General features: G+C 73.8%; 53 protein-coding genes (1 of these 53 running past the window's edge). 25 read left to right on the forward strand and 28 right to left on the reverse strand.

Annotation, left to right across the window (positions count from 1 at the left end; translation table 11 throughout):
• The first annotated feature begins 32 nt into the window (after positions 1–32).
• The 5 genes from ACFZBX_RS20980 (at position 33) to ACFZBX_RS21000 (ending at position 4406) form a co-directional block, all read left to right on the forward strand.
• A complete protein-coding gene (locus tag ACFZBX_RS20980; protein WP_391535263.1) occupies positions 33–1124 on the forward strand; it encodes an AAA family ATPase in 1092 nt (363 codons plus the stop codon).
• Positions 1121–2491, forward strand: coding sequence for a DUF58 domain-containing protein (locus ACFZBX_RS20985; protein WP_391535264.1), 1371 nt, complete (start codon positions 1121–1123; stop codon positions 2489–2491). Before ACFZBX_RS20980 ends, ACFZBX_RS20985 begins: the two co-directional genes overlap by 4 nt.
• On the forward strand, positions 2488–3063 hold the full coding sequence (locus tag ACFZBX_RS20990) for a hypothetical protein (RefSeq protein ID WP_391535265.1): 576 nt from the start codon (positions 2488–2490) through the stop codon (positions 3061–3063). The genes ACFZBX_RS20985 and ACFZBX_RS20990 overlap by 4 nt, the downstream gene beginning before the upstream one ends.
• 130 nt (positions 3064–3193) lie before the next feature.
• Positions 3194–3781 (forward strand): hypothetical protein, encoded by a 588-nt coding sequence (locus ACFZBX_RS20995; protein ID WP_391535266.1) that lies wholly within the window; start codon positions 3194–3196, stop codon positions 3779–3781.
• On the forward strand, positions 3774–4406 hold the full coding sequence (locus tag ACFZBX_RS21000) for a copper resistance protein CopC (protein WP_391535267.1): 633 nt from the start codon (positions 3774–3776) through the stop codon (positions 4404–4406). The genes ACFZBX_RS20995 and ACFZBX_RS21000 overlap by 8 nt, the downstream gene beginning before the upstream one ends.
• A 65-nt stretch (positions 4407–4471) precedes the next feature.
• Here the strand turns inward: ACFZBX_RS21000 and ACFZBX_RS21005 are convergent, their stop codons facing one another.
• The gene (locus ACFZBX_RS21005; protein WP_391535268.1) at positions 4472–5326 is read right to left on the reverse strand and encodes a helix-turn-helix transcriptional regulator; all 855 of its coding nucleotides are present in this window, start codon (positions 5324–5326) and stop codon (positions 4472–4474) included.
• Positions 5327–5420: 94 nt separating this feature from the next.
• On the opposite strand from ACFZBX_RS21005, the gene ACFZBX_RS21010 reads away from it, so the two are divergent.
• Both ACFZBX_RS21010 and ACFZBX_RS21015 read left to right on the forward strand, forming a co-directional pair.
• Positions 5421–6836, forward strand: coding sequence for an MFS transporter (locus ACFZBX_RS21010; RefSeq protein WP_391535269.1), 1416 nt, complete (start codon positions 5421–5423; stop codon positions 6834–6836).
• 217 nt (positions 6837–7053) lie between these two features.
• On the forward strand, positions 7054–7938 hold the full coding sequence (locus ACFZBX_RS21015) for an alpha/beta fold hydrolase (RefSeq protein ID WP_391535270.1): 885 nt from the start codon (positions 7054–7056) through the stop codon (positions 7936–7938).
• 79 nt (positions 7939–8017) lie between these two features.
• On the opposite strand, the gene ACFZBX_RS21020 is transcribed toward ACFZBX_RS21015, so the two are convergent.
• Positions 8018–8719, reverse strand: a complete 702-nt coding sequence (locus tag ACFZBX_RS21020) for a DUF899 domain-containing protein (protein WP_391535271.1) — start codon at positions 8717–8719, stop codon at positions 8018–8020.
• A 259-nt stretch (positions 8720–8978) separates the two neighbouring features.
• Here ACFZBX_RS21020 and ACFZBX_RS21025 point away from each other — a divergent pair, with 259 nt between their 5' ends.
• Complete coding sequence (locus ACFZBX_RS21025; protein ID WP_391535272.1) at positions 8979–10160, forward strand: acyl-CoA dehydrogenase family protein; 1182 nt, start codon at positions 8979–8981, stop codon at positions 10158–10160.
• A 60-nt stretch (positions 10161–10220) separates the two neighbouring features.
• On the opposite strand, the gene ACFZBX_RS21030 is transcribed toward ACFZBX_RS21025, so the two are convergent.
• The 3 genes from ACFZBX_RS21030 to soxR all read right to left on the reverse strand — a co-directional run bounded on the left by ACFZBX_RS21030 (position 10221) and on the right by soxR (position 12118).
• Complete coding sequence (locus ACFZBX_RS21030; RefSeq protein WP_391535273.1) at positions 10221–11012, reverse strand: SDR family NAD(P)-dependent oxidoreductase; 792 nt, start codon at positions 11010–11012, stop codon at positions 10221–10223.
• A gap of 159 nt (positions 11013–11171) precedes the next feature.
• A complete protein-coding gene (locus ACFZBX_RS21035; RefSeq protein ID WP_391535274.1) occupies positions 11172–11606 on the reverse strand; it encodes a hypothetical protein in 435 nt (144 codons plus the stop codon).
• A gap of 8 nt (positions 11607–11614) precedes the next feature.
• Positions 11615–12118 carry a redox-sensitive transcriptional activator SoxR gene (gene soxR, locus ACFZBX_RS21040; RefSeq protein WP_391535275.1) on the reverse strand — a complete coding sequence of 168 codons (504 nt, stop codon included), beginning with the start codon at positions 12116–12118 and terminating at the stop codon, positions 11615–11617.
• A 54-nt stretch (positions 12119–12172) separates the two neighbouring features.
• On the opposite strand from soxR, the gene ACFZBX_RS21045 reads away from it, so the two are divergent.
• Both ACFZBX_RS21045 and ACFZBX_RS21050 read left to right on the forward strand, forming a co-directional pair.
• On the forward strand, positions 12173–12877 hold the full coding sequence (locus ACFZBX_RS21045) for a transketolase (RefSeq protein WP_391535276.1): 705 nt from the start codon (positions 12173–12175) through the stop codon (positions 12875–12877).
• A 22-nt stretch (positions 12878–12899) separates the two neighbouring features.
• The gene (locus ACFZBX_RS21050; RefSeq protein ID WP_391535277.1) at positions 12900–13793 is read left to right on the forward strand and encodes a transketolase family protein; all 894 of its coding nucleotides are present in this window, start codon (positions 12900–12902) and stop codon (positions 13791–13793) included.
• Positions 13794–13800: 7 nt separating this feature from the next.
• Here ACFZBX_RS21050 and treZ read toward each other — a convergent pair whose 3' ends face one another.
• From treZ to glgX, 4 genes are all read right to left on the reverse strand, one after another.
• Positions 13801–15519, reverse strand: coding sequence for a malto-oligosyltrehalose trehalohydrolase (gene treZ / locus ACFZBX_RS21055; RefSeq protein ID WP_391535278.1), 1719 nt, complete (start codon positions 15517–15519; stop codon positions 13801–13803).
• Positions 15516–18047, reverse strand: coding sequence for a malto-oligosyltrehalose synthase (gene treY / locus ACFZBX_RS21060; RefSeq protein ID WP_391535279.1), 2532 nt, complete (start codon positions 18045–18047; stop codon positions 15516–15518). The genes treZ and treY overlap by 4 nt, the downstream gene beginning before the upstream one ends.
• 94 nt (positions 18048–18141) lie before the next feature.
• On the reverse strand, positions 18142–18888 hold the full coding sequence (locus ACFZBX_RS21065; protein ID WP_391535280.1) for a hypothetical protein: 747 nt from the start codon (positions 18886–18888) through the stop codon (positions 18142–18144).
• A gap of 114 nt (positions 18889–19002) precedes the next feature.
• Positions 19003–21165 (reverse strand): glycogen debranching protein GlgX, encoded by a 2163-nt coding sequence (gene glgX, locus ACFZBX_RS21070; RefSeq protein ID WP_391535281.1) that lies wholly within the window; start codon positions 21163–21165, stop codon positions 19003–19005.
• A 491-nt stretch (positions 21166–21656) separates the two neighbouring features.
• Between glgX and ACFZBX_RS21075 the strand changes: the two genes are divergently transcribed.
• Entirely contained in the window at positions 21657–22937 is a 1281-nt protein-coding gene (locus ACFZBX_RS21075; protein ID WP_391535282.1) for an SAV2148 family HEPN domain-containing protein, read from the forward strand.
• A 214-nt stretch (positions 22938–23151) separates the two neighbouring features.
• On the forward strand, positions 23152–23853 hold the full coding sequence (locus ACFZBX_RS21080; RefSeq protein ID WP_391535283.1) for an exonuclease domain-containing protein: 702 nt from the start codon (positions 23152–23154) through the stop codon (positions 23851–23853).
• Here the strand turns inward: ACFZBX_RS21080 and ACFZBX_RS21085 are convergent.
• The 3 genes from ACFZBX_RS21085 to ACFZBX_RS21095 all read right to left on the reverse strand — a co-directional run bounded on the left by ACFZBX_RS21085 (position 23825) and on the right by ACFZBX_RS21095 (position 28240).
• A complete protein-coding gene (locus ACFZBX_RS21085; protein ID WP_391535284.1) occupies positions 23825–24712 on the reverse strand; it encodes a DUF3592 domain-containing protein in 888 nt (295 codons plus the stop codon). The two genes, ACFZBX_RS21080 and ACFZBX_RS21085, sit on opposite strands and share 29 nt — an antisense overlap.
• A 246-nt stretch (positions 24713–24958) precedes the next feature.
• Positions 24959–25852, reverse strand: a complete 894-nt coding sequence (locus ACFZBX_RS21090; RefSeq protein WP_391535285.1) for a phosphotransferase enzyme family protein — start codon at positions 25850–25852, stop codon at positions 24959–24961.
• Positions 25853–25984: 132 nt separating this feature from the next.
• Complete coding sequence (locus ACFZBX_RS21095; protein ID WP_391535379.1) at positions 25985–28240, reverse strand: MMPL family transporter; 2256 nt, start codon at positions 28238–28240, stop codon at positions 25985–25987.
• 570 nt (positions 28241–28810) lie between these two features.
• Between ACFZBX_RS21095 and ACFZBX_RS21100 the strand changes: the two genes are divergently transcribed.
• From ACFZBX_RS21100 to ACFZBX_RS21115, 4 genes are all read left to right on the forward strand, one after another.
• The gene (locus ACFZBX_RS21100; RefSeq protein WP_391535286.1) at positions 28811–30997 is read left to right on the forward strand and encodes an MMPL family transporter; all 2187 of its coding nucleotides are present in this window, start codon (positions 28811–28813) and stop codon (positions 30995–30997) included.
• A gap of 320 nt (positions 30998–31317) precedes the next feature.
• The gene (locus ACFZBX_RS21105; protein WP_327676217.1) at positions 31318–31521 is read left to right on the forward strand and encodes a cold-shock protein; all 204 of its coding nucleotides are present in this window, start codon (positions 31318–31320) and stop codon (positions 31519–31521) included.
• A 159-nt stretch (positions 31522–31680) separates the two neighbouring features.
• Positions 31681–33372 (forward strand): DEAD/DEAH box helicase, encoded by a 1692-nt coding sequence (locus ACFZBX_RS21110; protein WP_391535287.1) that lies wholly within the window; start codon positions 31681–31683, stop codon positions 33370–33372.
• A 350-nt stretch (positions 33373–33722) separates the two neighbouring features.
• Positions 33723–34448 carry a ricin-type beta-trefoil lectin domain protein gene (locus tag ACFZBX_RS21115; protein ID WP_391535288.1) on the forward strand — a complete coding sequence of 242 codons (726 nt, stop codon included), beginning with the start codon at positions 33723–33725 and terminating at the stop codon, positions 34446–34448.
• 24 nt (positions 34449–34472) lie between these two features.
• On the opposite strand, the gene ACFZBX_RS21120 is transcribed toward ACFZBX_RS21115, so the two are convergent.
• Positions 34473–35111 carry a TetR/AcrR family transcriptional regulator gene (locus ACFZBX_RS21120; protein WP_391535289.1) on the reverse strand — a complete coding sequence of 213 codons (639 nt, stop codon included), beginning with the start codon at positions 35109–35111 and terminating at the stop codon, positions 34473–34475.
• Between the two features lie 146 nt (positions 35112–35257).
• On the opposite strand from ACFZBX_RS21120, the gene ACFZBX_RS21125 reads away from it, so the two are divergent.
• The 4 genes from ACFZBX_RS21125 to ACFZBX_RS21140 all read left to right on the forward strand — a co-directional run bounded on the left by ACFZBX_RS21125 (position 35258) and on the right by ACFZBX_RS21140 (position 37006).
• Entirely contained in the window at positions 35258–35926 is a 669-nt protein-coding gene (locus ACFZBX_RS21125; RefSeq protein ID WP_391535290.1) for an FMN-dependent NADH-azoreductase, read from the forward strand.
• Between the two features lie 5 nt (positions 35927–35931).
• A complete protein-coding gene (locus ACFZBX_RS21130) occupies positions 35932–36255 on the forward strand; it encodes a DMT family transporter (protein WP_391535291.1) in 324 nt (107 codons plus the stop codon).
• Between the two features lie 86 nt (positions 36256–36341).
• Positions 36342–36599: a type II toxin-antitoxin system VapB family antitoxin gene (locus ACFZBX_RS21135; RefSeq protein WP_391535292.1), complete on the forward strand. Its 258-nt coding sequence runs from the start codon at positions 36342–36344 to the stop codon at positions 36597–36599.
• Positions 36596–37006, forward strand: a complete 411-nt coding sequence (locus ACFZBX_RS21140) for a PIN domain-containing protein (protein WP_391535293.1) — start codon at positions 36596–36598, stop codon at positions 37004–37006. The genes ACFZBX_RS21135 and ACFZBX_RS21140 overlap by 4 nt, the downstream gene beginning before the upstream one ends.
• A 12-nt stretch (positions 37007–37018) precedes the next feature.
• Here the strand turns inward: ACFZBX_RS21140 and ACFZBX_RS21145 are convergent, their stop codons facing one another.
• From ACFZBX_RS21145 to ACFZBX_RS21195, 11 genes are all read right to left on the reverse strand, one after another.
• On the reverse strand, positions 37019–37810 hold the full coding sequence (locus tag ACFZBX_RS21145) for a sirohydrochlorin chelatase (RefSeq protein ID WP_391535294.1): 792 nt from the start codon (positions 37808–37810) through the stop codon (positions 37019–37021).
• A 10-nt stretch (positions 37811–37820) separates the two neighbouring features.
• Positions 37821–38732 (reverse strand): ABC transporter permease, encoded by a 912-nt coding sequence (locus ACFZBX_RS21150; RefSeq protein WP_391535295.1) that lies wholly within the window; start codon positions 38730–38732, stop codon positions 37821–37823.
• A complete protein-coding gene (locus ACFZBX_RS21155) occupies positions 38719–39522 on the reverse strand; it encodes an ABC transporter ATP-binding protein (protein WP_391535296.1) in 804 nt (267 codons plus the stop codon). The genes ACFZBX_RS21150 and ACFZBX_RS21155 overlap by 14 nt, the downstream gene beginning before the upstream one ends.
• Positions 39523–39688: 166 nt before the next feature.
• The gene (locus ACFZBX_RS21160; RefSeq protein ID WP_391535297.1) at positions 39689–40852 is read right to left on the reverse strand and encodes an aliphatic sulfonate ABC transporter substrate-binding protein; all 1164 of its coding nucleotides are present in this window, start codon (positions 40850–40852) and stop codon (positions 39689–39691) included.
• Positions 40853–41131: 279 nt separating this feature from the next.
• Entirely contained in the window at positions 41132–42472 is a 1341-nt protein-coding gene (locus ACFZBX_RS21165; protein ID WP_391535298.1) for a sulfate adenylyltransferase subunit 1, read from the reverse strand.
• Positions 42472–43410: a sulfate adenylyltransferase subunit CysD gene (cysD, locus tag ACFZBX_RS21170; RefSeq protein WP_391535299.1), complete on the reverse strand. Its 939-nt coding sequence runs from the start codon at positions 43408–43410 to the stop codon at positions 42472–42474. The genes ACFZBX_RS21165 and cysD overlap by 1 nt, the downstream gene beginning before the upstream one ends.
• On the reverse strand, positions 43407–43988 hold the full coding sequence (gene cysC / locus ACFZBX_RS21175) for an adenylyl-sulfate kinase (RefSeq protein WP_391535380.1): 582 nt from the start codon (positions 43986–43988) through the stop codon (positions 43407–43409). Before cysC ends, cysD begins: the two co-directional genes overlap by 4 nt.
• 61 nt (positions 43989–44049) lie before the next feature.
• Positions 44050–44751 (reverse strand): phosphoadenylyl-sulfate reductase, encoded by a 702-nt coding sequence (locus tag ACFZBX_RS21180; protein WP_391535300.1) that lies wholly within the window; start codon positions 44749–44751, stop codon positions 44050–44052.
• Positions 44732–44911: a hypothetical protein gene (locus ACFZBX_RS21185; RefSeq protein WP_350543785.1), complete on the reverse strand. Its 180-nt coding sequence runs from the start codon at positions 44909–44911 to the stop codon at positions 44732–44734. The genes ACFZBX_RS21180 and ACFZBX_RS21185 overlap by 20 nt, the downstream gene beginning before the upstream one ends.
• Complete coding sequence (locus ACFZBX_RS21190; RefSeq protein WP_391535301.1) at positions 44908–46632, reverse strand: nitrite/sulfite reductase; 1725 nt, start codon at positions 46630–46632, stop codon at positions 44908–44910. The genes ACFZBX_RS21185 and ACFZBX_RS21190 overlap by 4 nt, the downstream gene beginning before the upstream one ends.
• A 199-nt stretch (positions 46633–46831) precedes the next feature.
• Positions 46832–46915, reverse strand: a complete 84-nt coding sequence (locus ACFZBX_RS21195) for a putative leader peptide (protein ID WP_310593185.1) — start codon at positions 46913–46915, stop codon at positions 46832–46834.
• A 189-nt stretch (positions 46916–47104) separates the two neighbouring features.
• Between ACFZBX_RS21195 and ACFZBX_RS21200 the strand changes: the two genes are divergently transcribed.
• Both ACFZBX_RS21200 and rsgA read left to right on the forward strand, forming a co-directional pair.
• On the forward strand, positions 47105–48400 hold the full coding sequence (locus ACFZBX_RS21200; RefSeq protein WP_391535302.1) for a YihY/virulence factor BrkB family protein: 1296 nt from the start codon (positions 47105–47107) through the stop codon (positions 48398–48400).
• Positions 48401–48695: 295 nt separating this feature from the next.
• Positions 48696–49844, forward strand: a complete 1149-nt coding sequence (gene rsgA / locus ACFZBX_RS21205) for a ribosome small subunit-dependent GTPase A (RefSeq protein ID WP_391535303.1) — start codon at positions 48696–48698, stop codon at positions 49842–49844.
• 60 nt (positions 49845–49904) lie between these two features.
• Here the strand turns inward: rsgA and ACFZBX_RS21210 are convergent, their stop codons facing one another.
• On the reverse strand, positions 49905–50312 hold the full coding sequence (locus ACFZBX_RS21210) for an ASCH domain-containing protein (protein ID WP_391535381.1): 408 nt from the start codon (positions 50310–50312) through the stop codon (positions 49905–49907).
• 159 nt (positions 50313–50471) lie between these two features.
• Between ACFZBX_RS21210 and ACFZBX_RS21215 the strand changes: the two genes are divergently transcribed.
• Positions 50472–52043, forward strand: coding sequence for a DNA-3-methyladenine glycosylase 2 family protein (locus tag ACFZBX_RS21215; RefSeq protein ID WP_391535304.1), 1572 nt, complete (start codon positions 50472–50474; stop codon positions 52041–52043).
• Positions 52040–52552: a methylated-DNA--[protein]-cysteine S-methyltransferase gene (locus ACFZBX_RS21220; protein ID WP_391535305.1), complete on the forward strand. Its 513-nt coding sequence runs from the start codon at positions 52040–52042 to the stop codon at positions 52550–52552. The genes ACFZBX_RS21215 and ACFZBX_RS21220 overlap by 4 nt, the downstream gene beginning before the upstream one ends.
• 62 nt (positions 52553–52614) lie before the next feature.
• On the opposite strand, the gene ACFZBX_RS21225 is transcribed toward ACFZBX_RS21220, so the two are convergent.
• Positions 52615–53136, reverse strand: coding sequence for a GNAT family N-acetyltransferase (locus ACFZBX_RS21225; RefSeq protein WP_391535306.1), 522 nt, complete (start codon positions 53134–53136; stop codon positions 52615–52617).
• 87 nt (positions 53137–53223) lie between these two features.
• Positions 53224–53727 carry a MarR family winged helix-turn-helix transcriptional regulator gene (locus ACFZBX_RS21230; protein WP_380755788.1) on the reverse strand — a complete coding sequence of 168 codons (504 nt, stop codon included), beginning with the start codon at positions 53725–53727 and terminating at the stop codon, positions 53224–53226.
• 142 nt (positions 53728–53869) lie between these two features.
• On the opposite strand from ACFZBX_RS21230, the gene ACFZBX_RS21235 reads away from it, so the two are divergent.
• Positions 53870–55336 (forward strand): MFS transporter, encoded by a 1467-nt coding sequence (locus ACFZBX_RS21235; RefSeq protein ID WP_391535307.1) that lies wholly within the window; start codon positions 53870–53872, stop codon positions 55334–55336.
• 96 nt (positions 55337–55432) lie between these two features.
• Here the strand turns inward: ACFZBX_RS21235 and ACFZBX_RS21240 are convergent, their stop codons facing one another.
• Positions 55433–55557: the 3' end of a DUF305 domain-containing protein gene (locus ACFZBX_RS21240; RefSeq protein WP_391535382.1), read on the reverse strand. 523 nt of this gene lie beyond the right edge of the window; 125 of the gene's 648 nt are visible here — the last part of the coding sequence; the start codon falls outside the window, past its right edge; its stop codon occupies positions 55433–55435.

A 55557-nucleotide genomic window follows, 5' to 3' on the forward strand; every position in this document is an offset into this window, starting at 1 on the left:
CCACCGATCCGAACGCCCCGTCAAGGAGAACCATGACCGCCGTCCCGCAGGCCCCCGCCGACCCGAGCGCCGACCCCGCGGCCCCGGACGGGCCCGGCGCGCTGACGCCGCAGCAGGCGGGGGACCGCGCCCGCGCGGTGCTGAAGGAGATCGAGCGCGCCGTCGTCGGCAAGCCCGAGGCGCTGCGCCTGGTGATGCTGGGCATCGTCGCCGGCGGCCATGTGCTGATCGAGGACCTGCCCGGGCTCGGCAAGACGCTCCTGGCCCGTTCGTTCGCGACCACCCTCGGGCTGGACTTCCGCCGGATCCAGTTCACGCCCGACCTGCTGCCCTCCGACGTCACCGGCGCGCCGTTCTACGACCAGCGCAGCGGCGAGATGGTGTTCCGCCCGGGCCCGCTGTTCACCCAACTGCTGCTGGCCGACGAGATCAACCGCACCCCGCCGAAGACCCAGGCCGCGCTGCTGGAGGCGATGGCCGAGGGACAGGTCTCGGTCGACGGCGCCACCCGCCGGCTGCCGCAGCCCTTCGCGGTGATCGCCACCGCCAACCCGATCGAGTACGAGGGCACCTACTCCCTGCCGGAGGCCCAGCTGGACCGGTTCCTGATCCGGGTGCGGATGGGGTACCTGTCCACCGGTCTGGAGGCGGCGATGCTCCGGGCGCGGCTGGACCGCTCCGCGCCCGAGGCGGTGCTCGACGCCGTCAGCAGCCCGGCCGAACTGCTCGCCGTGCGGGCCGCGGTCGAGCGCGTCGAGGTCGACGACGACCTCGTCGACTACGTCATCGCGCTGGTCGACGCCACCCGCAACGATCCGGAGATCCAGGTCGGCGCCTCGCCCCGCGGCGGCCTCGCGCTGGTGCAGTTGGCCCGGGCCCGCGCGATGCTGGAGGGCCGCGACTACCTGACGCCGGAGGACGTCAAGGAGCTCGCCGTCCCCGCGCTCGCCCACCGGATTACCCTGAAGCCGGAGTTGTGGGTGCGCGAGATCGACGCGGACGAGGTGCTGGCCCGGGTGGTGGCCGGTGTCCCGGCGCCGCAGACCGTACCGCGCGCCGCCGCGCCCGCCGCGCCTGCCGGTCCCGGCGGGTCCGGCGGGTCCGATGGGGGCTTCGCGCGGTGAGCGCCGATCCCGCCACCGCGCCCCGGCCCGAGGCCCCCGCCGCCGACCCGGTGACCGCCCGCATCGTCGCCCGCAGCGCCCGGGCCGGTGCCGAGGGCCTGCCCACCACCCCGCCGTCCCCGCACTGGAGGCCCGCCGACCGGACCCTGCGGCTGCTCACCGTCGCCACGGTCGCGGCCGCGGCCGCCCTGGTCACCGGGCACGCCTGGCTGCTCGCCCTGGCCGCCGCCCCGGCCGTGCTGCTCGCACTCGCCGCCCCGGGCACCGGCCGGCCCACCGAACTGGCCACCACCCTCACCGTGGAGCCGCGCCGCTGCTTCGAGGGCGAGCGCATCACCGTGCGGATCGGCATCCGGCACGACGGGCGGACCGGCCCGCTCGACCCCACCGTCGCGCTGGGCCCCGGCGTCGCCCTGGAGGCGCTGACCGTGCGCCCCACCGGCGTCGACCTCGCCCTGCGCGCCGACAGTTGGGGCCGCTGGAACCTGGGCGCCGTCGACATCGACGTGCACGACGCCGGCGCCCTGACCCGCCGCACCCTGCGCGCCGAACTCGGCACCGCGGACGTCTTCCCGGTGCCCGGAACGGCCCGGCTCACCCCCGTCCCGGTCCGGCTGCCCGAGCGGATCGGCGAGCACACCACCCGCCACGACGGCGCCGGCGTCGAGGTGACCGGCGTCCGCCCGTACGTCCACGGCGAGCGCCAGCGGCGCATCCACTGGCCCTCCACCACCCGCCGGGGCGGCATCCAGATCAACCAGTTCGCCGCCGAGCGGGCCTCCGACGCCGTCGTCCTGCTCGACACGCTCGACGACGTCCACGACCCGGCCACCGGGCTGTCCAGCCTGGACGAGAGCCTGCGCGCCGCCGCCGGACTGACCCGCGCCTACCTGCGCCGGCACGACCGGGTCGGCCTGGTCGCGGTCGGCGGCCGGCTGCGCTGGCTCACCGCCGCCACCGGCGACCGCCAGTTCCACCGGATGGTCGAGAGCGTGCTGGAGGTCCGTCAGGACCGCGTCCACCGCGGCCCCCTCGTGCCCCGGCTGCCGCTGCCCGCCCTGCCGGGCCACGCCCTGGTCTACGCGTTCACGCCGCTCGCCGACCAGCGCATCCTGGAGGTGCTCGGCCGGATCGGCGACCACGGCAACCCGCTCGTCGTGGTGGAGATCCCGGTCGGCGAGCCCCCGGTCGAACCGGACGACGAGGTGGGCGCCCTGGCCCTGCGGTTCTGGCGGGCCGAGCGCGAGGCGATGCGCGCCGCCCTGCGCGGGCGCGGCGTCCCGGTCGTCCGGTACGTCCCCGGCGAGACCCTGGACCTCGCGCTCGCGCCGCTGCTGCGCCGCCGGATCGGAGGAGGCGCGCGATGAAGGACCCCACGCCGCCGTCCGCCGTCGTCACGCCCGGCCCGCCCCCGGCCCTGCGGGCGCCCTGGCGGGAACGGGCGCTGCTCCGCCTGGTCGGCGCCGCCCTGCTGCTGGCCTCGGCCGGGGTGGGCGCCGACAACGGCGCCGCCGCGCTGGTCGGACCGGCCGGGCTGGTCGCCCTGCTCCTCCTGGCGACCTGGGCCGCCCCGCCGCCGCCCGAGCCGGTGCGCCGGCCCACCACCTGGGCGGCCCGGCAGGCCCCCCGGCGCCCCACCGCGCTGGCGACCGGCTGCGTCCTGCTCGCCGCGCTGGGCGAGCCCGGCCTCTGGCGGGGCGCCGCCTTGGCCGTGCTGCTGACCGCCTACCTGGTGCTCGTCGACGCCTTCGGCCCCGACCGGCGCCGCCCGAACCGCGCCCACGTGCTCGCCGCCCTGGCGGCCTCGGCCCTGGTCCTCCCGGTGGCGCTCACCGACACCGGGGCGGGGGAGTGGTCCCGTCCGGTGGCCCTGCTCGGCGTGCTGGCCGCCGCCGTCGGCGTGGGCCTCGGCCTGCGCACCCGCCGTCCGCGAACCTGACGCTGGGGCAATCTGGAAGAAGTCCGCCGCGGAGCACCCACGCCACAGTGGTCCGGGCGCTCCGCGGTCTTGAAGGGCCCGTCCCGGTCGCGTCGCGCCTCCCTCACCCACCACGTCCTGCGGAGGTCCAGTGGCGAAGACCGCGGAGTCGACTGCGGCCGGTCGATTCCTGTACAGCATCAACCACGACCGGCACAGGCTCGCGTTGAACGCGTACCTGGTGGTCGTCCTCGCGCACTGGGCCGAGCACCTGGCGCAGGCCTACCAGATCTGGGGGCTCGGCTGGCCCGCCAAGAAGGCCGGCGGCGCGCTCGGTCTCGCCTACCCCTGGCTCGTCACCACCGAGTGGCTGCACTACGGTTACGCCCTCTTCATGATCACCGTGCTGTTCCTGCTGCGCCCCGGCTTCACCGGGCGCAGCAGGACGTGGTGGACGATCTCCCTCGGCATCCAGTTCTGGCACCACATCGAGCACCTGCTGCTCTTCGTGCAGGCGCAGAGCCACCACTTCCTGTTCGGCCGCTCCGCGCCCACCAGCATCCTGCAACTGGTGGTCTCCCGGGTCGAGTTGCACCTCTTCTACAACACCATCGTCTTCATCCCGATGGTGATCGCCATGTATCTGCACCTGCGGCCGACCCAGGACGAGCTGGAGGGGATGACGTGCGGCTGCCGCGCCACGGGCAGCCCCCGGACGGCGGCCGTCTCCCATGCCTGAGACGGCCGTCCCGGTGGCGGACCCCGAGGTGGCCGGGGCGCGCGAGGGGCGGGCTCCGGACCGGGGCGCCGGGCGGGCGGGTTCGCCGCGGGCGTTCCAGCGGGCGATGGCGATCGGTCTCGGCCTGCTCGTCGTCGTGCTCGCGGCGGTGGGGTGGCTCAGTTCGGCGGAGGAGGTGAAGCTCTCCCGGGCCATCCCGGCGGCCGGCGGCCGGGTCGCGCAGGCCCCCGCCGAGGTGGCCCTGACGTTCTCGGGGGCGGTGCGCTCCTCCACGCTCATGCTGGCGGTGAACGGCACGGACGGCACCTCGGTGACGGACGGGACGCCGCAGCTCGACGGGAGCCGGTTGTCGGTGCCGGTCTCGATCACCGAGCCGGGGGCGTACCGGGTCACCTACCGGCTGGCGCTCGACCGGGGGCGGGTGGTCTCCGGGACGACCGAGTTCGTCGTCGGTGACGGGCCGCTGCCCGAGGGCGCCGAGGAGCTGGCGGAGGCCGGCTCGGACAGCGACGACGGCCACGGCCACGACATGGAGGGGCCGTTCAACATCGCGCTGCTCTGCCTGGACGCGCTGCTGCTCCCGGGCGCCCTGGTGCTGATGCTGCGGCGTCCGCGGGTGCGGTGACGGCCGGGCGCCGCCCGGCGCGCGAGGCCCGTTCCCCCGGTCGCGGGGAGCGGGCCCGCGCCCGTTCAGGAGACGGTCACCCGGCGGTCCGCGTGCTCCGCGGCCAGGGTGCCGAGCAGCCGCAGCGCCGTCTCCGACGGGGAGTTCGGCTCCACGGTGAAGGCCACCAGCATGAGCTCCGGCTCCTCGGTCCGCAGGACCTCCTGGAAGAGCGTGAGCTCGCCCACCTGGGGGTGGTGCAGCACATTGGTGAACGAGTCGCAGTTCGCCACCGAGTGGTCCTCCCACAGGGCGGCGAACTCGGCGCTGGAGGCGAGCAGTTCGCCGACCAGCGCGCGCACGCCGCCGTCGGCCGGGAACCTCGCCGCCACCATCCGCAGGTGGGCGACCACGGACCTGGCCTTGACCTCCCAGTTGGTGAACAGCGCCCGGGTCTGCGGGTCGAGGAAGATCAGCCGGGTCATGTTGGGCAGGACCTCGTGGTGGCGTCCGAACACCGCGTGCGCCAGCGGGTTCCAGGCGATCACATCGGCCGTCGGGGAGAGCACCATGACGGGCACGTCGCCCATCATCGTCATCAGCCTCCGCAGGCCGGCGGGGAGTTGCCGGGCCACCCGGGGCGCGCGGCCGGCCGCCGACCGCCTGGGGCGGGCGAGCGCGACCAGGTGGGTGTGCTCGGCCTCGTCCAGGCGCAGCGCCCGGGCCAGCGAGTCGAGGACGGCGTCGGAGACGTTCTGTCCCAGCCCCTGTTCCAGCCGGGCGTAGTAGGAGACGCTGACGCCGGCCAGTTGGGCGAGCTCCTCTCTGCGCAGGCCCGGCACTCGGCGGCGCTCTCCGTAGCAGCCGAGTCCGCAGTCAGCCGGATGGAGCCTGGCACGGCGGGACTTGAGAAATTTCCCGAGCTCATCCATGAGTCCCATTATGCTGAAAGTAGCACTGCGAAGCCTAGCCTTCCCAGTGATACGAACGACAGGTGTCTGGCTAGCGGGCGGACGATCTCCCACCCTTGCTCGCATGACCACGCTTCCCGACTCGCGGAACCGCATGAGCGCCCGGCTCAGGATGACCCTGTTCATCCTGCTGGGCGCGCAGTTCATGCTGTCCGTCGACTTCTCGATCCTCAACGTCGCGCTCCCCCAGATCGGTTCCGGGGTCGGGATATCCTCCGACGACCTGCCGTGGGTCGCGTCGGCGTACGCGCTGCCGGCCGCGGGCTTCACACTCCTGTTCGGCAGGATCGCCGACCTGTTCGGCCGCCGCCGGCTCTTCCTCGCGGGCATCGCGCTGCTCACCGTGGCGTCGGTGCTCGGCGGGATCGCGGACAGCGGGGCCCCGCTGCTGGCCGCCCGCGTCCTGCAAGGCCTGTCGACCGCCATGGCCGCCCCCGCGGCCCTGTCCCTGCTGATCACCTCGTTCTCCGAGGGCGCCATGCGGGAGCGGGTGCTGGGTCTGAACGGCGCGCTGCTGTCCGGCGGGTTCACCGTGGGCGCCCTGGTCGGCGGCACCCTGGTCGGCCTGCTGAGCTGGCGCTGGGCCTTCCTGATCAACGTCCCGGTGGCCGTCGCGATCCTGATCTCGACGCCGCGGCTGATCGCCGACAGCCGTGCCCCGGAGAAGGTCCGGCTCGACGTGCCCGGCGCCGTCTCGGTGACGGCCGGCCTGCTCGCGTTCACCTACGGCATCATCGACAAGAACCTGCTGATCGCCGCCATCGGCGTGGTGCTGCTCGGCGTGTTCTGGGCGATCGAGCTGCGCGCCGCCGCGCCGCTCGCCTCCGTGCGGATCCTCAAGCGCCCCAGCGTCAAGTGGGGGAACTTCGCCGGCCTCGTCGTGTTCTCGATGGAGAGCGCGCTGATCTTCCTCATGACGCTGTACCTCCAGGACGTGCTCCACTACGCCCCACTGATCACCGGTCTGATCTTCGGTGTGCCCGGGCTCGCGGCCGTGGCCGCCGGTGTCGTCGCGGGCCGGGCGATCGGCCGTTTCGGCACCCGGACCGTGCTGACCGTCGGCCTGGCGGTGCAGGGCCTGGCCACCGCGCCGCTGGTCCTGCTCGGCACCGACCGGGTGATGCTGGCGGTGCTGCTGCCCGCCCTGTTCATCGGCTTCTTCGGACACGTCACCTCCATCGTCGCCTACACCGTGACCGCGACCTCCGGCCTGCCGGACTCCGAGCAGGGCCTCGCGACCGGCCTCGCCGCGCTCAGCCAGCAGGTGGCGGTCACGATCGGCATCCCGATCCTGAGCGCCGTCGCCGCCACCCGCACCGTGCAGTTGGACGGCATCCGGCTCGCGCTCGCCGTCGACGTGGCCATCACGCTCCTCGCGGTGGTCCTCATCTGGACGGGTCTGCGCACCCGTTCCGAGGCGGTGCCCGCGGCCGCCGCCGGCCCGCAGGTCGAGGTCGGCGAGCAGGCGGCGAGCCGCTGAGTCTCCGGCGGGCGGGCCGCCCGGTGGCCTGCCCTCCGAATACGGCAGCCACGGAGAAGAGGTCCGGGATCATCCCCGGGATCATCGGAGAGCGATCGGCGGAGCGGCCCGGCGGAAATTCCGCGGGGTTCGCTCCGCCGCCCGCCGGCGCCGGTCGGACGAATTCGATTCGGCCGCCGCGCGCATTTCCTTCTCGCCGCGAGGAATGGACCCGATTGTGGCCGTCAAGAGAATCACCGCCAACCGCATCGACTTCGCCTATCTGGAACTCGGCGACGGGCCGCTGGCCCTGCTGACGCACGGCTTCCCGATGTCCCCGGCGACCTACCGGTACCTCATGCCGGCGCTCGCCGACGCGGGCTACCGCGCCGTCGCCCCCTACCTGCGCGGCTTCGCGCCCTCGGCGCAGCCGCCGGACGGCGGCTTCGCGATCGCCGACCTGGCGGCCGACGTGAATGGCCTCCACGAGGCGCTCGGCGGTGACGGCGACGCCGTCCTGATCGGGCACGACTTCAGCGTCCCCGCGGCGCTTGGCGCGGCCGGCACGGAGGCGGACCGCTGGTCCAAGCTCGTCCTCTGCGACGTCCCGCCGTTCGAGGTGTTCGGGCCGATGGTCCTGACGCCGCGGGGCACCGACGCGCTGAGCCACTTCTGGTTCTTCCAGACGGCGGCGGCCGAGCAGGTCGTCGCCGCGGACGACCTCGCCTACATCGACTGGATCTATCGGAAGTTCACCGCCGCCGGCTTCGACGCCACCGAGGACCTGAAGCACGCCAAGGACGCCCTCCGGGGGCCGGAGAACCTGGCGGCGGCCCTGGCCCTCTACCGGACGACCTTCGCCCCCGACCGCCTCGGCACGCCGGAGTGGCTGCAGGAGCACGCCGCCGTCTGGGGCGCCCCGCCGACCAGGCCGACGCTCAACCTGTTCGGCTCGGAGGACCCGAGCTTCCAGATCACCGACGAGACGCTGGCGGCCATCGTCGAGGGCCTGCCCGAGGGCTCGCACGCCGAGGTGGTCCAGGGGGTCGGCCACGCCGGGCTCGTCGAGAGACCCGCCGAGGTCAACAGCCTTATCCTGCGCTTCCTGGCCGGGGAACTCTGAGCGGCGGTACGCCGGAACGGCCCGGGTGGCCGGCCGCTGGGGCCGGCCACCCGGGCCGCTTCGTCAGGCGCGCGAACGGTCAGGAGCTGAACTTGTCCTGGCCGTTCCACCAGTTCTCGCCGGGCCCCTTGGCGGTGGCGTCGTCGTAGCGGTCGTGGTGGCGCCACCAGTCCCAGGGGTGCTCCAGGCCCTCCTCCTGCCGGCCCAGCAGTGTCATATCCAGGTAGTTGTAGGTGTTCAGGGTGACCTCGCTGCCCCGGTCGTACAGCGAGTTGGTGTGGTAGACCTGGTCGCCTTCGCGCAGGAAGGAGCTCACGCCGGGCAGTTCGCCCTTGTCGGTGGTCACGTTGAAGTCGCGGTTGAAGTCGCTGCCGTGGGAGGAGACGAAGGGCAGGTCCCAGCCCATCCGCTCGCGGAACGGCTCGATCTTGGCGATCGGCGCCCGGGCCACCATCACGAACGAGGTGTCGCGGTTGTGCATGTGGGCCAGGTGCCCCACCGAGTCGGCCTGCATCGAGCAGCCGGGGCAGCCCTGCTCCCAGGCCGGGTCGAACATGAAGTGACGGACGATCAGCTGCCGCCGGCCCTGGAAGAGGTCGAGCAGCGTGGGCGAGGCCCCGGGCGCCTCGAACACGTACTCCTTCTCGACCAGCACCCGCGGCAGCGCGCGGCGGGCCGCCGAGACCGCGTCGCGCACGCGGGTGAGCTCCTTCTCCTGCTCCAGCAGTTCCTTGCGGGCGGTGAGCCACTCGTCCTTGCTGACGATGGGCGACAGATCCACACTGGCCTCCTGGCTACGGTGCCGCCGCCGGTGAGGCGGCGGGCGGGAACGATGCTGGCACCAGGGTGGCACGCACGGCGCTCGCGTTCTTCCTCGCGATTGCTCAACGCCATTGCCCGGCGCATAACGCCGGCCGCCGCGATCCGGCAATTCAGAAGATGTCCCGCCGGCCCGTCCGGTGAAATCGTTTCCCGGTGACCGCGCGAATGTGAGATCCGGTCCGGTCACCACTCAACCGAACCGTCCAGGAGGAAATGCCATGTCGTCCACTGGAATACCGACCCGGGAAGAAATCGTCGAGCGGGTCGCCGCACTGGTGCCGGTCCTCCGGGAGCAGGCGGCCTGGTCCGAGGAGAACCGCCGGCTGAGCGACGAGACGGTCGCGACCCTCGCCGAGGCCGGCGTCTTCCGGCTCAGGACGCCGGTGCGCTACGGCGGCTACGAGTGCGACACCACCACGCTGGTGGAGGTGGCGATGGAGCTCGGCCGCGCCGACGGCGCCATCGCCTGGACCTCCTCGGTCCTCTGGATCCCGACCTGGCTCGCCGGCCTCTTCCAGGACGCCGCCCAGGACGAGGTCTTCACGTCCGAGGCCCCCCGGGTCTGCGGCACCAACAGCCCCACCGGCACGGCCGTGCCGGTCGAGGGCGGCATCGTGCTCAACGGCTCCTGGAAGTTCGTCAGCGGGGCCTGGCACTCGGGCTGGCAGGAGATCGCCGCGATCCTGCTCCGTCCGGACGCCGAGCCCGAGCCGATCATGGCGCTGGTCCCGATCGCCGACCTCAAGCTCGTCGACGACTGGCACACCAGCGCCCTGCGCGGTACGGGCAGTGTCACCACGGTGGCCGAGGAGCTCTTCATCCCGGAGCACCGCGTCATCCCGATGAGCGCCTCGATGCGGCCGCAGGGCCTGTCGGAGGCCAACGCCGAGTCCCCGGTGTGGCGCACCCCGGCCGCCCTGGTCGCGGCGGCCTCCGGGGCCGGCGTGGTGGTCGGCCTGGCCAAGGCGGCGCGGGAGGTCTTCTTCGAGCGGCTGCCCGGCCGGAAGATCACCTACACCGACTACGAGGCGCAGAGCGAGGCCCCGATCACCCACCTGCGGGTCGCCGAGGCCGTCAACAGCATCGACCAGGCGGAGTTCCACGCCCGCCGCGCCGCGGCCACCGTGGACGCCAAGGCCGCGAGCGGCGAGGAGTGGAAGCTGGAGGAGCGCGCCCAGGTCCGCAACGACCACGGCGAGGCGACCCGGCTCGCCAAGCACGCCATCGACCTGCTGATGAGCATCAGCGGCGGTACCTCGATCTTCCTCGACGTGCCGCTCCAGCGGATCGCCCGGGACATCCAGGCGGTCGCTCTGCACGCCCTGATCAACCCGGACACCAACGCGGAGCTCTACGGCCGGGCCCTGTGCGGTCTGGAGCCCAACACGCTGTACATCTGAGCCGACCGAGGCGAGGCCGGGCCCGCCGCTCCGAGACCGGGGCGCCGGGCCCGGGCGCGCTCAGGGCCCCACCATGCCGCCGGTCAGGTCGGCCGCCGTCCCCGTGGACACCGCGGCCAGGTCCGAGGCCATGAACGCCGCCATGTTGCCGACGTCCGCCAGCGAGGGCCAGCGGCCCAGCAGGTTGCGGGCCGCGGAGCGGTCCTGCCAGCCCGCCATCCGGGCCGGCAGTTCGGGACGGTCCGTCGCCAGCGTGGTCCTCGCCGCGTCCGGCGACCCGGCGGAGTGGAGGCAGAGCACCCGTACGCCCTGCGGCCCGAGTTCGGCCGCGAGGGTGCGGGCGAAGGCCTCCACCGCCGCCCAGGCCGGGCCGAACCCGGCCGTGTAGGGGAACGGGACGCGCGCGGGCGCGGCGGTCATCATCATGATGACGCCCCGTTCCCGCGGCAGCATGCGCGCGGCCGCCGCGTTGGCGGTGGTGAACTGCGCCTTGGTGAAGTCGATGATCGGCAGCGAGAAGTCCTCGAAGGACAGCTCGCCCAGGGCCGCGCCCTGCTCGCCGCCCGGCCGCCGGGTGGAGGTCGCGCAGAAGGAGATGTCGAGCCCGCCGGTCCGCTCGACCACGGAGTCCAGGAAGCCGTCGACCGCCTCCCGGTCCAGCGCGTCCACCCGCGCGGTCACCAGTGAGCCGCCCTCGCCCTCCACGTCGTGGGCCAGCTGTTTGAGCGCGGCCTCGCCGCGGCCCGCCACGAACACCCGGGCGCCCTCCCTGACGAAGGCCTTGGCCACCGCGCCTCCGACCGACCCCGCGCCGTAGACGACGGCCGTCCTGTCCGTCAGCAGACTCTCCATCGGGCTTCCCCTTCCCTCGGCGCCGCCGTGGCGCGCGGAACGTCTGATCCACGCTAAGGAGGGTCCGCCCCACCCGCGACCCGAGCGGGCGTGCGCCCACCCGAAGGTGTGTCCGGGCCGGACCGGAAACTGACGAACACGCGTTCGCCGCGCCGCCGGTCAGCCGCACCACCCGCGCCGCGGCCCGCCCTCCCGTCGGCGCAGGGCGTCCGGCGGGAGGCCTGCGGCGGCCAGGTGGGCGCGGAGGACGGCGGCTTCGGCCTCCGTCACCGTGACGGACAGGGCGCGACCGGTGTCGCCCGCGCTGTAGACCAGGACGTCGTCGCGCCGGCACTCGGCGCTGATGGTGTACGGGGCGAGCGCCACCAGGACGGCGAACTGCCCGTCGTCCCGGAGGTCGATGTCGACGGCGGTCCGGGACTCCGAGAGGGTGAGCAGCCGCTCGTACGCGGGCAGCACCTCCGGCGGCCACGGTTCGTCACTGATCGCGTCCACCCAGGCCTCGCGGATGAACGGGCGCAGGGCGCGCAGGGCCTCGCGGTGGACGGCGGCGGCGACGGACGGGGGCAGGCCGTCGGCGAGGAAGAGGTCCATGTGAGGGCTCACTCCGTGAAGCCGTCGCCCGCCGGCTCCGGGCCGGTGGCGGGGTCGCGGGTGAGGAGGTAGCGCGCGCCCGGGCCGGCGGCGCCGGCGCGGTCGCCGGCGTTGTAGAGGCCGCAGCGGGTGAGGGAGAGGCAGCCGCAGCCGATGCAGCCGGTGAGCTTGGCCTTCAGCCGCTCCAGTTCGGCGATCTGCTCCTCGATCCGGCTCTGCCAGGACTGTGCGACGCCGTCCCACTCCGCGCCGCTGGGCGCCCGGTGCTCGGGGAGGCGGTCCAGGGCGACCTTGGCCTCGTCCAGCGACAGGCCGACCCGCTGGGCGGCCCGGACGAAGGCGATCCGGCGCAGCATGCCGCGGGTGTAGCGGCGCTGGTTGCCGGTGGTGCGGGTGGCGTGGATCAGCCCCAGCTTCTCGTAGTACCGCAGCGCCGAGGCGGCGAGGCCGCTGCGGTCGGAGAGCTGGCCGATGGTGAGGAGGTCGTGCCTGCTGGGACCGTGGGCGCTCATGGGGCCACTCTAGCGCTTGACTTGAAGCCGACTTCAAGTAGCAGCATCGTGGGCATGACGAACCGCACCCCCGCCCCCCTCCTCGGCTTCGCCGAGCTGCCGGGCCTGATGGCCCTGATGACCGGCGACGAGAAGCACGGTCCGGCCGCCACCTCCACCCTCGACGCGCTGTGGGTGCTGTACGACCGCGTCCTGCGGGTGACCCCGGAGAGCGTCGACGAGCAGGACCGGGACCGCTTCCTGCTCTCCAAGGGCCACGGCCCGATGGCCTACTACGCCGTCCTCGCGGCCAAGGGCTTCATCGACCCGGCGGTGCTGCCGAGCTTCGGCGCCTACGACTCGCCGCTCGGCCACCACCCGGACCGGCTGCTGATCCCCGGCGTGGAGGTCAGCTCCGGCTCGCTCGGCCACGGCCTGCCGATCGCTGTCGGCACCGCGCTCGGCCTGCGCGCCCAGGGGCTCACCGGCCCGGCGGTCTGGGTGCTGATCGGGGACGCCGAGTTCGACGAGGGCTCCAACCACGAGGCGGTGGCCTTCGCGGGCGCCGCCGGACTGGACCGGCTGCACGCCCTGGTGATCGACAACTCCTCCGCCACCCACGGCTGGCGGGGCGGCATCGCCGCGCGCTTCGCCACCGAGGGCTGGTCGGTGGAGACGGTGGACGGCCGCGACCACGAGGCGCTGTACGCGGCGTACACCGCCGAGCACCCGGGCCGGCCGCGGGTCGTGGTGGCCCGCGTCGAGCCGAAGAACTCCTGACCCGAAGAGAGGCCCCAGAACCGTGGACACCATGCGCGAACGCTTCATCGAGACCACCTCCCGCCTGCTGGACGAGGACCCGCGCCTCGCCGTCGTCCTGGCCGACATCAGCGCCGCCGGCTTCGACCCGGCCGCCGGGCGGCACCCGGACCGGGTGATCAACGTCGGCATCCGCGAGCAGTTGCTGATCGGCGCCGCCGCCGGACTGGCCTTCACCGGGCTGCGGCCGATCGCCCACACCTTCGCCAGCTTCCTCGTCGAGCGCCCCTTCGAGCAGGTGAAGCTGGACCTCGGCCACCAGGGCGTCGGCGCCGTGCTGGTGAGCGCGGCCGGCTCCTACGACTGGCCGGCCGGCGGGCGCACCCACATGGCGCCGGGCGACGTCGCGCTGCTGGACACGCTGCCCGACTGGACGGTGCACGTGCCCGGCCACGCCGACGAGGCGGAGCAACTGCTGCGCCACGCGGTCGCCGACGGCGACCACAAGGTGTACGTCCGGCTCTCCGACCACGGCAACGAGCACGCCACCGCCGTCGAGCCGGGCCGGTTCACCGTCGTCCGGCGGGGCGGCCGGGGCGCGGTGGTCGCGGTGGGCCCGATGCTGGACGCCGTGCTCGCCGCCACCGAGAACCTGGACGTCACCGTGCTGTACGCGGCCACCGTCCGGCCGTTCGACGGCGCCGCGCTGCGGGCCGCCACCGAACGGAGCACGGACGTGGTGCTGGTCGAGCCGTACCTGGCCGGCACCTCCGCCAACGAGGCGCACCAGGCCCTCGCCGACCGCCCGCACCGGCTGCTGGCCCTCGGGGTGCCGCGCGCCGAACACCGGCAGTACGGCTCGGTCCCGGAGCACCTGGCCGCCTACGGCCTGGACGCCCACGGGCTGCGCGACCGGATCGGCGAATTCATCTGGTGATGGGCCGTCAAATACGAAGGATCACCACGGAGTCGGCCTCCAGCGTGAACCCTCCGGCGGCGGCCCCGTGCCCCCCGAAGGCCGCCAGCACCTCCCCGTCCAGCGGCAGCGTCGCGGCCCCCGTGCCGAGGTTGACCGCCACCCGGTAGCGCCCGCGGTGCACCACCAGCCACCCGGAGGCCTCGTCGGTGTCGACCCGCACCGCCGCCAGGCCGGGGTCCGCCAGCTCCGGGCAGGCCCTCCGCAGCCGGATCAACTCCCGGTACCAGTCCAGCAGTCCGGCGTGCGGCGCGCGCCGCGGCTCGGTCCAGTCGAGGACGGAGCGCAGCACGGTGGCCGGCTCCTGCGGGTCCGGCACCGCGTCCGCCGACCAGCCGTGCTCGGTGAACTCCCGCCGCCGGCCCCGGCGGACGGCCTCGGCGAGGTTGGGGTCGGTGTGGTCGGTGAAGTACTGCCAGGGGGTGGCCGCGCCCCACTCCTCGCCCATGAACAGCATGGGGGTGAACGGCGAGGTGAGCACCAGCGCGGCCCCGCAGGCGAGCCGGCCGGGGGAGAGGCTGGTGGAGATCCGGTCGCCGAGCGCCCGGTTGCCGATCTGGTCGTGGGTCTGGAGGTAGCCGAGCAGGCGCTCGCCGTGCGCGGGCGGGAAGGGCCGGCCGTGGTGGCGGCCGCGGAACGAGGACCAGGTGCCGTCGTGGAAGTAGCCCCGGGTCAGGGCCTTGGCGACGGCGGCGAGCGGGGCGGCGGCGAAGTCGGCGTAGTAGCCCTGGGATTCGCCGGTGAGGGCGCAGTGCAGGGCGTGGTGGAAGTCGTCGCTCCACTGCGCGGCGAGCCCCTGCCCGCCGGCCTCGCGCGGGGTGGTGGTGCGCGGGTCGTTGAGGTCGGACTCGGCGATCAGGAACAGCGGGCGGTTGACGGCCACCGCCAACCGGTCGACCTCGTGGGCGAGTTCCTCCAGGAAGTGAACGGCGCGGTCGTCGGCGAGGGCGTGCACGGCGTCCAGCCGCAGGCCGTCGATCCGGTAGTCGCGCAGCCAGGCGAGCGCGCTGCCGATCAGGTAGCCGCGCACCTCGTCGGAGCCCGGCGCGTCCAGGTTGACGGCGGAGCCCCACGGGGTGTGGTGGCGGTCGGTGAAGTACGGGCCGAACTGCGGCAGGTGGTTGCCGGCCGGGCCGAGGTGGTTGTGCACCACGTCGAGGACGACGCCGAGGCCCTTGCGGTGCGCGGCGTCCACGAAGCGCTTGAGGCCCTCCGGTCCGCCGTAGGGCTCGTGCACGGCCCAGAGCGAGACGCCGTCGTACCCCCAGCCGTGCTTGCCGGGGAACGGGCAGACCGGCATCAGCTCGACGAGGTCGACGCCCAGCTCGACCAGGTGGTCCAGGCGTCCGGCCGCCGCGTCGAAGGTGCCGGCGGCGGTGAAGGTGCCGATGTGCAGCTCGTACAGCACGGCGCCGGCGAGCGGGCGGCCGCGCCATCCGCCGTGCGACCAGTTGAACGCGGCGTGGTCGACGGCGCGGCTGGGGCCGTCCGGCCCGTGCGGCTGCCGGGGCGAGCGGGGGTCGGGCAGCGGGCGGCCGCCGTCCAGCGCGAACGCGTAGTCCCCGGCGGGCGCCTCGCCGTGCCACCACCCGGCGCGGGTCCCGTCCCGGTCCAGCGGGTGGCGGGCGCCGTCGACGGCGACCTCGACCCGCTCGGCGGCGTACGGCGCCCAGACCTCGTACCTCATGCCGCTCCCCTCCTGGTCAGCAGCGCGACCGGCAGGTCGGCCAGCAGGTCCTTCAACAGGACCGGCCCGTCGGCAAAGTGACGCAGCGTCAGGGCATCCGTCCACTCGCCCCCGTCGGGCAGGTGAAGTTCGGTGCCGCGCCAGCCGCCGTCGCGGGCGAGCCCGTAGGGCAGGCGGGTGACGACGGTGAGCACGTCCGGGCCGCGCCCGAAGGCGAGCAGGTGGCCGGCGGCCGGACCGGCGGCGGTGAGCGGCCGGTGGGCGCCCAGCGGGTGGGCGCGGCGCAGGTGCAGGGCGGTGGTGGTGAGGTGCAGCTTCTCCCGGGCGAGGTCGCCCGGGCGGGCCGCCGCCGAATCGGTGAGCCGCACGGCCAGCGCCCCGAGGTCGACGGCGCGTCGGTTGTCCGGGTCGACCAGGGTGTACAGCGGCTCCTCGCCGCCCTGGTAGAGGTCCGGCACGCCGGGCACGGTGAGGTGCAGCAGTGCGGCGGCCAGCGTGTTGGAGCGCGCGTACGGGGCGAGCGCGGCGACGTACCCCTCGATCCTGGGGAGCAGCCCGGGGTTGCCGAAGACGGCGTGGACGCGGTCGGCGAGGGCGCGTTCGAAGCGGATGTCCTGGGTCGTCCAGGAGGTGTGGACCTTGGCCTCCCGGGCGGCCTTGAGCACGGCGGCGACCAGCCGTTCGGGGGTGGCCGGCCAGGCGGCGACCAGGGTCTGCCAGAGCAGCCAGTCGCTGTCGGGGTCGAAGCGGGCGGCGGGCCCCGGGCCCGGTCCGGCCGCGGTGGACCAGGCGGCGGCCTCGGCGGCCCAGGTCCCGGGCTGCTCGGCCAGGACGGCGAGCCGGGCGCGGGCGTCGGCGCTGCGCTTGGTGTCGTGGGTGGAGAGCGCCGTCATGGTGTGCGGCCAGTGCCGTTCGACGTAGTGGCACCAGGCGTGGAAGTCCTCGGGCCGCAGCCCGGGCCGGGCGGGCTCGCCGCCGACCTCGTTCAGGCTCAGCAGCGCGTTCCAGCGGTAGAAGGCGGTGTCCTCGACGCCCTTGGCGGCGACCGCGGCGGCGGTCTGGGCGAAGCGGACGGCGAACTCGTCCTGCTCGGGCCCGCGCCCGAGCCCGCCCGCCGCGAGGGCGGCGACGAAGCGGTCGGTGGCGTCGGTGGGCGCCTCGTCGGCGGCGAGCGCCGCGTGCAGTTGCGCGGCGGAGACTTCCGGCAGCGGCTCCCCGGGCCGGGGGTAGGGCCGGTACGCGGGGTAGCCGGTGAGCTGGCGGCGCAGCGCGGCGCGCAGCCGCCACGGCGGGTGGTCGGCGTGGACGGGGTCGGCGGCGCCGAGCCGGACGGCGAGCCGGACCAGCCGCTCCACCTCGGCGGCCAGCTCGCCCTCGGGCGCGGTCATGTCGGCCCGCCCGCGCCGGGCGGCGGCCTGCGCCGGGTGCGGGTCGGCGCAGGGTTCGCCGCCCGGGGGAGCGCCGGTGAGGAACGCCTCGTACGCCCCGGCCAGCCGGCAGGCGCCCGCGTGGTCGGTGAGCACCCCGTCGATCCGGCGCAGCGCGTCGTACCCGGTGGTGCCGGCGCACGGCCAGTCGGCGGGCAGCCGCTCCTCGCCGGTGAGGATCTTCTCGACGACCGTGTACGTCCCGCCGGTGGCCTCGGCGAGCCGCTCCAGATAGCCGCGCGGGTCGGCGAGCCCGTCGGGATGGTCGATCCGGAAGCCGTCCAGCACGCCCTCGCGGTGCAGCCGCAGCAGCAGGCCGTGGGTGGCCTCGAACACCTCCGGGTCCTCGACCCGGACCGCGATCAGCTCGTTGACGGTGAAGAACCGCCGGTAGTTCAGCTCGGTGCGGGCCAGCCGCCACCACGCGAGGCGGTACCACTGCCGGGCGAGCAGTTCGGGCAGCGCGAGGTGCCCGGTGCCGGGGCGCAGCGGCAGGACGTGGTCGTGGTAGCGGAGCGTGTCGCCGTCGACGGCGAGCTGGTCGAGGACGGCGCCGAGCCGGTCGCCGAGCAGCGGCAGCAGCACCCGCCCGCGCCCGGGGGCGTCCGGCGGGCCGGGCAGGGCCTGCCAGTCGATGTCGAACCAGCGGGCGTACGGCGAGTCGGGGCCGTCGCGCAGCACCTGCCAGAGCGGCCGGTTGAGGTGCTCGGGGGCGGGCACGGCCATGTGGTTGGGCACCACGTCGGCGATCAGCCGCAGGCCGTGCCGGTGCGCCTCGGCGGCCAGCGCGCGCAGCGCCGGCTCGCCGCCGAGCTGCTCGGCGATCCGGCCGTGGTCGACGGTGTCGTAGCCGTGGGCGGAGCCGGGCACGGGTTCGAGCAGCGGGGAGAGGTGCAGGTGGGAGACGCCGAGGGCGGCCAGGTAGGGGACGGCGGCGGTGGCGTCGCGCAGGGTGAAGCCGGGCTGGAGCTGGAGCCGGTACGAGGCGGAGGGCACCGAGGCCGGGACGACCGCCTGCGCGGTGGCCGGGCGGCGGGCGGGGTCGAACGACGGGACGGAGGCGGCCGAACGTGGCTGCGCGGGCTCGGCGGCGTGGGTCATGCCTCCATGCCTACCCGGCGGCACGCGGGGGCAAGACCCGTTGCTGGCCCGAACAGGTGAGCGGCGGTGTCGTGGGCAGCTCGGCGGCCCCGGCTCAGTGGCCCCGGCGCCGCCGGCCGCGCGGCACCGTGAAGTAGCCCGGACGCTGCGGACCGCCGGCCCCGGAGGTGCCCAGGCGCAGGATCAGGCCGTGCTCGGCGCGGGCGGCCGCGACCAGGGCGGCGGCGCCCGGGTCGTGCGCGTACTGGGAGAACGTGCTGTTGAACATCGTCGGGGTCGGCTCGGGGAGCGGTCGCCCGCCCGGCTCGTCCCAGAGCAGGGTCGTTCCCGGCGCGTACAGCCGGGGGCTGTCCCTCGGGGAGCCGTCCGGGTGGCGGCCGCCGTGCCGGTAGTACGCCAGCGCGTCGGCGACCGAGCCGGGCGGGTGCGGCCTGCGGGGGTCGTGGAACAGGCCGCGGCCCCAGTCGGCGACGCCGGCCGCCTCGATCCGGCGCAGCAGCTCCGGGACGTCCGGTCCGGCGGCGAAGTAGGCGGTCGCGGCGAGCTGGCAGACCAGCTCCAGGCGGCGGCCGGGGTCGAGCCCGAGGCCCGGAGTGAGCCGCCGGTCGTCCACCTGGGTGACCAGGTGGGTCACCCCGTTGACCGCGCCGAGCCGCTCGATCAGGCCCTCGACCACGGCGTGTTCGGCGGCCCGGGCGGCCTGCGCCTCCGGGGTGCGGGTGCGCGCCAGCAGCCGCCGGTACGGGGGTGGGCGCCGGATCGTCGCGTCCGCGATCCGGCCGGGGACGGAGAGCAGTGTCCCCAGGAGGAACTCCGTCGCGCTCGGACGATCGCCCACCATGCCGCCCGCCCCCTCGGTCCTCGGTCCCCGGTCCCCGGTTCTTCCGGGGACCACCGTGACCCGCGCGGCGGACGCCACGCAAGGGCCGGCGGAGAACCGGGACACCGCCGTGGCTCACGCGGGCCGTTGCAGCACCATCAGCGAGCGGTCGGTGAGCCAGAGGGCGTCCCCGGCCTTGACCCGGGCCCCGGAGCCGGGCGCGGGCGGCTGCGGCCGGGCGGTGTCCACCACCACCTGCCACTCCTGCCCGTGCCCGGCCGGCACGGTGAACTCCAGCGGCTCGGAGTGCGCGTTGAACATCAGCAGGAAGGAGTCGTCGACGATCCGCCCGCCGCGCCGGTCCGGCTCCGAGATGGCGTAGCCGTTCAGGAACACGGTGAGCGACTTCGCGTAGCTGGCACCCCAGTTGCGCTTGGTCATCTCCTCCCCGGCGGGGGTGAACCAGGCGATGTCGGTGAGGTCCTCGTACTCGCCGCCGGCCCCGCCCTCCCCGGCGGGCCGGCCCGGGACCGGGCGGCCGTGGAAGAAGCGGCGGCGCCGGAACACCGGGTGGTCGCGGCGCAGCCAGACCATCCGCTGGGTGAACTCCAGCAGCCGGGTCCGCGCCCCGTCGCCCTGCGGCCCGTCGCCGTCCGGCCAGTGCACCCAGGTGAGCTCGTTGTCCTGGCAGTAGGCGTTGTTGTTGCCCTGCTGGGTGCGGCCGAACTCGTCGCCGTGGGAGAGCATCGGCACGCCCTGGGAGAGCATCAGGGTGGCGAGGAAGTTGCGCTGCTGGCGGGCCCGCAGCTCCTCGACGGCCGGGTCGTCGGCGGGGCCCTCGGCGCCGCAGTTCCAGGAGCGGTTGAAGGACTCGCCGTCCCGGTTGCCCTCGCCGTTGGCCTCGTTGTGCTTCTCGTTGTAGGAGACCAGGTCGCGCAGGGTGAAGCCGTCGTGGCAGGTGACGAAGTTGATCGAGGCGATCGGGCGGCGGCCGTCGTCCTGGTAGAGGTCGGAGGAGCCGGTGAGCCGGGAGCCGAACTCGGCGAGGGTGGCGTTCTCGCCGCGCCACAGGTCGCGGACGGTGTCCCGGTACATGCCGTTCCACTCCGTCCACAGCGGCGGGAAGTTGCCGACCTGGTAGCCGCCCTCGCCGAGGTCCCAGGGCTCGGCGATCAGCTTGGCCTGGGAGACCACCGGGTCCTGCTGGACGAGGTCGAAGAACGAGGAGAGCCGGTCCACCTCGTGGAACTGCCGGGCGAGGGTGGCAGCGAGGTCGAAGCGGAAGCCGTCCACGTGCATCTCGGTGACCCAGTAGCGCAGCGAGTCCATGATCAGCTGGAGCACGTGCGGGCTGCGCATCAGCAGGCTGTTGCCGGTGCCGGTGGTGTCCTCGTAGAACCGCTGGTCCCGGGCCAGGCGGTAGTAGGACACGTTGTCCAGGCCGCGCAGCGAGAGGGTGGGGCCCAGGTGGTTGCCCTCGGCGGTGTGGTTGTAGACGACGTCGAGGATGACCTCGATGCCGGCCGCGTGCAGCGCCTTCACCATCGACTTGAACTCCTGCACCTGCTGGCCGCGGTCGCCGGTGGAGGAGTAGGAGGAGTGCGGGGCGAAGAAGCCGACGGTGTTGTAGCCCCAGTAGTTGGCCAGGCCGAGGTCGCGCAGCCGGTGGTCGCGGACGAACTGGTGCACCGGCATCAGCTCGATCGCGGTGACCCCGAGCTTGGCGAGGTGCTCGATGACGGCGGGGTGGGCGACGCCCGCGTAGGTGCCGCGGATCTCCTCGGGGATGCCGGGGTGCAGCTTGGTCAGGCCCTTCACATGGGCCTCGTAGAGCACCGTGCGGTGGTAGTCGGTGCGCGGCGGGCGGTCGGTGCCCCAGTCGAAGTACGGGTTGATCACCACCGAGTGCATGGTGTGCGGGGCGGAGTCGAGGTCGTTGCGGCGCTCGGGGGCGCCGAAGTGGTAGCCGTAGACGGACTCGTCCCAGTCGATGTGGCCGCTCATCGCCTTGGCGTACGGGTCCAGCAGCAGTTTGGCGCTGTTGTGCCGCTGGCCGAGGCCCGGGTTGTACGGCCCGTGGACGCGGAAGCCGTAGCGCTGGCCCGGCTGGACACCGGGGAGGTAGGCGTGCCGGACGAAGGCGTCGGTCTCGCGCAGCTCGACGGCCGTCTCCGAACCGTCCTCGCCGAGCAGGCAGAGCTCGATCCGGTCGGCGCTCTCCGAGAACACCGCGAAGTTGGTGCCGGCCCCGTCGTAGGTGGCGCCGAGCGGGTAGGGGGTCCCTGGCCAGACCTGCATGGTTTCTCGACTCCCTTGATCTGAACGAGAACTGACGGTCAGTCCGATGGTCGGGGCCGGACCGCGGGGTGTACCGGCCGGGCGCCGTGACGTACGGCACACGGGCGCGGCACAGTCCGCATACTCCCCGACGCCTTCCCCGGTGGCGGGGCCATACGCACCGTGTTCGCCCGAACGGGTGTCCCCACGGCGTCCCGGGGGCGTCACACCGCCGTCCCGGGTCTTCCGTGCCGGGCGGGGCGGGTGAGACGGTTGGGGCGGACCGCCGGGGCCCGGCCGGTGCGGGCCGGCGCCGTGGTCCAACCGGCTGCGGGCGGTTCGCGGCGGGCAGTACCCTTGATCGTCCGGCCGTCCGGGGCCCGTGGCGGTCCATCAGGCGAACCGGCGGCGAACCGCCGGTGCTGCCGGCGGCGCGCCGTGCGGCCGGACGGCAGGCAGACAGCTCCGAGCGGCCGCGGGCGGCTCCCAGCAGGAACCAGGTGAGGTGGCGCATGGTGTTCCCCGCCGGCGGCCGTGGCGGTGGGCCCGGCGGCCCCGACCGGGGCGGCGCCCGCAGCGAGGCACCGACGGTGGTCATGCGGCCCGCCCTGACCGGCGGGCGCTCGCTCGTCCCGTCCCAGGGCGGACCGGTCGACGTCCCCGCGCTCGCCTGGTCCGGCGCCGAGTGGGAGGACGCCTACCAGCGGGTCCGCCTCTCCGGGCGGGCCTACGTCTGGCTCAACCTGGTCGAACAGCGGCTGCGCTCGCTCGTCGACGAGGTGCTGCACCCGATCTACGCGCCCGCCCACGGCGAGGACTGGGTCACCGCCGCGGCCGGCCCGGCCGGCGAGGAGTGGGCGCACCGGGCCGGCGCCGTGCGCGAGGTCAGCCGGCGCAAGGGCTACCTGCTCGACCCCGCCGACGACGACCCGCTGGTCTTCCTCACCCTGCCGCAGCTGCGCGAGCTGATGGTCCAGCACTGGCCGTGCTTCGAGCCGTATCTGGCGGACCGCCGGGAGATCGAGCTGGCCCTCGACGAGCTGGAGGTCGCCCGGCACGTCGTCTCCCGCAACCGGGTCCTCACCGCGACCGTCCTCGCCCAGACCGAACGGGCCGCCGCCCGGCTGCTCGCCCTCTTCGACGGCGGCGCCGGGGCCGTGCCCGCCGACGTCGTCGAGTCGCTGGTCGCCGGCCGTTACGCGGACGTCGTCGCCGTCCACCCCGACCGGGTCCGGCTCCAGCGCGACCTGCCGGTCGAGGACCTCCTCGACGGCGCCCGGCGGCTGGACGCGCTCGGCATCGGCCTCGGCATGCTCTGCCAGAACTACACCGGCAAGCGCCTCGTCCGGCTCGCCACCGACGGCTGCCGGGTCCGGCTGCTCTTCCTCAACCCCGCCAGCAGCGCCGTCCGCCGCCGCGAGCGCGAACTCGGCCTCGGCCGCGGCGAGCTGGGCCGCTCGATCCAGATGAACATCCTGCACGTGCGCCGGGTCCGCGCCGCACTGCGCGACCAGGGCGGCTTCGAGATCCGGGTGTTCGACGAGACCCCGCGCTTCACCGCCTACCTGGTCGAGGGCGTGCCGTCCGCCGCCCCGGCCCCCGGCGGCCGCCGCCAGACCCGCGACCTCGGCGTCGTCCAGCCCTACCTCCGCCGCGCCCGCGGCATGGAGTCCCCCGCCCTGGTCCTGCGCGGCGGCGCCGGCCAGCAGCCGGGCGGCACGGACGCCGGCCTCCTGGAGGTCTACCGCGAGGAGTTCGAGGGCGTCTGGGCCGACTCCCGCCCCGTCTCCTGACCTCCCGCCCGGGGAACGGGACACAGGAACGGGACACCCCTCGGCGCATGCGCTGTGTAGTCGTGAGAACACCGAATCCATACGACGAGTACGACCATCGGATGGTTCCGTGGGGGCTCTGTGGCGTAGGTGTCGAGCCCCCACCGGCCGGATTGTCGGAGGGGCGGGTGATGATAGGGGCTGCTTCGACCCAGAGGACGGAAGGACACACCCTATGAGCTGGTGGCAGCAGCCACTGGTCGGCTTCGACCTGGAGACCACGGGCACCGACCCGGCCGTGGACCGCATCGTCACGGCCGCCCTCGTGGACACCGTCGGGGCCCGCCGGCTGGGTGCCACCGGCTGGCTGATCGACCCGGGGGTGCCGATTCCCGCCGAGGCGGCGGCGATCCACGGGATCGGTGACGACCTGGCCAGAGCCAAGGGGCGGCCGGCCAAGGAGGCGGTGGACGAGATAGCCGCGGCGCTGTGCGAGCGGCTCGCCGACGGGCGGCCGGTGGTGGCGTTCAACGCGCCGTTCGACCTGTCGATGCTCGACGCCGAGCTGCGCCGGCACGGCCTGCCGGTGCTCGCCGAGCGCCTCGGCGGGCCGGTCGCGCCCGTGCTCGACGCGCTGGTCATCGACCGGGCCGTGGACAAGTACCGCAAGGGCTCCCGCACCCTCCAGCGGGTCTGCGAGGTGTACGGGGTCGAGCTGACCGACGCCCACGAGGCCGGCAGTGACGCCCTCGCCGCCGTCCGGGTCGCCGTCGCCCTCGCCGAGCGCTACCCCGCCCAGGTCGGCGGCGTTCCGACCGCCGAACTCCACGCCCGGCAGGTCGACTGGCACCGGGCCTGGGCCGAGGACCTCCAGGCCTGGCTGCGCCGCGGCAAGGACCCGGAGGCCGTCATAGACCCCCGTTGGCCCCTGCGCTGAGCCCGGTTCCCAGCAGGCGTGCCTTGGCGGCGGTGAACTCGGCGGTGTCGAGGGCGCCGTCGCGGTGGAGCGCGGTGAGGCGTTCCAGGGCGGCGACCACCTCCAGCGCGGCCGGGGCGGGGGCCGTGGGTTCGAGGTCCGGGGCGATGAGGGAGACCCGGGTGTTCTGCGGGTCGGCGGGGTCGTAGCGGACCTCGGCGGGGCCGCCCCGGTGCGGGGTCTCGTGGGCCGGGAAGGCGTCGGTGACCGTGGCCGTGCGGCGGGTGCCGTCGACCGTGGTGAACTCGACGGTGACGCGGAGTTCGGGCAGGCCGGCCGAGACGGCGCCGGTGGTGGCGAGATCGACGACCCGGCCCGGGACGGTGATGCCGTACTGCTCCAGGCGGCCCTGCTGTTCGTCCCGCCGACGCCTCTCCAGCCGGAAGGCGCGCCAGCGGCGGGCGCCGTGCCGGTCGAGGACGACCGTGAGCAGGGCGAGCGGCAGGACGGGCACCAGCGGCCAGGGGTGGAAGGAGCCGTTGGCGAGGGCCGCGCCGCCCAGGCCGAGGGCGAGGCAGCCCACCAGAACGCCCCGGTCGGAGGTGGCCGAGGGCTCGGTGGTGGGGGCGTCGCCGTGCGCGGTGGTGGCGGTGGCCACCAGGCACAGCAGCCAGAGCAGGATCCCGCCGGCCAGGTACCCGGCGGTGCCGAAGCCGTTGCACTGCTGCTCGGGGCCGCAGGCGTCGGTGCCGTACGCGCGCACGAAGCCGGTGGCGGTGAGCTGTCCGGCCAGCGCGGTGAACACGGAGATCAGGACGAGCCCGAAGAGCCGACCGCTGCTCAGGCGCGGTCCGACGGCGGTGGGGTGATCGGTGGCCATGGCCCCGGAGTCTAGGGCGTGTCTTGCGGATCTTTGCCGGGTCCGCGGCGCCGGGGCACGCACCTCGCCGCGTTGTCGTCGGTCGCCAATGCTCCGCAGTGGCTCCCTCCTCCGCCTTGCGATGCACGCACCCCAACGCCGCGGCCTGATCCGACAAGATCCACAAGACACGCCCTAAGCGGGGAAGGTGGCCGCGCGGTCGGCGGGGAAGCCGGAACGTCGCCCCCGGGCGGCCACCCGGTCCGGTCAGAACGGGTACCAGCGCACCTCGGTGGCCCCGGTCCGCAGCGAGTCCACCCGCCGGCGGAACTCGGCGAGCGCCGCCGGGTTTCCCGGCGCCTGCTGCGCGACCCAGGAGGCGCTCGCGGTCTCCCGCGCGCCGCGCAGCACCGCGAAGCCGGGCCACTCGCGCACGTCCCAGCCGTACGCCTCGGTGAACGCCCGGTACTCCTCGCCCGGCACGCCGTACCGGTCGTGGCTGAGCGCGAGCACCACCAGGTCGTGCTCGCGCAGGTCGTTGGCGACGAACTCCAGGTCCAGCAGGACGGGCCCGTCCGGGCCGATGTGCACGTTGCGCGGCAGCGCGTCGCCGTGGATCACCCCGGTCGGCAGGTGCGGGACGAGCGCGGCCGCCTCCTCGGCGAAGGCCTCCCGGCGCTCGCGCAGGAAGTCGACGTCGGCCGGGTCGACGTGGCCCTCGGCGGAGGCGAGCCAGCGCTCGACGGGCGCCAGCAGGTCGCGCCGGCCGAGCGCGAACGGCGGGGCCGGCAGCCGGTGCAAGGCGTGCAGCAGCGGGGCGAGGTCGACCGGGCGGGCGGGCCGCTCGGCGGGGGCGAGCCGGTGCCAGAAGGTGACGGGGTGGCCGTGGGCGAGCCGCGGTTCGACGGGCACCGCGTCGTACGGGCGGACCACCGGGACGCCGTGACCGGCCAGCCAGTCGGCGACGGCGAGCTCGCGGCGGGCACGCTCGTACAGTTCCGGGCCGCGGCCGACCTTGGCGACCACGGCCGGGTCGCCGAGGTCGAAGACGGCGTTCTCGCCGAGGGCGATCAGCCGGGCGTCGCCGGGGCCGGGCAGGCCGGCCGACTCGCAGGCGTGGGCGAGCAGCAGCCGGGCCCGTTCCTCGTCGAAGGGGAGCATGGGGGTGTCCGTTTCTTGCATGACAGCCGGGTGAGGGTGGGCGATCATTCTGGCAAACGGGTGCCGGGCCCCGCGTCACGCGGGGCCCGGCGGTTGTCCGAGGTCTGGGGGTCCGAGGACCGTCGGGGAAGGTCAGACCTCGATCCGGCGGTGCCGGGCCTGGTGGGGCTGCTGCTCCGGGGCGGCCTGCGGAACGTGGGCGGCGGCGCCGGTGCCGAGCGGCGGGACGCTCTCGCCGTGCGAGAGGTCGGGCAGCCAGCCGAGCCAGCGCGGCAGGTACCAGTTGCGCTCGCCGAGCAGGGTCATCACCGCGGGAAGCAGCACCGCGCGGATGATCGTCGCGTCGATCAGCACCGCGACCGCGAGGCCGACGCCCATCTGCTTCATGGCCTGCATGGACAGGGTGCCGAAGACCGCGAACACCGCCACCATGATCACCGCGGCGCTGGTGACCACCCCGGCCGTGGAGCGGATGCCGTGGGCGATCGCGGCCCGGGTGGGCAGGCCCCGGTCGCGGCCCTCCTTGATCCGGGAGACCACGAAGACGTGGTAGTCCATCGAGAGGCCGAAGAGGATCACGAAGAGGAACAGCGGCACCCAGGACTCCACCGCGCCCACGCCCTCGGTGCCGAGCAGCGAGGCCCCGACGCCGTGCTGGAAGACCAGCGTCAGCACCCCGTATGCGGCGCCGACCGACAGCAGGTTGAGCACCACGGCGGTGGCGGCGACGGCCAGCGAGCGGAAGGAGGTGAGCATCAGGAGGAAGGCGAAGGCCACCACGAAGCCGAAGACCAGCGGCATCGAGCCGGTCATCTTGGCGTTGAAGTCGTAGGAGCCGGCGGTGCGGCCGGTGACCGGGGCCTCGGTGCCGGGCACGGCGAGCACGGTGGCGGGCACCAGTTGCCCGCGCAGGGTCTTCAGCGCGGCGTTGCTCACCTCGTCGTTGCCGGTGCCGTTGAGCGGGATGTCGACGGTGGCGACGTTCTGCTGCGGGTGGACGGTGACGTCGACCGGTCCGTGCATCTGCCCGCTGGCCAGGGCGCGGGCCTTGAGGTCGGCGATCGCGGCGGTCATCGCCGGGGAGTCGATGTCGGCGGCCTTGATCACCACGGAGGCGGGTGCCGGGCTGCCGGGGAAGGCGGCCTCGATCTTCTGCGAGACGGCGACCAGCTCATTGCCCTTGGGCAGCTGCTGCTGGAAGGTCAGGTTGGCGGTGTGCATGGTGAGCAGCGGGGCGGACAGGCCGATCAGCACGGCCCCGGCGAGCACGGTGGCGGCCAGCGGGCGGTGCAGGACCGGGGTCAGCACGGCGTTCCAGAACCGGCCGCCGGTGGTCGCGGCGTCGGCGCGGCGGCGCCGGCCGAGGAACGGCACCCGGCCCTTGCCGACCCTGTCGCCGAGCATCGAGAGCAGCGCGGGCAGCACGGTGAGCGAGCCGAGCACGGCGGTGACGACGACCACGATGGTGGCGAAGGCCATCGACTCGAACTCGGCGATGCCGGTGAGGAACATGCCGGCCATCGCGATCACCACGGTGACGCCGGAGACCAGGACGGCCCGGCCGCTGGTGGCGGCGGCGATCTGCAGCGAGGTCTCCAGGTCGCGCCCGGCGGCCCGCTCCTCGCGCTCGCGGCGCAGGTAGAAGAGGCAGTAGTCGACGCCGACGGCGAGGCCGACCAGCAGCATCACCGAGGCGGCGCTGTTGCTGGTGTGCAGCAGGCCGCTGCTGAGCGCGACCAGTCCGCCGGCCGCGATGAAGGCGGTGAGCGCGAGCACGACCGGCAGCACGGCGGCGACCAGCGCGCCGAAGGCGACCAGCAGGATGCCGAGGGCGAGCGGGACGGCCGTCCACTCGGCGCGGGTGAAGTCCTCGGCGAACTGCTCGTCCATCCACTTGCCGGAGCTGGCGTCGCCGAGTTCGACCACGGTGAGGTCGGGGTGCTGCTTCTGGACGCCGGCGACGGCGTCGACCACGGCGGTGACGTTCTTGACCGCCTCCTCGTGCTCGCCCTTCACGGTGAGCTGGACGAGGGCGGAACGGCCGTCGGCGGAGACCGCCTTGGTGTCGTAGGGGGAGCGGATGTCGGTGGCCTTGCCGGTGCCGTCGACCGCGCTGATCACCTGCTCGACGGTGGTCCGGAAGGCGGGGGCGTCGCTGGTCAGCGAGCCGCTCTGGACCAGCACGGTCTCGGTGGACGGCGGCTTGAGGCCGGCCTGGTCGAGGATCTGGGCGGCCCGGGAGACCTGGCCGGGCATGGCTTCGGCGTCGGTGACCTTGGTGCTGCCGTGCATGCCGCCGAGGACGGCGGCGAGGACGACGAAGAGCAGCCAGCCGAAGACGGCGGTCTTTCTGTGCCGGGCGCTCCACGCGCCCATGGCTGCGGCCATGCCGAGCTTGGTCTTCACAGCTTCCCCCTGGGAGTGCGGCCGGCGCCGGGATCGGTGGCGGGCGCGGGCCGGGCCTGCGGCGGTGGTTGGTCCGCCGGGTGGTTCGGGCGCCGGGGTGCGGCCCGGCGTCCCAACCGACACTAGGGAAGCCGCAGGTGACGGGGTATCCGGCTGGCGGGGGAGTTCGCCCTGTGGTCTTCCTCGGGGAGGAGGTGGGGTTTTCCCTACCCGGCAACCCTGATATCTCCTCCCTGGGATCGGGGCACCGACTCCACCCTGAGGGGGAGTGGAATCCACCCCGAGCACGAGGTCCCGGGGGTCGTGCGGGGGCGAAGATGGGTCAGGGTCGCCTCAGGGCGTCCTGAGGGGGTCGGCCTTCGGCAAACGGGGTCGAGGGGAAAACTACTTGCCGGTCGGCAAGTAAGTGGCCGTAGGATGGTCCCCTCTTCGTACTTACCTGCCGACCGGCTAGGCCAGTGCCCCCGCACGGCCGGAGCCGATCCCGATCCGTCGCCCGGCGTCCCGTCCCCCAAGGGCTGCGGTGAACCATGCCCAGGAGGCATTACGAGCATGTTCCACCGACTAGGACAATTCGTCGTCCGTCGCGCCTGGTGGGTGATCGCCGGGTGGATCGTCGCGATGCTCGCCGTCGCGTTCACGGCGCCGAAGATCACCGCCCAGACCGACGAGGCCGCGTTCCTTCCCAAGCACTACGAGTCCATCCAGGCCGCGGAGTTGCAGGAGCAGGCGTTCCCGGCCAGCTTCACTCCCTCGGCGCTCGCCCTGTTCGAGCGCAACGACGGCGCCCAGCTCACGGCCGAGGACAAGGCCGCCGCGGCGAAGATCGTGCAGGGCCTCACCGACAAGAAGATCGAGCACGTCGAGCAGATCGTCCCGGTCAGCGACCAGACGACCTCCAAGGACGGCAAGTACGCGCTGGCGCCGATCGCCATCGACAAGGCCACTCAGAACTCGGAGAAGTTCGGCGAGGTCGCCAAGGACCTCCGTGACGAGGGCAAGTCGCTCGCCCAGGGCACCAGTCTGAAGTTCCAGCTCGGCGGCGCCGCCGCCCAGCAGCAGGACCAGAAGGAGTCCTCCGGCGCGGCCGACGCGATCATCGCGATCAGCAGCGTCGTCCTGGTCGCGATCATCGTCGGCATCATCTTCCGCAGCGTGCTGGCCGGCCTGCTGCCGGTGCTGCTCTCGCTGGTGATCGCGATGCCGACCGCGAACGGCCTGATCGCCCACGCCACCAAGGCCTTCGACCTGAAGTCCACCCCGGTGCTCTCGGCGATCCTGATCGTCGTGGTGCTCGGCGTCGGCACCGACTACTTCCTGTTCCTCGCCTTCCGCTACCGCGAGCGGCTGCGGGCGGGCGACACCCGGCAGGAGGCCGTGGCCAACGCCGTCGGCCGGGTCGGCGAGGCGATCGCCTCCGCGGCCGGCGCGGTCACCGTCGCCTTCGCGGCGCTCGTCCTCTCCAGCCTCGGCATGTTCAAGGCGCTCGGCCCGGCGCTGGCCATCGCGGTCGTCGTCACCGCCTTCGCCTCGCTCACCCTGGCCCCGGCCGTGCTCACGGTCATCCCGGCCCGCGGTGTGTTCTGGCCGGGCAAGAAGTGGATGCGCGAGCCGTCCGACGCCCGGTTCGCCGCGCTCGGCCGCGTGGTCCAGAAGCGCCCGGCCCTCGTGGCGGTCGCCTCCGGCGCCGTGCTGGTGGCGCTGAGCGCCGGCGCCCTCAACTACAACGGCACCTTCGACCTCGCGGGCAGCTCCATGCCCAAGAGCAAGGAGTCGATGGTCGTCCAGGACAAGCTGGTCACCGCCTTCTCGGCCGGTGCCGCGGACCCGACGCACGTCTACCTGACCTCCGAGGGCGGCGGCAAGCTCGACCAGGGCGCGTTCGCCGGCTTCGCCGCCAAGCTCGGTGCCGTCCCCGGCGTCGCCGAGGCCCCGGCCGAGCCGGAGGTGAGCAAGGACGGCGCGACCGCGGACTTCACCGTCCTGCTCAAGAACGAGCCGTCCGGCAACGAGGCGATCGACACCGTCACGGAGCTGCGCGAGGTCGCCCACGCCCAGGCGCCGTCCGGCACCGAGGCCAAGGTCGGCGGCATCACCGCGATCTACAAGGACATCAACCTGGCGATGAGCCACGACTACAAGCTGGTGTTCCCGATCGCGGGTCTGCTGATCCTGCTGATCCTGGCCCTCCAGCTGCGCAGCGTGGTCGCCCCCTGGTACCTGATGGCCTCGGTCGGCCTCGGCTTCACCGCCACCCTCGGCTCCTCGACCCTGCTGTTCCAGAACATCAAGGGCGAGCACGGCATGATGTTCATGCTGCCGATCCTGATCTACCTCTTCGTGGTGGCGATCGGCACCGACTACAACATCCTGATCATCGCCCGCCTGCGGGAGGAGGCCCGCGAGGGCCGCAGCCCGCGCGAGGCGGCCCGCGAGGCGGTGCGCCACGGCGGCCCGACCGTCGCGGCGGCCGGCTTCATCCTGGCGGTGTCGTTCGCGACCTTCATGCTCGCGGGCAACATCTTCATGCTGGAGTTCGGCTTCGGCATGGCCTTCGGCATCTTCCTGGCGGCCTTCGTCATGGCGATGTTCTTCACCCCGGCGCTCACCGCGCTGGTCGGCAAGGCCGCCTGGTGGCCCGGTCACGGCGGCGACGCCACCGGCGGCCACGACGGCGGGCACGCCGCACCGGCCGGCCCGTACGCACACGGACTGCCGGAGTCGGCCGGACGGCGCTGAGCCGTTCGCCCGATCCGGTGACAGTCGGGTGACACCCCGGTGTCGCCAGGGCGGCGCCCGCTTCGGCGGGCGCCGCCTGCCCGTTTCCCGGGGGGTGCAAACGTGATCTGTCGGGCAGAAAATCCCCGGTCAATCGGGGTGCGACCGTGCTACAGTCGAGTCAGTTGCAGTTTTGGTTCCCATGAACGCTTGTGTGCGCCTGCTGGTCCCAACCAACAGGCGCATTTGTTTTGTCCGGTGTTTCAGTCTCCGGATGGGGATCGCGGCTACTTGGGGTCCACGAGGTGTGGGCTCCGATGCCCCAGTTAGAGGAGACGGTTATGGCTACCGGCACCGTGAAGTGGTTCAACAGCGAGAAGGGCTTCGGCTTCATCGAGCAGGAGACCGGCGGCCCCGACGTGTTCGCGCACTACTCGAACATCGTTGCTCAGGGCTTCCGTGAGCTCGTCGAGGGCCAGAAGGTCGAGTTCGACGTCACCCAGGGCCAGAAGGGCCCGCAGGCCGAGAACATCCGCGTCATCTGAGTCCGGCTTCCGAGCTGACTCGCGATCTCGCGTAGCGAGGGCCCGCACCGCACGGTGCGGGCCCTCGCCCATGCCGCCGAACGGCCGGGGCGGCGCACTCCTTTTCCGACGGCCGACCAGCCCCGACCGGGGCTGCCGCGCTACGGACGGAGAAACCCCGTGACCACCCCTGCCCAGCCGCCCCGCGACGGCGGTCGCACCCGCAAGCCCCGCAACCGCTCCGGCGCCCCGCGCACCGGCGCCGCGCCCCGTTCCGGCTCCGCCCCGCGCGCCGGCGCGTCCACCCGGCCGCCGCGCCGCAACGCCCCGCGCGTCGCCGAGCCCGCCGACTTCACCGTCGTCGAGGGCACCCCGGCCCGCCCGCCGGCGGCCGGCTTCGCCGAGCTGGAGCTGCCCAAGGCGATCCTCTCCGCGCTGACCCGCGAGGGCGTCACCGAGCCGTTCCCGATCCAGGCCGCCACCCTGCCGGACTCGATCGCCGGCCGCGACGTGCTCGGCCGCGGCCGCACCGGCTCCGGCAAGACGCTCGCCTTCGGCCTGCCGCTGCTCGCCCGTACCGCCGGCAAGCGCGCCGACGCGCGCCACCCGCTGGCGCTGGTGCTGACGCCCACCCGCGAGCTGGCCCAGCAGGTCACCGAGGCGCTCACCCCGTATGCCACCGCCGTCAACCTGCGGATCGCCACCGTCGTCGGCGGCATGTCGATCACCCGGCAGGCCAACGCCGTGCGGCGCGGCGCCGAGGTCCTGGTCGCCACCCCCGGCCGGCTGGACGACCTGATCGGCCGCGGCGACGTCCGGCTCTCCGACGTCGCGATCACCGTGCTCGACGAGGCCGACCAGATGGCCGACATGGGCTTCCTGCCGCAGGTCACCAAGCTGCTGGAGCAGGTCGCCGAGGGCGGGCAGCGGATGCTGTTCTCCGCCACCCTGGACCGCAACGTCGACCGGCTGGTCAAGCGCTTCCTGAGCGACCCGGTGACCCACTCCGTCGACCCCTCGGCCGGCGCGGTCACCACCATGGACCACCACGTGCTCCAGCTGGAGCCGACCGACAAGGCGTCCACCGCCGCCCACATCGCCTCCCGCGACGGGCGCGTGATCATGTTCGTGCACACCAAGCACGGCGCCGACCGGCTGGCCAAGCAGCTGCTCGCCAACGGCGTGAAGGCCGCCGCCCTGCACGGCGGCAAGTCCCAGCCGCAGCGCAACCGGGTGCTCGACCAGTTCCGGGACGGTCACGTCACCGCGCTGATCGCCACCAACGTCGCCGCCCGCGGCATCCACATCGACGGCCTCGACCTGGTCGTCAACGTCGACCCGCCGGTCGACCACAAGGACTACCTGCACCGCGGCGGCCGCACCGCCCGGGCCGGCGAGTCCGGCACCGTCGTCACCCTGGTGCTGCCCGACCAGCGGCGCGAGGTCGGCCGGCTGATGACCGTGGCCGGCATCCGCCCGACCACCACCAAGGTCCGCCCCGGCGACGTCGAGCTCGCCCGGATCACCGGCGCCCGCACTCCCAGCGGCGTGCCGGTCACCCTGGCCGTGCCCGCCCCGGCCGCCCCCGCCGACGCGGAGGCCGGGAAGGCCGCGCCGAAGACCTCCTCGTCCGGCCCGCGCCGGCGCTCCGGCAAGCGCTCGGCGCTGCCGGCCGACGTCGACATGAACGGCAACCCGCGCCGTCCCCGGCCCAAGCAGCGGGCCGGCGGCGCGGGCGGCGGCCAGGGCGGCGGCGCGCCGCGCCAGGCGTCCGGCTTCATCGGCCGCTCCTCGGGCCGGTCCAAGCCCGGCAGCGGCTCCAAGTCCGGCTCCAACTACGGCACCGGCCGCCAGCGCCGCCAGACCGACTGAGCGACCTCCGGCGTCCGACCGGCCCGGCGCCATCGACGCGGCCCGGCGTCCGTACGGCCCGGCTCACCCTGCACGGGGGAGCCGGGCCGTACGCGTGCGCGGGGGAGTGCGGCGGGCCGGGCGCTTTCCGGACGGATCCCCCGGGGCCCTGGCCTGCCACCGCTTCCGGTCGGCCTTTTGCCTCAACCCCCCTCCGTAAACGGATCATTGGCGTGATCGTTCCCCCGCGTTGTTGACCGTGGCCACACATCCCCCCGACGCTTTCACGCGGCCCGCACAACTGTCGCACCGTCATCACGGTTCCCGGCCCGGCGGGTTGCCCGGTTCACCGTCTCCGGAAGGACCTTCCGATGCGCCGTTCCGTCACCCTGTTCGCCGCCGCCGTGCTCGCCGGGGCCGCCGCGGTCACCGCGCCCGCCGCCCAGGCCGCGCCCGCCGCGGGTCCGGCCGACAAGTGCTCCATCGCCAACAACGGCTCCGGCTACACCGGCACCTGTTCCGGCATCGACCCCATGCAGACCTGGTCCCTCTCGGGCACCTGCGTGAGCTACGACAGCAACGGGTTCCCCAGCTACTCGTTCGCCTGGGGGGCCGGCTGGGTCACCGGCAACACCACCACCAGCGCGACGTGCTTCATGTCGTGGCCGGCCGGTGGCGCCTCCATCACCTTCGGCCCCATCGTCCCGGCCGGGCCGGTCGGCCCGATCGTCGGCTACGGGAGCAAGTGCGTCGGCGTGAAGGACGGCAACACGGCCAACGGCACCCCCGTGCAGATCTGGGACTGCCTCGGCAACACGGCCCAGACGTGGAAGATCGCCGTCGACGGCACCGTCCGGGCGCTCGGCAAGTGCCTGGACGTCCAGGGCGGCAACGGCTCGATCGGCACCCCGGTGCAGCTCTACGACTGCAACGGCAGCGGCGCCCAGCAGTGGCGGCCCCGGGCCGACGGCTCGCTGTACAACCCGATGTCCGGCCGCTGCCTGGACGACTACGCGTACTCCACCACCAACGGCAACCCGGTCCTCATCTGGGACTGCAACGGCGCCGCCAACCAGGTCTGGCACGTCCCGGCCTGACCGTGCCCGTGACCGCTCCCCGGGCTACCCGAGGGTTCCGTGGGCCAGTACGGCCAGGCCGGCCGTGATCCGCGCGGGGGTGAGGCCGGCTTCGCGCTGGTGGCGGAAGAGCTCGGGGGCGAGCGGGGCGAGCAACTGGTCGGCCAGGACCTCCGGGTCCGGCCGGCCGGCCTCGCGCGCCAGGTGGGCGACGTGCAGCCGCCAGAAGGCGTAGGCGCCGGTGCGGTAGCGGGCCGCGCCGGTCTCGGCGCCGAGCACCAGGTGGACGTGGGTCTCCAGCAGTTCGACCATCGCCGCGTAGAAGGCGGCCAGCCGCTCGGCGGGCGTGACTGCGCCGGCCCCGCCCGCCCCGTTGCGGCCGTCGTCGCCGTCGCCGCCGTCGCCCGGGCCGAGCGGCGGGGCACCGCGCAGCAGGCGCTCCTGGAGTGCGCGTTCGTGCTCGTCGAGCAGGGCGCGGGCGATCGAGGCGCGGTCCGGATAGCGGCGGTAGAGGGTGCCGCGGCCGATGCCGGCCGCCCGGGCGATGTCGTCCATGGTGACGGCGGTCGGGTCGCCCTCGGCGAAGAGCCGTTCGGCGGCGGCGAGCACCTTGGCCCGGTTCCGGGCGGCGTCGGCCCGTTCGCGGGGCGGCGGGCCGTCGGCCATCGGGAGCTCGGTCGTCATGGGGGACAACGGTAGAGGGAAGTGCGCACCCGAGGGAAGTGGACACACTGTCCACTTCCCTCTAGCGTAGGGAGGACCAGCAAGTGGACGCGATGTCCGGTTGTTCGGCCGTTCCGTCCCGCCCAGACCGCCTCCGGGGGTTCACCGTGTCCCACCTCCTGCACCTCGACAGCAGCGCGCGCACCGACTCCTTCACCCGCCGCCTCGGCGCGGCCTTCGCCGACGCCTGGCTGGCCGGCGGCGGTGAGGTCACCCACCGCGACCTCGCCGCCGAACCGGTCCCGCCGATCCGCGAGGGCTGGACCCGGATCTGCGACACCCTGCTGCGCGAGGAGATCACCGACATCGCCCGCTACCCCGAGGCCGTCCGCACCGCACAGGAGCGCGAGGCCTGGGCGGTCGTCCGGCCGCTGCTCGACGAACTCGTCGCGGCGGACGCCGTACTGATCGGCGCGCCGATGTACAACTTCGGCATCCCGTCCGCGCTCAAGGCCTGGATCGACCAGGTCACCTTCCCGAAGATGGTGCTGGCGCCGCGCAAGTTCGTGGTGGTGGCCGCGCGCGGCGGCGCCTACGGCCCGGGCACCCCGCGCGAGCCCTACGACCACAACGGCCGCTACCTGACCGACTTCGTCCGCGGCCACTACGCGGTGGAGGACGCCGAGGTGATCGCCGCCGAGCTCGTCAACTCGCTGGTGGACCCCGCGCTGGCCGGGCGCGTCCTCCAGCACCGGGAGTCCGCCGCCGACGCGCTGTACCGGGCCGGCGAGCTGGGCACCAAGCTGGTCGGTTACCGCATCCCGAGGGGGGACTGAGCGCCGTGCCGTGGATCTGGCTGCTGCTGGCCGGCGTGGTGGAGGTCGCCTGGGCACAGTCCATCAAGCCGACCGAGGGCTTCACCCGCCTCCCGCAGACCGCCCTGTGCTTCGTGCTCATGCTGGGCGCCGTCTACCTGCTCTCCCGCGCCCTCCAGGACCTCCCGGTCGGCACCTCCTATGCCGTCTTCACCGGCATCGGCACCATCGGCACCGTCCTGACCGCCCTCGCCGTCCGCCACGAGGTCCCGTCCCCCACCGCCCTCACCGGCCTCGCCCTGATCACCACCGGCCTCATCACCGTCCACCTGGGGGCCACCACCCACTGACCCCGCCGCGCCGGACCCCGGGAACCATGTCGCGCCACGACCCCGGCGGCCCGGTGCGGCGGTCGATGTTGGTGGCATACAATTGCTTGTCCATCACCAACATCGCTCCCCTGGAGGTGCGGATGTCCGTGACACAGATCGACATCGACGAAGAGGCACTGGAGCGTGCCATGGCACTGGCGGGGGTGCGGACCAAGAAGGAGGCCGTCAACCTCGCGCTCCGCTACTACGCCGAGCAGCGGGAACGCGCAGCGAGGATCGGCCGGCACTTCGAACGGGCTCGGCGATGGGGAGCCGTGGAGGACGCCGAACGGCTGCACAGGGCGGAGAAGGACGCCCGGTGATCTACCTGCTCGACACCTCGGCCCTCGTGCGGTTGCTGCGGGACCCGAAACTTCAGACCGCCTGGTACGACGCGATCGACGCCGAGTCGATCGCGTCGTGCTATCCCCAGCGCGCTGAGTTCCTCTACAGCGCGCGCGATGCCCGGGAGTACGACGAGATCGCCGAGATGTTCGCCGATCTCTATCCCGACGTCTCGGTTCCCAAGAGTGCCGGACGCTGGATCGACATGGTGCAACGCCGGATGGCCCTCGCGGGGCAGCACCGCAGCGCCTCTGCGGTCGACCTCCTGATCGCGGCCACGGCTGCGCATCACGGACTCACCGTGCTTCACGACGACGCCGACTATCGCACGGTGGCCCGTCACGCCTCCGATCTCACCGAGCACAGCATTCTGGACCACGCCTGATGGCGGAGGTGCTCAGGCGGTGAGGGCCGGGGTCGTCGCCGTCCTCGTGCGGGCCTCGTCGTAGCGGGTGAGGAGGAGGCGGGCGAGGTCGGGGGTGGGGGCGAGGGTGGTGGCGAGGTGGTCGGCGGCGGCTTCGGTGGCGGCCGCGGCGATGCGGTCGGGGAGCAGGCCGGGGGCGAGGAGGTAGGGGGAGACGGCGATCCGGTCGGTGTCGGGGAGGCGGCGCAGGGCGGCGACGGCGTCGGGGACGCGCGGGCCGGCCGCGGAGGCGTAGGCGACCTCGACGGCGGCCCAGCCGCGGGTGCGGCGCCACTCGGCGGCGACCGCCCGGGTGGCGGCGTCGGCGGCCGGGTCGGAGGAGCCGGCGGCGGCGAGCACGACGCCGGTGCGGGCGCGGACGGCGGGGGAGGCGAGCGCGGGGGTGGCCTCGGTGAGCCGGCGGTCCAGGGCGGACAGCAGCAGCGGCGACGGCCCGAGCACCTCGGCCACCGGCAGGCCGGCGCCGGCCGCGCGCAGGGCGGCCGGGATGTCGTGCTTGGCGTGGAAGGCCCGGTTGAGCAGCAGCGGGACGGCCACCGCGGCCGGTCCGAGCCGGTCCAGCACCTGCGGGATGCGCGGCGCGCAGTGGTCCAGGTAGGCGGTGGCGACGTCCAGGCCGGGCCGCAGCGCCCGGACCTGGCCGACCAGCGCGGCGACGGCCGCGGCGTGCCGGGGGTCGCGGCTGCCGTGGGCGATCAGCAGCAGGGTGGGGCTGCCCGCCGCCACCGTGGTGGCGGGGGCGGCGGGCAGCCGGCGGTCGGTCATGCGGACGGCCTCACTTGCCGGAGGCCAGCAGGCCGCGGTTGCGCAGGACCCGGCGCTCGACCGGGGTGAAGACGAGCAGTTCGATGGCGATGCCGACGAACAGGATGAGGATGATGCCGAGCAGCACGCCCGCCATGTCCGAGAACTCGCGCTGGTTCTCCAGGAACCGGCCGAGGCCGAGGCCCAGGTCGGGGGAGGAGGCGACGAGTTCGGCGGCCATCAGCGAGCGCCAGGAGAACGCCCAGCCCTGCTTGAGGCCGGCCAGGTAGCCGGGCAGGGCGGCGGGCAGCAGGATGTGCCGGGCCCCGGTCAGGCCGGTGGCGCCGATGGTGCGGCCGGCCCGCAGGAACAGCGGCGGGACCTGGTCGATGCCCGCGACCAGGCCGTTGGCGATGGACGGGACGGCGCCGAGCAGGATGACCGCGTACATCATCGAGTCGTTGATGCCGAGCCAGATGACGGCGGCCGGCACCCAGGCGACCGAGGGCAGCGACTGGAGGCCGGAGAGCACCGGGCCGAGCGCGGCCCGCACCGGCTTGACCCGGGCGACCAGCAGGCCGATCGGGGTGCCGATGACGAGCGCGACCACGAAGCCGGACAGGCCGCGCCAGACGCTGGTCCAGACGATCGAGAACAGCGTGCCCTGGTACCAGAGGTCCTCCGCGGCCCGCCAGACGTCCAGCGGGCTGGGGAGCTTGTACTCGGTGGTGACGTGGAGGCTGTAGGCGGCCTGCCACAGGGCGAGCACCAGGACGACGCCGAGCAGCGGCGGCAGGACCTTCTGCCGCAGCGTGTCGGCGGTGGAGTTGCGCTGGGTGACGACCGCGTCCAGCGCGTCCAGCCCCGCCTCGACGCCGGCGTAGTCGGCGACGGCGCCGCCGTGACCCGGCCCGGTCTTGGTGGTGGTGTCAGTGCTGGCCATGGCGGCGGATCTCCCCACGCAGTTCTTCGGTGATCTCGATGGACAGGTCGGCCACGCCGGAGGACTCGATGCGGCGCGGCTGCGGGAGGTCGATGCGCCACTCGCGGGCGACCCGGCCGGGGCGGGAGGAGAGCAGCACCACGCGCTGGGCGAGCCGGACGGCCTCCCGCACGTTGTGGGTGACGAAGAGGACGGACAGCTTGCGCTCGGACCAGATCCGGGTGATCTCGTCGTGCAGGACGTCGCGGGTGATGGCGTCGAGGGCGGCGAACGGCTCGTCCATGAGCAGCACCTGGCTGCCCTGGGCGAGCGCGCGGGCCATCGCGACGCGCTGGCGCATGCCGCCGGACAGCTCGTGCACCCGCTTGTCGTAGGAGCCCTGGAGCCGGACGAGTTCGAGCAGCCGCTCGGCCTCGGGGCGGCGCTCGGGGCGGGGGACGCCGGCGAGCTTGAGGGCGAGTTCGATGTTCTTGCCGGCGGTGAGCCACGGGAAGAGCGCGTGTTCCTGGAACATCAGCGCGGGGCGTCCTCCGGGCACCTCGATGCTGCCCGAGCTGGGCTTGTCGAGGCCGGCGACCAGGTTGAGCAGGGTGGACTTGCCGCAGCCGGAGGCGCCGAGGAGCGTGACGAACTCGCCCGAGGCGACATCGAGGGTGATGTCGTCCAGGACGTGCGTCTGCGCGCCGGGGCGGCCGAAGGACTTGTGGACGTGCGAGATCCGGACGGCGGGGGAGCCGTCGCGAGTGCCGACGCCGGGGGCGTCGTCCGAGGTGGTCAGTGCCGGAGTCATTCCGGGCACCTCCTGCGTGGTGTGGTCTGGCATCTGGTGTCAGGGAGAGGGCCGCGGTCCGGGCCCCCGACCGGCCCGGGCTCGGGGCATCGAGCGGGCAACGGTTCGGGCTGGGCGGGGGCCGGACCGCGGGGTATCCGGGTGCGGTGGTGCGGTCCTCCGGGCGCTACTTCGCGCCGAGTCCGGCGTCCGCGACGGGGCTCTGCCCCTTCTCCTTCAGCACCTTGTTGAGCGCGGTGAGGTCGTAGATGCCGTTCAGGTTCGGCTTCTTGAGCAGGCCGGCGGTGACGGCGTTGTCGGCCTCGGTCTGCAGGGTGGCGGCCAGCGGGTCGTCCAGGAAGTCGATGTCGGCCCAGGCGGGGTCGAGGATGGCCGGCTCCAGGGCGTTGCCGGCCTCCTTCTTGATCGCCTCGTTGGCGGCGGCCTTGGCCTTGTCCGGGTTGGCCTTGATGAAGGCGTTGGTGGTCACCGAGCCGCGCAGCACGGCCTCGACCACGTCGGGGTGCTCGGCCAGGAACTTCTGCGAGACGATGATGTTGGTGATCACGAACTTCTTGTCCGGCCAGAGGTCCTTCTCGTTGAGCAGGACCTTCGCCCCGAGGGTGACCAGCTTGGAGGCGGTCGGCTCGGGCACCCAGGCGCCGTCGATGGAGCCCTGCTTGTAGGCGTCCGGGGTGACCTTGTTGTCCGAGCGGACCACGCTGACGTCGCCGGCGCCGGTGGAGGCGTCGACCTTGTAGCCCTTGCCGGCCAGGTAGTTGAGCAGCGCCACGTCCTGGGTGTTGCCCAGCTGCGGGGTGGCGATCTTCTTGCCCTTGAGGTCGTCCAGCGAGGCGATCTTCTCCGGGTTGGCCACCAGCTTGACGCCGCCGGAGGCCGAACCGCCGATGATCTTCAGCGACTTGCCGTCGGACTTGGTGTAGCCGTTGATCGCCGGGGAGGGGCCGATCCAGCCGATGTCGATGGAGCCGGCGTTGAGCGCCTCGATCTCGGCCGGGCCCGCGTTGAAGACCTGGGTCTTGATCTGGGTGGCGCCCAGCTCCTTCTGGAATATGCCTTCCTGGAGGCCGACCAGCGGGGTGCCGTGGGTCAGGTTGGCGAAGTAGCCGATCTTCACCGTGTCGGCGGAGAGCTTGGCGCCGGCCGTGCCGGAGGCGGAATCACCGGCGGGGGCGGCGGTGTTGGGCTTGTCGTCGTTCTTCGAGCCGTACCCGCAGGCGGAGAGCAGCGCGACGGCGGTGAGGCCGGCCACGGCGGCCGCGGCGGAGCGTCTGATCCGGCCGGCGCCGGGGTGTGCCGGGGTATGCGGAAGTGCCTGGTTCGGTGCCATGGGTGAGTCCTGTTCGCGGACGGACCGTCAGGAAGGCGGTCCCGGGCGGACGTTCGGTCAAGGTTGTGCTTGCGGCACCGTGCGGGTGCCGGGCAAGCCGGGCCGGGACGGTCGCTGCGCCTGCTGTGGGAAGGGACAGCGGCCGGCCGGCCCGGTGACAGGGCGGTTCTCAGCCCTGTCGGCCCACACATCGCGTCAGGCCGCCCTGGCCGCTGCCGAGGACGCCGCTGCCGATGCGGCCGCCTTCCTTGTCCATGCCCGAGAACGCCTCGCTGGGCATCAGACCCAGTCCTCCTCGTCGGGGTCGTTGGCGTCGGTGGTGCGTACGGTCTCGAAGGCCTCGCCCGCCATCCCGGCGGTGAGGGTGGTGCCGTCGGCCGGGTCGATCAGCAGGAACGAGCCGGTCCGGCGGTTGTCGCGGTACCCGTCGAGCGCCAGCGGCTCGGCGGTGCGCAGCACCACGTGGCCGATGTCGTTGACGTTCAGGCCCTCGGCGCCGGAGCGCTGCTCCAGGCTGTCGATGTCGATCCGGTAGGTGATCTCCTTGACCAGCGCGCGGACGGTGCGGGTGGTGTGCTTGAGCAGCACCTTGTCGCCGGCCCGCAGCGGCCGCTCGTTGAGGTGGCTGACGGTCGCCTCGATGTCCTTGGTGGGGACGGGCGCGGGTCCGGCCGCGATGAGGTCGCCGCGGGAGATGTCGATGTCGTCGGCGAGGCGCACGGTGACCGACTGGGGGGCCCAGGCGATGTCGGTGGCCCGGCCGAGGGCGTCGATGCCGGTGACGGTGGTGGTGTGGCCCGACGGCAGCACGGTGACGGCGTCGCCGACCCGCAGCACGCCGGAGGCCAGCTGGCCCGCGTAGCCGCGGTAGTCCGGGTGCTCCTCGGTCTGCGGGCGGATCACGTACTGGACCGGGAAGCGGGCCGGCTCGGCGCTGGGGTCGCTGCCGACCGGCACGGTCTCCAGGTGCTCCAGCAGGGTCGGGCCGCCGTACCAGTCCATGTGCGCGGACGGCTCGACGACGTTGTCCCCGGCGAGCGCCGAGATCGGCACCGCGACGACGTCCTTGACGCCGAGCGAGGCCGCGTAGGCGGTGAACTCCTCGGCGATGGCCGCGAAGACGGGCTCGGCGTAGTCGACCAGGTCCATCTTGTTGACGGCCAGCACCACGTGCGGCACCCGCAGCAGGGCGGCGACGGCGGCGTGCCGGCGGGTCTGCTCCACCACGCCGTTGCGGGCGTCGACCAGGACGACGGCCAGTTCGGCGGTGGAGGCGCCGGTGACCATGTTCCGGGTGTACTGCACGTGCCCGGGGGTGTCGGCGAGGATGAACCGCCGCCGGGGGGTGGCGAAGTAGCGGTAGGCGACGTCGATGGTGATGCCCTGCTCGCGCTCGGCGCGCAGGCCGTCGGTGAGCAGCGCGAGGTCGGGCGCGTCCTGGCCGCGGCTGCGGGAGGCGTGCTCGACGGCCTCCAACTGGTCGGCGAGCACCGACTTGGAGTCGTGCAGCAGTCGGCCGACCAGGGTGGACTTTCCGTCGTCGACGGAGCCGGCGGTGGCGAAGCGCAGCAGCGAGGTGGCGGTGCCGGTCTGGGTGGTGCCGGTCTGGGTGGTGCTCATTAGAAGTATCCCTCGCGCTTGCGGTCTTCCATCGCGGCCTCGGAGAGCTTGTCGTCGGCGCGGGTGGCGCCGCGCTCGGTGAGGCGGCTGGCGGCGATCTCGGCGATGACGGCCTGGATGGTGGTGGCGTCGGAGTCGACGGCACCGGTGCAGGACATGTCACCGACGGTGCGGTAGCGGATCAGCCGCCGTTCGACCGGCTCGTCCTCCTTGGGGCCGCCCCACTCGCCGGCGGTCAGCCACATGCCGCTGCGGGCGAAGACGTCGCGCTCGTGGGCGTAGTAGATCTCGGGGAGCTCGATGTTCTCGCGCTCGATGTACTGCCAGACGTCCAGCTCGGTCCAGTTGGAGAGCGGGAAGACGCGCACGTGCTCGCCGACGGCGTGCCGGCCGTTGTAGAGCGACCACAGCTCGGGGCGCTGGCGGCGCGGGTCCCAGGCGCCGAACTCGTCGCGCAGCGAGAAGACGCGCTCCTTGGCGCGGGCCTTCTCCTCGTCGCGGCGCCCGCCGCCGAAGACGGCGTCGAAGCGGCCCTTCTCGATGGCGTCGAGCAGCGGGACGGTCTGCAGCGGGTTGCGGGTGCCGTCGGGGCGCTCGCGCAGCACGCCGCGGTCGATGAAGTCCTGCACCGAGGCGACGTGCAGGCGCAGGTTGTGCCGGGCCGCGACGCGGTCCCGGTACTCGATGACCTCGGGGAAGTTGTGGCCGGTGTCGACGTGCAGCAGCGAGAACGGGATCGCGGCCGGCCAGAAGGCCTTGAGCGCCAGGTGCAGCATGACGATGGAGTCCTTGCCGCCGGAGAACAGGATCACCGGGCGTTCGAACTCCCCCGCGACCTCGCGGAAGATGTGCACCGACTCGGCCTCCAGCGCGTCCAGGTGGGACAGCGCGAAGGGGTTGTCGTCGGCCTGGACCAGGCTCTGGGTCGCGGTGGTCATGCCAGGCCCCTCTCGGTCAGGAAGGCGTGCAGCTCGGCGGCGGAGTCGGCGACCGCGCGGCCCTGGGTCTGCAGCCGCAACTCCGGGTGCTCGGGCGCCTCGTAGGGGTCGTCGACGCCGGTGAGGCCGGAGATCTCGCCGGCCGCCTGCTTCGCGTACAGCCCCTTGACGTCGCGCTCGGCGCACAGCTCGACCGGGGTGGCGACGTGGATCTCCAGGAACTCGGTGCCGTGCCCGGCGTGCCGCTCGCGCACGGCGGCGCGGGAGTCGGCGTAGGGCGCGATCACCGGGGCGAGCACCTTGACGCCGTTGGCGGCGAGCTTCTCGGCGACGAAGCCGATCCGGGTGACGTTGGTGTGCCGGTCCTCGCGGCTGAAGCCGAGGCCCTTGGAGAGGAACTCGCGGATCTCGTCGCCGTCCAGGACCTCGACCTTGTGGCCCTCGGCGCGCAGCCGCTCGGCCAGGGCGAAGGCGAGCGTCGTCTTGCCCGCGCTCGGCAGCCCGGTCAGCCACACGGTGGCGCCGCGCTCGCAGGGGCCGGCCGCGGGGGCCGCCTCTGCGGCTCCGGCGGCGGCCAGGGTGTCGGCTGTGGTCACGTTGCAGTCCTTAGAACGGGAGGGTGTTGACGGTCGGTCGGGTCTAGAGGTGGATGCCGCACTCGGTCTTGCCGGAGCCGGACCAGCGGCCGGCCCTGGCGTCCTCGCCCTCGCCCGGCTTGCGGGTGCAGGAGAGCGGGGAGCAGCCGACCGAGGTGTAGCCCTCCCACAGCAGCGGGTTGAGCAGCACGCCGTTGGCGTTGACGTAGGCGTCCACGTCCTCCTGCGTCCAGCGGGCGATCGGGGCGATCTTGACCTTGCGGCGGCGGGCGTCCCAGGCGACCACCGGGGTGTTCGCGCGGGTCGGGGACTCGTCGCGGCGCAGTCCGGTGGCCCAGGCGTCGTAGCCGCCGAGGCCGCGGTTCAGCGGCTCGACCTTCCGCAGCGAGCAGCACAGGTCCGGGTCGCGGTCGTGCAGCCGCGGTCCGTGCCGGGCGTCCTGCTCGGCCACGGTCAGCGCCGGGGTGAGCGTGATGACGTTGACCGGCATGGTCGCCGCCACCGCGTCCCGGGTGCCGATGGTCTCGGGGAAGTGGTAGCCGGTGTCCAGGAAGACCACGTCCACGCCGGGGAAGACCGAGGAGGCCAGGTGGGCGACGACCGCGTCCTCCATGGAGGAGGTGACGCAGAAGCGCTTGCCGAAGGTGTCGGCCGCCCAGCGCAGGATCTCCTGCGGGGTGGCCTCCTCCAGCTCGCGGCCGGCCCGGGTGGCCAGCTCCTCATGGTCAGTCGTCGTGCCGGTCACTCTGGTTACCCCCGTTGGTCGGTGACAGCAGGCCGAGGAACTTCAGCTGGAAGGCCCGGCGGCACCCGTGGCATTCCCAGGCGCCGTGCCCGGCCTCCGACGGGCGCAGGTCCTCGTCCCCGCAGTACGGGCAGAAGAAGGGAGCCGCGCGCTCGCTCACGACAGCTGCTCCTCACTGGCCCGGGCCGTCCACTGCGCGAAGCGCTCGCCCTCGGTGCGGTCCTCCCGGTAGCGGGTCAGCACCCGCTCGACGTAGTCGGGCAGGCCCTCGCTGGTGACCTTGAGGCCGCGGACCTTGCGGCCGAAGCCGGCCTCCAGGCCGAGCGCGCCGCCCAGGTGCACCTGGTAGCCCTCGACCTGGTTGCCCTGGTCGTCCGTCACCAGCTGGCCCTTGAGACCGATGTCCGCCACCTGGATGCGGGCGCAGGCGTTCGGGCAGCCGTTGATGTTGATGGTCAGCGGCTCGTCGAAGTCGGGCAGCCGCTTCTCCATCTCGTCGATGAGCGTGCGGCCGCGCTCCTTGGTCTCGACGATGGCGAGCTTGCAGTACTCGATGCCGGTGCAGGCCATGGTGCCGCGGCGGAACGGCGAGGGGGTGACCCGCAGGTCCAGCGCCTCCAGGCCGGCCACCAGCGACTCCACCCGGTCCTCGGCGATGTCGAGGACGAGCATCTTCTGCTCGGCGGTGGTGCGCAGCCGGTCGCTGCCGTGCGCCTCGGCGAGGTCGGCGATCTTCGCGAGCAGCCGGCCGTCGACCCGGCCGACCCGGGGCGCGAAGCCGACGTAGTAGTTGCCGTCCTTCTGCCGGTGCACGCCGACGTGGTCGCGCCAGCGGCCGGCGGGCTGCTGCGGCGCGGGGCCGTCGACCAGCTTGTACTTGAGGTACTCGTCCTCCAGCACCTGGCGGAACTTCTCGGTGCCCCAGTCGGCGACCAGGAACTTCAGCCGGGCGCGGTTGCGCAGCCGGCGGTAGCCGTAGTCGCGGAAGATGCCGATGACGCCGCCGAAGACGTCGGCGACCTCGTCCAGCGGGACCCACGCGCCGAGCCGCACGCCCAGCCGGGGGTTGGTGGACAGGCCGCCGCCGACCCACAGGTCGAAGCCGGGGCCGTGCTCGGGGTGGACCACGCCGACGAAGGCGATGTCGTTGATCTCGTGCGCGACGTCCAGCAGCGGGGATCCGGAGACGGCGGACTTGAACTTGCGCGGCAGGTTGGAGAAGTCCTTGTTGCCGATGAAGCGGCGGTGGATCTCCTCGATGGCCGGGGTGCCGTCGATGATCTCGTCCTCGGCGATGCCGGCCACCGGGGAGCCGAGGATGACGCGCGGGGTGTCGCCGCAGGCCTCGGTGGTGGACAGGCCGACGGCCTCCAGCTTCTGCCAGATCGCCGGGACGTCCTCGATCCGGATCCAGTGGTACTGGACGTTCTGGCGGTCCGTCAGGTCGGCGGTGTTGCGGCCGTACTGCTCGGAGACCTCGGCGATGGCGCGCAGCTGGGCGACCGTCAGCCGGCCGCCGTCGATCCGGACGCGGAGCATGAAGTACTCGGCGTCGAGCTCGTGGGGATCCAGGATCGCGGTCTTGCCGCCGTCGATGCCCTCCTTGCGCTGGGTGTACAGACCCCACCAGCGCATCCGGCCGCGCAGGTCGGCCGGGTCGATCGAGTCGAAGCCCCGGTGCGCGTAGATCGTCTCAATGCGTGTCCGCACATTGAGACCGTCGTCGTCCTTCTTGAACTGCTCGTTGGCGTTCAGAGGAGTGAAGTGGCCCATGCCCCACTGGCCCTCGCCGCGGTGACGGGTCACCTTGCGAGCGGCGGCGGGGCGGCGCGCGGGGGCGCGGTCGGCCGTGGGCTCGGCGGTCTCGGGGGTGGTGGCCATGGTGAAGTCCTTCGGGGCAGGTGGCTCTGACGCCGGGTGGGTCGCTGGGCGTGCTCGGCGGTGCGGTACTGCTGTGACCTGCGGGTTTCTCAGGGCCGGGAGAGCAGTCGCGGTGGCCGGGCGGGCGCCTGCGCATCCGCTTCAGCGGGGATGGCGGGGGAGGTGGCGCCGGGTGCGGTGGAAGACGGCGGGGTCGGGCTCAGGTCACCGGACAGATGGCGCTGGACACGCGAAGGAGATCGACGTGCAGTCGACCTACTAGGGTGGTTCCGGCGCTCGGCATGGCAAGAGATTCGCACGGCGCACGACTCGCGGTCCACTAACGTCCGTATTCTGGATGCCGAAGTTTCGAATGGCGAGATGCCGGAGCGTTCCCGCCGCTCCTGCCGACCGGGGCCCCCGCGGGCCGTCCGCGCGGCGCCCGGACCCCGGGAGAACCGTCGACCGGTTCCGGCCCGATACCGTTACCCCTGTGCAAGCAGCAGGCGAAACGATCAGACCCAACCCCGAGCGGCCCTCCCGTCGTCGGGGCAAGGGCTCCCGGCGGGCGACCAAGCAGGTCACCTGGCGGAGCACCGCCTGGGCCCTGGTCAAGGACACCACCAACACCTGCGTCGAGTACCGGGTCACCGGCCTCGCCGCGGAGGCGGCGTTCTTCACCCTCCTCTCCATCCCGCCGCTGCTGCTCTGCCTGGCCGGCACGCTCGGCTACCTGGACGACTTCCTCGGCGCCGGCACCATCGACAAGCTGAAGGCCGACATCGTCAAGGCGGCCGGCACCGTCCTCTCGGACACCTCGATCACCCAGGTCGTCCAGCCGCTGCTGAAGCAGGTCTTCGACCAGACCCGGCCCGACCTGATCTCGATCGGCTTCCTGCTGTCGCTGTGGTCCGGATCGCGGGCGCTCTACATCTTCATCGACACCATCACCGTGATGTACGGACTGGACGGCAAGCGAGGCATCGTCAAGACCCGGATGATGTCGCTCGGCCTCTACCTCGGCGCGCTCGTGATCGGCTCGCTGGTGCTGCCGCTGCTGATGGCCGGGCCCGAACTGGTGACCAACGCCGTGCCGGAGAGCGCCGGGCTGCTCAACGCCGCCTACTGGCCGTTCGCGATCCTGCTGCTGATCGTCTCGCTGACCACCCTCTACCACCTGGCCGTGCCGGTCTCCACGCCCTGGCGCGAGGACATCCCCGGCGCCCTGGTCGCCCTGGTGGTGCTGGTCTTCTGCAGCGTGGCGCTCCGCCTCTACCTGGTCAGCTCCATCGAGGGCCACTCGGTGTACGGCTCGCTGGCCGCGCCGGTGGCCGTGCTGCTGTGGATCTTCGTGGTGGCGCTCGCGGTGCTCATCGGCGCCGCCATGAACGCGGCCATAGACCGCCGCTGGCCCACCCTGGAGACCGCCGACGCCCGCGCCGAGGTCGAGCGCGCCCAGGAGGAGGCCGCCGCCGCGGTGGTCCGCGAGGTGGCCGCGCGGCGCGCCGTCGAGCGGGCCCGCCGGGCGCGCGAACTGGGCCTCGCCGAGGGCGGCGAGGAGGAGTACTGGGAGGACGAGGGCGAGGACGTCGAGGCGCCCTCGGAGTACCCCGAGCGGTGGGCCGACGTGCTCGCCGCCGACAACGTCCGCGGCCGCCTGACCGCGCGCGGCGCCGGCCCGCACCACCGCCCCGCCCCGCCCCCGCCGGACAGCGACCGCCCGACCGCGCCGCCGCCCGAGTACCCGCTGCCGACCCGCCCGCCCCGCCCGCCGTGGGACGAGCGCTGAGCCCCCGGGGGCGTTCGGGGTGTTCGGGGTGTTCGGGGCAGGAAAGCCGCGGGTGAAAAACCTGTTGGCAGGGTGGGGCCGGGCCGCTAGCGTGTGAGCGTCCGGTTCGGGCGGCGTCGGCGCCGTCCGAGGAGAGAAAGCAGGAGGTGAGCCCCGTGACCACGACTGTCATGACGGCTGCCCTGGGCAGCGCCCGCATCCACCTCTCCCTGCCGGCCGCCGGCTGACGTAGCCCCTCGCGCACGCAGCCGCAGCAGCCCGGCGGGATCACTTTCCTCCCGAAGGGCCCACTGCGTTGTTCAACGCTGCCTCCATTTCCTCTGACAATCTCAACAACCTCGGCAACCCCGGCGCCCTCGACGGCTCCGGCGCCTCGCCGCTGGCCGGCTACGGGTGGACGGCCGAGCTGGACGAGCTGTTCGCGCCGTTCGCCGGGGCCGGACTGGTCGCGGCCCGGATCGTCCGGGTCGACCGCGGCCAGTGCGACGCCGTCCTCGCCGACCCCGAGACCGGCGGACTGCGCACCGTCCGGGCCGACACCCGGCAGGTCGGCGACGCCGACATGATCAACTGCCCGTGCACCGGGGACTGGGCCGCCGTCGACCTCTCGGCGGGGCTGCCCATGCCCACGGTCGCGGCGCTGCTGCCGCGCTCCACCGCGATCATCCGCAAGGTCGCCGGCAAGCGCTCCGACGGCCAGGTGCTCGCCGCCAACGTCGACACCGTGGTGGTCGCCGCCTCGCTCGCCGCCGAGCCCGACCTCGGGCGGATCGAGCGCTTCCTCGCCCTCGCCTGGGAGTCCGGCGCCGAGCCGCTGGTGGTGCTCACCAAGGCCGACCTGGTCGACGACGCCGACTTCATCCGGGCCGACGTCGAGGCCGCCGCGCCCGGCGTCACCGTGCTGGTGGTCAGCGCCGAGACCGGCGAGGGGATGGACGTGCTGCGCGCCTGCACGCCCGGCACCACCGCCGTGGTCGGGCAGTCCGGTGTCGGCAAGTCCACCCTGACCAACGCGCTGGCCGGGGCCGACGTGATGGCCGTCCAGGCGGCCCGGGCCGGCGACCAGAAGGGCCGGCACACCACGACCACCCGCGAACTGGTCCCGCTGTCCGGCGGCGGGGTGCTGATCGACACTCCCGGCCTGCGCGAGGTCGGCCTCTACGGTGGTGAGGGCGTGGCGCTGGCCTTCGCCGACATCGAGGAGCTGGCCGAGCAGTGCCGCTTCCACGACTGCAACCACGACAGCGAGCCCGGCTGCGCGGTGCGGGCCGCGCTCGCCGACGGCTCGCTGCCGGAGCGCCGGATGGAGAGCTACCGCAAGCTCCAGCGGGAGAACGACTGGATCGCCTCCCGCTCGGACGCCCGGCTGGCCTCGGCCCGGCTGAAGAAGTGGAAGACCATCACCAAGACGATGCGCGCGGCGGGTGGTCCCGTGAAGCGATGACGCCCGGCCGTTCGGCGGCGGCGGGGGACGGCACCCCTCCGCCGCCGACGGGCCCACGGGTCAGCGGAAGTCGGCGATCAGCCGGAAGCGCTCCAGGACGACGGCCGTGCCGTCGTCGACCGTGAACGCCGGGTCGCCGATCGCCGCGCGCAACTCCTCGCCGTGCCAGAACCGCTCGTGCCCGGCCCGCCATTCGGCGACCGACGCGTACCCCTCGCCCTCGTCGAGGGCGTGCCGCAGGTCGACCTCGCCGAGCGGGACGACCCGGACCTCGGTGGTCTCGGTCACCGCGACGATCCGCCCGTCCGAGTCGACCACCGCCCCGCGGGTGCCGACGACGGGCAGCGGCTCGCCCTCCCGCTCGTACTCGGCGAGCAGGCCGGTGGTGCTGGTCTTGGCACCGGAGAGCACGGCGCCGACCAGCCGGTCCCGCAGCGGTCCGGGGAAGGCGAACTCGTCGACCCGCAGCGCGGCGACCCGGGGGTCGTCCGCACCGCTGTAGGGCTGCTCGGACACGGGGGCTCCTGGGGTCGGCGCCGAAGCACGGGGGGAGTGGACCTGCGCAGGCTATCCGGCCGACCGGCGGCAGGGCGCGCGGTTTTCCCGCCCGCCCGACCCCTGACGCCCATGTCCGAATCCCGCCAGTCGGAGCCCGCCGGGTGCCGCAGACTGGACAACGTGATCGACGACGACATCCGGTACCGCGCCGTGGACAGCCGGGACGCCCGTTTCGACGGCGTCTTCTTCACGGCCGTCACCTCGACCGGCATCTACTGCCGCCCGAGCTGCCCGGCCGTGACCCCGAAGCGCGTCAACTGCACCTTCTACCCCAGCGCCGCCGCCGCGCAGAACGCCGGCTTCCGGGCCTGCCGCCGCTGCCGCCCCGACTCCGTCCCCGGCTCGCCCGAGTGGAACCACCGGGCCGACCTGGTCGGCCGGGCGATGCGGCTGATCGGCGACGGCGTCGTGGACCGCGAGGGCGTGGCCGGCCTGGCCCACCGCCTCGGCTACAGCTCCCGCCAGCTCCAGCGCCAGCTCACCGCCGAACTCGGCGCCGGCCCGATCGCGCTCGCCCGCGCCCGCCGCGCCCAGACCGCCCGGCTGCTGCTCCAGACCACCGAGCTGCCGGTCACCGACATCGCCTTCGCGGCCGGCTTCGCCTCCGTGCGGCAGTTCAACGACACCGTCCGCGAGGTCTACGACCGCACGCCCAGCGGCCTGCGCGCCGAGGTCGCGGCCGGCCGCCGCACCGCCACCCCGGCCGGCGGCCTCGCGCTGCGGCTCGCCTACCGGGGCGCCCTGGACAGCGACCACCTGATCGACTTCCTCGCCCTGCGCGCCATCCCCGGCGTGGAGGAGGTCGTCCCGGGACCGCGCCCCGGAGTGCGCACCTACCGCCGCACCCTCGCGCTCCCGTACGGCCACGGCATCGCCGAGGTGGACGGCCTCGCCCCCGGCGATCCGGCCACCCGCGGCTGGCTCGACTGCCGGCTGCTGCTCACCGACCTGCGCGACCTGCCGACCTCCGTCCAGCGCCTGCGCGTCCTGTTCGACCTGGACGCCGACCCGGTCGCGGTCGACGAGCAGTTCGGCGCCGACCCGCTGCTCGGCCCGCTGGTCCGGGCCCGCCCCGGACTGCGCTCGCCGGGCCACGTCGACCCGCACGAACTGGCCGTGCGCGCCGTCCTCGGCCAGCAGGTCACCGTCGGCGCCGCCCGCACCCTGGCCGGCCGGCTCGCCGAGAAGTACGGCACCGCGCTGCCCGAGCCCAACGGCGGCCTGCGGCTGCTCTTCCCGACCGCCGCCGCCCTGGCGACCGCCGACCCGGAGGACTTCGCGATGCCGGCCGCCCGCCGTCGCGCCCTCACCGGCCTGTGCGCCGCCCTCGCCGAGGGGGTCGTCCGGCTCGACGGCGGCGTCGACCGGGAGGAGGCGGCCGCCCGGCTGCTCGCCCTGCCCGGCATCGGCCCGTGGACCGTCGGCTACCTGCGGATGCGCGCCCTCGCCGACCCCGACGTCTTCCTCCCGAGCGACATCGGCGTCAAGCACGGACTGCTCCGGCTCGGCGCCCCGGGGGACCCGAAGTCCGCCGCCCTCGCGGCCGAGGCCTGGGCCCCCTGGCGCTCGTACGCCGTGCACCGCCTCTGGGCGGGCCCGGCCGCAGACCCCAGCACCGGAACGGAGAACACCGCAGCATGAGCACCACCGTCTTCACCTACATGGAGAGCCCGCTCGGCCGGCTGATGCTCAGTGGCATCGTCCCGGACGGCGGCGGCCCGGCGGGACTGGCCACCGTCACCGCCCCCGGCCAGCGGTACGCGCTCGCCGAGCCCGCCGACGACTGGGTGCACGACCCGGAGGCGCTCGCGGAGCCGGTCACCCAGCTCACCGAGTACTTCGCGGGCGAGCGCACCGGCTTCGACCTGGCGCTCGCCCCGGTCGGCACCGAGTTCCGCCGCCGGATCTGGGCGGCCCTGGACAAGATCCCCTACGGCGAGACCGTCACCTACGGGCAGCTCGCCGACCTGGCCGGCGAGTCCCCGCGCGCGGTGCGTGCGGTGGGCGGCGCGGTCGGCGCCAACCCGCTGCTGATCATCCGCCCCTGCCACCGCGTGCTCGGCGCCAACGGCGCGCTCACCGGCTTCGCCGCCGGCGTCGACCGCAAGCGCTGGCTGCTCGACCTGGAGGGCGGCACCTCGCTGTTCTGAACCGCCGCTGTTCTGAACCGCCGCTGTTCCGGGCCGCCGTTGCGGCCGTGCGGCGCTCCCGGTCAGGCGGCCGGGAGCGCCCGCAGGTCCACCCGCCAGTCGTTGCTGCGCATCCAGCGCCCGGGCGGGAACTCGAAGTCCGTCTCGCCACGCAGGGTGAAGCCGGCCCGGCGGCAGACCGCGTTGGAGGCCTGGTTGCCGACCGAGGGGAAGGCGTGCAGGTACCGGTGGCGCGCGGTGCGGGCGGCGGCCTCGACGGCGGCCCGCGCGGCCACCGCGGCGATGCCCCGGCCCTGGTACGGCGGCAGGACGTTCCAGCCCATCTCGTAGACGGTCCCGCCCTGCCAGGAGCGCTCGGCGTAGCCGACCGTGCCGACCGCCACCCCCTCCGGCTCCAGCACGACGCGGTACATGCAGCCGGTGCCGGAGGGGACGAAGCCCAGGTAGCGCCGGTGCCGCAGCAGCATCCGCTCCTCGTCCTCCGGGCCGCCGACGTGCGCGCGCATCTCCGGGGTGTTGACCAGCCGCAGCAGGACGAGGTCGGCGTCGGTCCAGGGCGCGAGGCGGAGCAGCGCGGGGTCCATGGCGGGACGCTAGCCGGGCGGACGGCCGGCGCGGTACCGGATTTCCCCGGTGCGCCGGCCCGGACGCGCCGGGGACGGACGTGCGGGTCAGCCGTTGGCGGGCCCCGCGAGGGCGCGGGCCAGGTTCTCCAGGGCCGGCAGCGCGTGCATCACGGCGTCCCGGTCGCCGGGGGAGAGGGTGTCCAGCGCGGAGGCGATCCGCCGCTCATGAGCCCGCTGCCAGTCGTCGAGCTGGCGCCGCCCGGCCGGGGTGAGCGCGATCCGCGCCGTGCGGCGGTCCCCCGGATCGGTCTGGCGGTCGACGAACCCGGCGTCCAGCAGCTTGCCGACCAGGCCGCTGACCGTGTTGGGGGCGAGCCGCTGCCGGGCGGCCAGCTCGCCGACCCGCAGCGGGGCGGCGGCGAGCGTCTGGAGGAGTTCGACCTGCGCCATCGGCAGGGACTCCCACGGGTAGTCGGTGCGGATGCTGCTGCGCAACGCCCGCCGCAGCCGGGTCACCGCGTCGGTGAGCCGCCGGGCACGCTCGATCGCCGCCGGCTCCACGTCCTGCGGATCGGCGGCGGGTTCGGGAACAGACGGTGACGACGGCATGGCCGACAGCGTAGCGCCTGGTTCCGACGCCGCCGGACCGCCCCGGACGGGTCGGGGACGACCGGCCCCGCTCCGCGACGGGCCGGTCGCACGCAGATCAGATCGTAGATAGAACATATCTGTATCCGATATATTTCGCCGTATGAACGCGGCGTCGACCCTCACCGCCCGGCTGCTCACCGAGCGCGCCCGGCCGCACGGCATATCCGGCTGGCGGCACGCCCACTGGCTCGCCGTCGGCACCGTCTGCCTGGGCGCCTTCCTCGGCCAGTTGACGGCCAGCATCACCGCTCTCGTCTACCCGGCGCTCCAGCGGCACTTCGGCACCGGCTTCGCCGCCGTCGAATGGGTCGCCCTCGCCTACCTGCTGGTCCTGGTGGCGCTGCTCGCACCGGTCGGCCGGCTCTCCGACCTGGTCGGCCGCAAGACCGTGTACATCGGCGGATTCGCCGTCTTCGGCCTCGCCTCGCTCGCCGCCGGGTTCGCCGGCGGCCTCGGCACCCTGGTCGCCTGCCGGGCCGTGCAGGCCGTCGGCAGCGCGATGATGCAGGCCAACAGCGTCGCGCTGGTCGCCCGCGGCGTGCCCGAGCACGCGATGCGCCGGGCGCTCGGCATCCAGGCCGCCGCCCAGGGCCTCGGCCTGGCGCTCGGGCCCAGCCTCGGCGGCCTGCTGGTGGAGCACGCCTCCTGGCGCTGGGTGTTCTGGATCAACGTGCCGGTCGCGCTGGTGGGCATCCTGGCCGGGTGGTTCCTGCTGCCCCGCACCCGGCGCCCCGACGCCGCCGGCCCGGTGCCGCCGCCCCGCCGGGCCGTCCGGACCGACCGGACCGACCCCGACGGCGGACGCTTCGACCTGGCCGGCCTGCTGCTGCTCGCCGGTTCCACCACCGCGCTGCTGCTCGCCCTCTCCGCCGCCTCCGGCCTGCCGTTGCCCGGCTGGGTGGTCGCCGCCCTGCTGCTCGCCACCGTGTTGCTCGGACTCGGCCTGGTCCGCCAGGAGCGCCGCGCCACCCGGCCGATCCTCGCCCCCGGCCTGGTCAACACCCCCGGGGTGCGCCCCGGCCTCGCCGTCTCGCTGATCGGCTACCTGCTGCTGTTCTGCCCGCTGGTGCTCGGCCCGGTGCTGCTCGCCGAGGCGGGCCTGCCGACCGGACAGGCCGGCCTGGTGATCACCGTGCTCCCGGCCGCCTTCGCGGTGGCCGCGACGGTGGGCGGCGCGCTGCTGCCGCGCGGTTGGTCGGACGTCGCCCGCTGCCGCTTCGGCGCCTCGCTCACCGGGGCCGGGCTGCTGGGCTGCGTACTGCTGCCGGTCGCGGGCGCACCCGCCCTGGCACTGGCGTTCCCGCTGCTGGTGGCCGGCGGCGGACTCGGCCTGCTGCTGCCCGCCAACAACGCGCTGGTGATGCGGGCGATCCCGGCCGAGTGCTCGGCCGTCGGCGGCGGCATGGTCAACATGGCCCGCAGCCTCGGGACGGCGCTCGGCACGGCGCTGCCCGTGCTCGGCGTCCACCTCGCCGGACCGGTGCCGGGCGGCCGGGCGGTGCTGCTGGCGCTGGCCGCCGTGGCGGGCCTGGCCGTGGCGCTCAGCCGGCCGGTGCGGCGGCGCTGAGCACACCGGAACGGCCGGGGCGGTGGACGGAGTGAACCGTCCACCGCCCCGGCCGTCGGGTACGTCGGAAGTGCCGGATACGCCGGATACGCCGGATCAGGAGGCGGGCACGCCGGGGGCGGCGCCGCGGTCCTTCAGCATGTCGGTGATCAGACCGATCTCCGAGGTCTGCCCGTTCACCATCGACTGCGCGAGCCGCTTCTCGGTCTCGTTGCCCGCCA

Origin of the sequence: Kitasatospora sp. NPDC008115 (assembly GCF_042957205.1) — a bacterium.
Classification (GTDB): domain Bacteria; phylum Actinomycetota; class Actinomycetes; order Streptomycetales; family Streptomycetaceae; genus Kitasatospora.

Bases quoted from the DNA above. Each gene is read 5' to 3' on its own strand.
- ACFZBX_RS20980 (WP_391535263.1), top strand. From the start codon at position 33: ATGACCGCCGTCCCGCAGGCCCCCGCCGACCCGAGCGCCGACCCCGCG.
- ACFZBX_RS20990 (WP_391535265.1), top strand. From the start codon at position 2,488: ATGAAGGACCCCACGCCGCCGTCCGCCGTCGTCACGCCCGGCCCGCCC.
- ACFZBX_RS21000 (WP_391535267.1), top strand. From the start codon at position 3,774: ATGCCTGAGACGGCCGTCCCGGTGGCGGACCCCGAGGTGGCCGGGGCG.
- ACFZBX_RS21005 (WP_391535268.1), bottom strand. From the start codon at position 5,326: ATGGGACTCATGGATGAGCTCGGGAAATTTCTCAAGTCCCGCCGTGCC.
- ACFZBX_RS21010 (WP_391535269.1), top strand. From the start codon at position 5,421: ATGACCACGCTTCCCGACTCGCGGAACCGCATGAGCGCCCGGCTCAGG.
- ACFZBX_RS21025 (WP_391535272.1), top strand. From the start codon at position 8,979: ATGTCGTCCACTGGAATACCGACCCGGGAAGAAATCGTCGAGCGGGTC.
- ACFZBX_RS21030 (WP_391535273.1), bottom strand. From the start codon at position 11,012: ATGGAGAGTCTGCTGACGGACAGGACGGCCGTCGTCTACGGCGCGGGG.
- ACFZBX_RS21035 (WP_391535274.1), bottom strand. From the start codon at position 11,606: ATGGACCTCTTCCTCGCCGACGGCCTGCCCCCGTCCGTCGCCGCCGCC.
- soxR (WP_391535275.1), bottom strand. From the start codon at position 12,118: ATGAGCGCCCACGGTCCCAGCAGGCACGACCTCCTCACCATCGGCCAG.
- ACFZBX_RS21045 (WP_391535276.1), top strand. From the start codon at position 12,173: ATGACGAACCGCACCCCCGCCCCCCTCCTCGGCTTCGCCGAGCTGCCG.
- treZ (WP_391535278.1), bottom strand. From the start codon at position 15,519: ATGAGGTACGAGGTCTGGGCGCCGTACGCCGCCGAGCGGGTCGAGGTC.
- treY (WP_391535279.1), bottom strand. From the start codon at position 18,047: ATGACCCACGCCGCCGAGCCCGCGCAGCCACGTTCGGCCGCCTCCGTC.
- ACFZBX_RS21065 (WP_391535280.1), bottom strand. From the start codon at position 18,888: ATGGTGGGCGATCGTCCGAGCGCGACGGAGTTCCTCCTGGGGACACTG.
- glgX (WP_391535281.1), bottom strand. From the start codon at position 21,165: ATGCAGGTCTGGCCAGGGACCCCCTACCCGCTCGGCGCCACCTACGAC.
- ACFZBX_RS21075 (WP_391535282.1), top strand. From the start codon at position 21,657: ATGGTGTTCCCCGCCGGCGGCCGTGGCGGTGGGCCCGGCGGCCCCGAC.
- ACFZBX_RS21080 (WP_391535283.1), top strand. From the start codon at position 23,152: ATGAGCTGGTGGCAGCAGCCACTGGTCGGCTTCGACCTGGAGACCACG.
- ACFZBX_RS21085 (WP_391535284.1), bottom strand. From the start codon at position 24,712: ATGGCCACCGATCACCCCACCGCCGTCGGACCGCGCCTGAGCAGCGGT.
- ACFZBX_RS21090 (WP_391535285.1), bottom strand. From the start codon at position 25,852: ATGCTCCCCTTCGACGAGGAACGGGCCCGGCTGCTGCTCGCCCACGCC.
- ACFZBX_RS21095 (WP_391535379.1), bottom strand. From the start codon at position 28,240: ATGGCCGCAGCCATGGGCGCGTGGAGCGCCCGGCACAGAAAGACCGCC.
- ACFZBX_RS21100 (WP_391535286.1), top strand. From the start codon at position 28,811: ATGTTCCACCGACTAGGACAATTCGTCGTCCGTCGCGCCTGGTGGGTG.
- ACFZBX_RS21105 (WP_327676217.1), top strand. From the start codon at position 31,318: ATGGCTACCGGCACCGTGAAGTGGTTCAACAGCGAGAAGGGCTTCGGC.
- ACFZBX_RS21115 (WP_391535288.1), top strand. From the start codon at position 33,723: ATGCGCCGTTCCGTCACCCTGTTCGCCGCCGCCGTGCTCGCCGGGGCC.
- ACFZBX_RS21120 (WP_391535289.1), bottom strand. From the start codon at position 35,111: ATGACGACCGAGCTCCCGATGGCCGACGGCCCGCCGCCCCGCGAACGG.
- ACFZBX_RS21145 (WP_391535294.1), bottom strand. From the start codon at position 37,810: ATGACCGACCGCCGGCTGCCCGCCGCCCCCGCCACCACGGTGGCGGCG.
- ACFZBX_RS21150 (WP_391535295.1), bottom strand. From the start codon at position 38,732: ATGGCCAGCACTGACACCACCACCAAGACCGGGCCGGGTCACGGCGGC.
- ACFZBX_RS21155 (WP_391535296.1), bottom strand. From the start codon at position 39,522: ATGACTCCGGCACTGACCACCTCGGACGACGCCCCCGGCGTCGGCACT.
- ACFZBX_RS21160 (WP_391535297.1), bottom strand. From the start codon at position 40,852: ATGGCACCGAACCAGGCACTTCCGCATACCCCGGCACACCCCGGCGCC.
- ACFZBX_RS21165 (WP_391535298.1), bottom strand. From the start codon at position 42,472: ATGAGCACCACCCAGACCGGCACCACCCAGACCGGCACCGCCACCTCG.
- cysD (WP_391535299.1), bottom strand. From the start codon at position 43,410: ATGACCACCGCGACCCAGAGCCTGGTCCAGGCCGACGACAACCCCTTC.
- ACFZBX_RS21190 (WP_391535301.1), bottom strand. From the start codon at position 46,632: ATGGCCACCACCCCCGAGACCGCCGAGCCCACGGCCGACCGCGCCCCC.
- ACFZBX_RS21195 (WP_310593185.1), bottom strand. From the start codon at position 46,915: ATGCCGAGCGCCGGAACCACCCTAGTAGGTCGACTGCACGTCGATCTC.
- ACFZBX_RS21215 (WP_391535304.1), top strand. From the start codon at position 50,472: ATGTCCGAATCCCGCCAGTCGGAGCCCGCCGGGTGCCGCAGACTGGAC.
- ACFZBX_RS21220 (WP_391535305.1), top strand. From the start codon at position 52,040: ATGAGCACCACCGTCTTCACCTACATGGAGAGCCCGCTCGGCCGGCTG.
- ACFZBX_RS21225 (WP_391535306.1), bottom strand. From the start codon at position 53,136: ATGGACCCCGCGCTGCTCCGCCTCGCGCCCTGGACCGACGCCGACCTC.
- ACFZBX_RS21230 (WP_380755788.1), bottom strand. From the start codon at position 53,727: ATGCCGTCGTCACCGTCTGTTCCCGAACCCGCCGCCGATCCGCAGGAC.
- ACFZBX_RS21235 (WP_391535307.1), top strand. From the start codon at position 53,870: ATGAACGCGGCGTCGACCCTCACCGCCCGGCTGCTCACCGAGCGCGCC.